This window comes from Actinophytocola sp. (assembly GCF_036002505.1).
In the GTDB taxonomy this organism is placed as follows: domain Bacteria; phylum Actinomycetota; class Actinomycetes; order Mycobacteriales; family Pseudonocardiaceae; genus DASYTH01.
Genome location: NZ_DASYTH010000462.1, coordinates 1 through 55,744, shown reverse-complemented (window position 1 = coordinate 55,744; position 55,744 = coordinate 1). Strand labels below are relative to the sequence as shown.

Annotated in this window: 55 protein-coding genes and 2 pseudogenes (1 of these 57 cut by a window edge); 29 read left to right on the top strand and 28 right to left on the bottom strand. The window is 71.0% G+C overall.

The features are described from left to right. Window positions 1-446, top strand: partial view of an XRE family transcriptional regulator gene (locus tag VGR06_RS40670; RefSeq protein ID WP_327564584.1) — the 3' portion only. It extends 136 nt beyond the left edge of the window; the window shows 446 of its 582 coding nt (coding positions 137-582); its start codon lies beyond the left edge, outside the window; the stop codon is at window positions 444-446. A 198-nt stretch (window positions 447-644) separates the two neighbouring features. Beyond that, window positions 645-1,682, top strand: a complete 1,038-nt coding sequence (locus VGR06_RS40665; RefSeq protein ID WP_327564583.1) for a sugar ABC transporter substrate-binding protein — start codon at window positions 645-647, stop codon at window positions 1,680-1,682. Window positions 1,683-1,694: 12 nt separating this feature from the next. On the opposite strand, the pseudogene VGR06_RS40660 reads toward VGR06_RS40665, so the two are convergent. From VGR06_RS40660 to VGR06_RS40640, 5 genes and pseudogenes are all read right to left on the bottom strand, one after another. After that, window positions 1,695-1,841, bottom strand: a pseudogene (locus VGR06_RS40660) (pyridoxamine 5'-phosphate oxidase family protein); the annotation flags it as partial. Between the two features lie 26 nt (window positions 1,842-1,867). Then, a complete protein-coding gene (locus VGR06_RS40655; RefSeq protein WP_327564582.1) occupies window positions 1,868-2,788 on the bottom strand; it encodes an NAD(P)-dependent oxidoreductase in 921 nt (306 codons plus the stop codon). Further along, complete coding sequence (locus VGR06_RS40650) at window positions 2,785-3,384, bottom strand: dihydrofolate reductase family protein (RefSeq protein ID WP_327564581.1); 600 nt, start codon at window positions 3,382-3,384, stop codon at window positions 2,785-2,787. Before VGR06_RS40650 ends, VGR06_RS40655 begins: the two co-directional genes overlap by 4 nt. Window positions 3,385-3,496: 112 nt before the next feature. Beyond that, a complete protein-coding gene (locus VGR06_RS40645) occupies window positions 3,497-4,333 on the bottom strand; it encodes a helix-turn-helix domain-containing protein (protein WP_327564580.1) in 837 nt (278 codons plus the stop codon). A gap of 56 nt (window positions 4,334-4,389) precedes the next feature. Beyond that, window positions 4,390-4,665, bottom strand: coding sequence for a YggT family protein (locus VGR06_RS40640; protein ID WP_327564579.1), 276 nt, complete (start codon window positions 4,663-4,665; stop codon window positions 4,390-4,392). Window positions 4,666-4,863: 198 nt separating this feature from the next. Between VGR06_RS40640 and VGR06_RS40635 the strand changes: the two genes are divergently transcribed. Continuing rightward, complete coding sequence (locus VGR06_RS40635; protein ID WP_327564578.1) at window positions 4,864-5,862, top strand: RibD family protein; 999 nt, start codon at window positions 4,864-4,866, stop codon at window positions 5,860-5,862. A 1-nt stretch (window position 5,863) separates the two neighbouring features. Here the strand turns inward: VGR06_RS40635 and VGR06_RS40630 are convergent, their stop codons facing one another. From VGR06_RS40630 to VGR06_RS40605, 6 genes and pseudogenes are all read right to left on the bottom strand, one after another. Beyond that, entirely contained in the window at window positions 5,864-6,259 is a 396-nt protein-coding gene (locus tag VGR06_RS40630) for a rhodanese-like domain-containing protein (RefSeq protein ID WP_327564595.1), read from the bottom strand. A gap of 69 nt (window positions 6,260-6,328) precedes the next feature. Then, window positions 6,329-6,850, bottom strand: a pseudogene (locus tag VGR06_RS40625) (cysteine dioxygenase); the annotation flags it as partial. Window positions 6,851-7,012: 162 nt separating this feature from the next. Further along, window positions 7,013-9,124 (bottom strand): glycogen debranching protein GlgX, encoded by a 2,112-nt coding sequence (gene glgX, locus VGR06_RS40620; protein WP_327564577.1) that lies wholly within the window; start codon window positions 9,122-9,124, stop codon window positions 7,013-7,015. Between the two features lie 24 nt (window positions 9,125-9,148). Next, window positions 9,149-9,730 carry a hypothetical protein gene (locus tag VGR06_RS40615; protein ID WP_327564576.1) on the bottom strand — a complete coding sequence of 194 codons (582 nt, stop codon included), beginning with the start codon at window positions 9,728-9,730 and terminating at the stop codon, window positions 9,149-9,151. 15 nt (window positions 9,731-9,745) lie between these two features. Then, window positions 9,746-11,008, bottom strand: coding sequence for a hypothetical protein (locus VGR06_RS40610; protein WP_327564575.1), 1,263 nt, complete (start codon window positions 11,006-11,008; stop codon window positions 9,746-9,748). Further along, window positions 11,005-11,394: a hypothetical protein gene (locus tag VGR06_RS40605; RefSeq protein WP_327564574.1), complete on the bottom strand. Its 390-nt coding sequence runs from the start codon at window positions 11,392-11,394 to the stop codon at window positions 11,005-11,007. The genes VGR06_RS40610 and VGR06_RS40605 overlap by 4 nt, the downstream gene beginning before the upstream one ends. A 177-nt stretch (window positions 11,395-11,571) precedes the next feature. Here VGR06_RS40605 and VGR06_RS40600 point away from each other — a divergent pair, with 177 nt between their 5' ends. The 4 genes from VGR06_RS40600 (at window position 11,572) to VGR06_RS40585 (ending at window position 16,448) form a co-directional block, all read left to right on the top strand. Continuing rightward, entirely contained in the window at window positions 11,572-13,761 is a 2,190-nt protein-coding gene (locus tag VGR06_RS40600) for an AAA family ATPase (RefSeq protein WP_327564573.1), read from the top strand. Between the two features lie 44 nt (window positions 13,762-13,805). Beyond that, window positions 13,806-14,579, top strand: a complete 774-nt coding sequence (locus tag VGR06_RS40595) for an ABC transporter ATP-binding protein (RefSeq protein WP_327564572.1) — start codon at window positions 13,806-13,808, stop codon at window positions 14,577-14,579. A 116-nt stretch (window positions 14,580-14,695) separates the two neighbouring features. Further along, a complete protein-coding gene (locus VGR06_RS40590) occupies window positions 14,696-15,490 on the top strand; it encodes an enoyl-CoA hydratase/isomerase family protein (RefSeq protein ID WP_327564571.1) in 795 nt (264 codons plus the stop codon). Continuing rightward, a complete protein-coding gene (locus VGR06_RS40585; protein ID WP_327564570.1) occupies window positions 15,480-16,448 on the top strand; it encodes a class I SAM-dependent methyltransferase in 969 nt (322 codons plus the stop codon). The genes VGR06_RS40590 and VGR06_RS40585 overlap by 11 nt, the downstream gene beginning before the upstream one ends. A 68-nt stretch (window positions 16,449-16,516) precedes the next feature. On the opposite strand, the gene VGR06_RS40580 is transcribed toward VGR06_RS40585, so the two are convergent. Next, window positions 16,517-17,416 carry a DUF559 domain-containing protein gene (locus VGR06_RS40580; RefSeq protein WP_327564569.1) on the bottom strand — a complete coding sequence of 300 codons (900 nt, stop codon included), beginning with the start codon at window positions 17,414-17,416 and terminating at the stop codon, window positions 16,517-16,519. Window positions 17,417-17,602: 186 nt separating this feature from the next. Here VGR06_RS40580 and VGR06_RS40575 point away from each other — a divergent pair, with 186 nt between their 5' ends. The 5 genes from VGR06_RS40575 to VGR06_RS40555 all read left to right on the top strand — a co-directional run bounded on the left by VGR06_RS40575 (window position 17,603) and on the right by VGR06_RS40555 (window position 21,861). Beyond that, entirely contained in the window at window positions 17,603-18,757 is a 1,155-nt protein-coding gene (locus VGR06_RS40575; protein ID WP_327564568.1) for a THUMP-like domain-containing protein, read from the top strand. A gap of 14 nt (window positions 18,758-18,771) precedes the next feature. After that, complete coding sequence (locus tag VGR06_RS40570; RefSeq protein WP_327564567.1) at window positions 18,772-19,002, top strand: hypothetical protein; 231 nt, start codon at window positions 18,772-18,774, stop codon at window positions 19,000-19,002. A gap of 101 nt (window positions 19,003-19,103) precedes the next feature. Then, window positions 19,104-20,501, top strand: coding sequence for an APC family permease (locus VGR06_RS40565; protein WP_327564566.1), 1,398 nt, complete (start codon window positions 19,104-19,106; stop codon window positions 20,499-20,501). Then, window positions 20,498-21,502 carry an acetamidase/formamidase family protein gene (locus VGR06_RS40560; RefSeq protein WP_327564565.1) on the top strand — a complete coding sequence of 335 codons (1,005 nt, stop codon included), beginning with the start codon at window positions 20,498-20,500 and terminating at the stop codon, window positions 21,500-21,502. Before VGR06_RS40565 ends, VGR06_RS40560 begins: the two co-directional genes overlap by 4 nt. A gap of 23 nt (window positions 21,503-21,525) precedes the next feature. Then, window positions 21,526-21,861, top strand: coding sequence for a PadR family transcriptional regulator (locus VGR06_RS40555; protein ID WP_327564564.1), 336 nt, complete (start codon window positions 21,526-21,528; stop codon window positions 21,859-21,861). A gap of 132 nt (window positions 21,862-21,993) precedes the next feature. Here the strand turns inward: VGR06_RS40555 and VGR06_RS40550 are convergent, their stop codons facing one another. Further along, window positions 21,994-22,947, bottom strand: coding sequence for a nucleoside hydrolase (locus tag VGR06_RS40550; protein WP_327564563.1), 954 nt, complete (start codon window positions 22,945-22,947; stop codon window positions 21,994-21,996). Window positions 22,948-22,985: 38 nt separating this feature from the next. Here VGR06_RS40550 and VGR06_RS40545 point away from each other — a divergent pair, with 38 nt between their 5' ends. After that, window positions 22,986-23,744 (top strand): acyltransferase, encoded by a 759-nt coding sequence (locus tag VGR06_RS40545; protein WP_327564562.1) that lies wholly within the window; start codon window positions 22,986-22,988, stop codon window positions 23,742-23,744. Between the two features lie 62 nt (window positions 23,745-23,806). On the opposite strand, the gene VGR06_RS40540 is transcribed toward VGR06_RS40545, so the two are convergent. The 4 genes from VGR06_RS40540 to VGR06_RS40525 all read right to left on the bottom strand — a co-directional run bounded on the left by VGR06_RS40540 (window position 23,807) and on the right by VGR06_RS40525 (window position 28,246). After that, window positions 23,807-24,634 (bottom strand): SAM-dependent methyltransferase, encoded by an 828-nt coding sequence (locus tag VGR06_RS40540; RefSeq protein ID WP_327564561.1) that lies wholly within the window; start codon window positions 24,632-24,634, stop codon window positions 23,807-23,809. Between the two features lie 101 nt (window positions 24,635-24,735). Continuing rightward, window positions 24,736-25,989 carry a glycosyltransferase family 4 protein gene (locus tag VGR06_RS40535; protein WP_327564560.1) on the bottom strand — a complete coding sequence of 418 codons (1,254 nt, stop codon included), beginning with the start codon at window positions 25,987-25,989 and terminating at the stop codon, window positions 24,736-24,738. Further along, complete coding sequence (locus tag VGR06_RS40530; protein WP_327564559.1) at window positions 25,977-27,509, bottom strand: glycoside hydrolase family 57 protein; 1,533 nt, start codon at window positions 27,507-27,509, stop codon at window positions 25,977-25,979. The genes VGR06_RS40535 and VGR06_RS40530 overlap by 13 nt, the downstream gene beginning before the upstream one ends. Next, a complete protein-coding gene (locus VGR06_RS40525; protein ID WP_327564558.1) occupies window positions 27,506-28,246 on the bottom strand; it encodes a class I SAM-dependent methyltransferase in 741 nt (246 codons plus the stop codon). The genes VGR06_RS40530 and VGR06_RS40525 overlap by 4 nt, the downstream gene beginning before the upstream one ends. A gap of 257 nt (window positions 28,247-28,503) precedes the next feature. Here VGR06_RS40525 and VGR06_RS40520 point away from each other — a divergent pair, with 257 nt between their 5' ends. After that, entirely contained in the window at window positions 28,504-30,141 is a 1,638-nt protein-coding gene (locus VGR06_RS40520; RefSeq protein WP_327564557.1) for a P-loop ATPase, Sll1717 family, read from the top strand. A gap of 2 nt (window positions 30,142-30,143) precedes the next feature. Then, a complete protein-coding gene (locus VGR06_RS40515) occupies window positions 30,144-32,291 on the top strand; it encodes a hypothetical protein (protein WP_327564556.1) in 2,148 nt (715 codons plus the stop codon). Here VGR06_RS40515 and VGR06_RS40510 read toward each other — a convergent pair. From VGR06_RS40510 to VGR06_RS40490, 5 genes are all read right to left on the bottom strand, one after another. Then, the gene (locus VGR06_RS40510; RefSeq protein ID WP_327564555.1) at window positions 32,266-33,039 is read right to left on the bottom strand and encodes an ESX secretion-associated protein EspG; all 774 of its coding nucleotides are present in this window, start codon (window positions 33,037-33,039) and stop codon (window positions 32,266-32,268) included. The two genes, VGR06_RS40515 and VGR06_RS40510, sit on opposite strands and share 26 nt — an antisense overlap. Window positions 33,040-33,041: 2 nt before the next feature. Continuing rightward, complete coding sequence (locus VGR06_RS40505) at window positions 33,042-33,632, bottom strand: hypothetical protein (protein ID WP_327564554.1); 591 nt, start codon at window positions 33,630-33,632, stop codon at window positions 33,042-33,044. Beyond that, the gene (locus tag VGR06_RS40500; protein ID WP_327564553.1) at window positions 33,629-34,084 is read right to left on the bottom strand and encodes a hypothetical protein; all 456 of its coding nucleotides are present in this window, start codon (window positions 34,082-34,084) and stop codon (window positions 33,629-33,631) included. Before VGR06_RS40500 ends, VGR06_RS40505 begins: the two co-directional genes overlap by 4 nt. A 13-nt stretch (window positions 34,085-34,097) precedes the next feature. Then, the gene (locus tag VGR06_RS40495; protein ID WP_327564552.1) at window positions 34,098-35,252 is read right to left on the bottom strand and encodes a hypothetical protein; all 1,155 of its coding nucleotides are present in this window, start codon (window positions 35,250-35,252) and stop codon (window positions 34,098-34,100) included. A gap of 165 nt (window positions 35,253-35,417) precedes the next feature. Continuing rightward, window positions 35,418-35,894 carry a DUF1707 domain-containing protein gene (locus VGR06_RS40490; RefSeq protein ID WP_327564551.1) on the bottom strand — a complete coding sequence of 159 codons (477 nt, stop codon included), beginning with the start codon at window positions 35,892-35,894 and terminating at the stop codon, window positions 35,418-35,420. Window positions 35,895-36,119: 225 nt separating this feature from the next. Between VGR06_RS40490 and VGR06_RS40485 the strand changes: the two genes are divergently transcribed. From VGR06_RS40485 to VGR06_RS40435, 11 genes are all read left to right on the top strand, one after another. Continuing rightward, window positions 36,120-36,905 (top strand): electron transfer flavoprotein subunit beta/FixA family protein, encoded by a 786-nt coding sequence (locus VGR06_RS40485; protein WP_327564550.1) that lies wholly within the window; start codon window positions 36,120-36,122, stop codon window positions 36,903-36,905. A gap of 14 nt (window positions 36,906-36,919) precedes the next feature. After that, the gene (locus VGR06_RS40480; protein WP_327564549.1) at window positions 36,920-37,888 is read left to right on the top strand and encodes an electron transfer flavoprotein subunit alpha/FixB family protein; all 969 of its coding nucleotides are present in this window, start codon (window positions 36,920-36,922) and stop codon (window positions 37,886-37,888) included. 105 nt (window positions 37,889-37,993) lie between these two features. Continuing rightward, window positions 37,994-38,764, top strand: a complete 771-nt coding sequence (locus VGR06_RS40475) for a GNAT family N-acetyltransferase (RefSeq protein WP_327564548.1) — start codon at window positions 37,994-37,996, stop codon at window positions 38,762-38,764. Window positions 38,765-38,871: 107 nt separating this feature from the next. Then, window positions 38,872-39,729 (top strand): lysophospholipid acyltransferase family protein, encoded by an 858-nt coding sequence (locus VGR06_RS40470; protein WP_327564547.1) that lies wholly within the window; start codon window positions 38,872-38,874, stop codon window positions 39,727-39,729. A gap of 245 nt (window positions 39,730-39,974) precedes the next feature. Beyond that, window positions 39,975-41,354, top strand: a complete 1,380-nt coding sequence (locus VGR06_RS40465) for an MFS transporter (protein ID WP_414637437.1) — start codon at window positions 39,975-39,977, stop codon at window positions 41,352-41,354. A gap of 32 nt (window positions 41,355-41,386) precedes the next feature. Beyond that, a complete protein-coding gene (locus VGR06_RS40460; RefSeq protein ID WP_327564545.1) occupies window positions 41,387-42,607 on the top strand; it encodes a cysteine desulfurase family protein in 1,221 nt (406 codons plus the stop codon). Between the two features lie 2 nt (window positions 42,608-42,609). Next, window positions 42,610-43,716, top strand: coding sequence for a tRNA 2-thiouridine(34) synthase MnmA (gene mnmA, locus VGR06_RS40455; protein ID WP_327564544.1), 1,107 nt, complete (start codon window positions 42,610-42,612; stop codon window positions 43,714-43,716). 104 nt (window positions 43,717-43,820) lie between these two features. After that, the gene (locus tag VGR06_RS40450; protein WP_327564543.1) at window positions 43,821-44,417 is read left to right on the top strand and encodes a superoxide dismutase family protein; all 597 of its coding nucleotides are present in this window, start codon (window positions 43,821-43,823) and stop codon (window positions 44,415-44,417) included. A 97-nt stretch (window positions 44,418-44,514) separates the two neighbouring features. After that, a complete protein-coding gene (locus VGR06_RS40445) occupies window positions 44,515-46,143 on the top strand; it encodes a S8/S53 family peptidase (protein WP_327564542.1) in 1,629 nt (542 codons plus the stop codon). Window positions 46,144-46,180: 37 nt separating this feature from the next. After that, complete coding sequence (locus tag VGR06_RS40440) at window positions 46,181-48,853, top strand: CHAT domain-containing protein (RefSeq protein WP_327564541.1); 2,673 nt, start codon at window positions 46,181-46,183, stop codon at window positions 48,851-48,853. A 125-nt stretch (window positions 48,854-48,978) separates the two neighbouring features. Next, the gene (locus tag VGR06_RS40435; RefSeq protein WP_327564540.1) at window positions 48,979-49,521 is read left to right on the top strand and encodes a hypothetical protein; all 543 of its coding nucleotides are present in this window, start codon (window positions 48,979-48,981) and stop codon (window positions 49,519-49,521) included. A gap of 12 nt (window positions 49,522-49,533) precedes the next feature. On the opposite strand, the gene VGR06_RS40430 is transcribed toward VGR06_RS40435, so the two are convergent. The 6 genes from VGR06_RS40430 to VGR06_RS40405 are packed head-to-tail and all read right to left on the bottom strand — an operon-like array spanning window position 49,534 to window position 52,897. Next, the gene (locus VGR06_RS40430; RefSeq protein ID WP_327564539.1) at window positions 49,534-49,926 is read right to left on the bottom strand and encodes a type II toxin-antitoxin system VapC family toxin; all 393 of its coding nucleotides are present in this window, start codon (window positions 49,924-49,926) and stop codon (window positions 49,534-49,536) included. Next, window positions 49,923-50,153, bottom strand: a complete 231-nt coding sequence (locus VGR06_RS40425) for a type II toxin-antitoxin system Phd/YefM family antitoxin (RefSeq protein WP_327564538.1) — start codon at window positions 50,151-50,153, stop codon at window positions 49,923-49,925. Before VGR06_RS40425 ends, VGR06_RS40430 begins: the two co-directional genes overlap by 4 nt. Before the next feature lie 36 nt (window positions 50,154-50,189). Beyond that, window positions 50,190-50,843 (bottom strand): class I SAM-dependent methyltransferase family protein, encoded by a 654-nt coding sequence (locus VGR06_RS40420; RefSeq protein ID WP_327564537.1) that lies wholly within the window; start codon window positions 50,841-50,843, stop codon window positions 50,190-50,192. Window positions 50,844-50,862: 19 nt separating this feature from the next. Next, on the bottom strand, window positions 50,863-51,879 hold the full coding sequence (locus VGR06_RS40415; RefSeq protein ID WP_327564536.1) for an S-adenosylmethionine:tRNA ribosyltransferase-isomerase: 1,017 nt from the start codon (window positions 51,877-51,879) through the stop codon (window positions 50,863-50,865). Further along, window positions 51,876-52,217 (bottom strand): VOC family protein, encoded by a 342-nt coding sequence (locus tag VGR06_RS40410; RefSeq protein ID WP_327564535.1) that lies wholly within the window; start codon window positions 52,215-52,217, stop codon window positions 51,876-51,878. The genes VGR06_RS40415 and VGR06_RS40410 overlap by 4 nt, the downstream gene beginning before the upstream one ends. After that, the gene (locus VGR06_RS40405; protein ID WP_327564534.1) at window positions 52,214-52,897 is read right to left on the bottom strand and encodes an SDR family oxidoreductase; all 684 of its coding nucleotides are present in this window, start codon (window positions 52,895-52,897) and stop codon (window positions 52,214-52,216) included. Before VGR06_RS40405 ends, VGR06_RS40410 begins: the two co-directional genes overlap by 4 nt. A 143-nt stretch (window positions 52,898-53,040) precedes the next feature. On the opposite strand from VGR06_RS40405, the gene VGR06_RS40400 reads away from it, so the two are divergent. From VGR06_RS40400 to VGR06_RS40390, 3 genes are all read left to right on the top strand, one after another. Then, complete coding sequence (locus tag VGR06_RS40400; protein WP_327564533.1) at window positions 53,041-54,168, top strand: GAF domain-containing sensor histidine kinase; 1,128 nt, start codon at window positions 53,041-53,043, stop codon at window positions 54,166-54,168. Then, window positions 54,165-54,785, top strand: coding sequence for a response regulator transcription factor (locus tag VGR06_RS40395; RefSeq protein WP_327564532.1), 621 nt, complete (start codon window positions 54,165-54,167; stop codon window positions 54,783-54,785). Before VGR06_RS40400 ends, VGR06_RS40395 begins: the two co-directional genes overlap by 4 nt. 10 nt (window positions 54,786-54,795) lie before the next feature. Then, a partial coding sequence (locus VGR06_RS40390; protein WP_327564531.1) for a DUF3500 domain-containing protein occupies window positions 54,796-55,744 on the top strand: 949 nt, incomplete at its 3' end.

The window sequence follows — 55,744 nt, the reverse complement described above, 5'->3', positions numbered from 1 at the left end:
CCGGCCAGCGCCGCCCCACCCTCGAGGTCCTGCTCCGCCTGGCCCAGGCCCACCAGGTCCCGCTCGACGACCTCGTCGCCGCGCCCCCCACCGGCGACCCCCGCATCCACCCCCGCCCCATCGAGCGCCACGGCATGACCCTGTTGCCGCTGACCCGCCGCCCGGGCGGCATCCAGGCCTACAAACTGATCATCCCGCCGGGCACCCCCACCGCCGAGCCGCAACCCAAGACCCACGAGGGCTACGAATGGCTCTACGTGCTGTCCGGCCACCTCCGCCTCGTCCTCGGCGAGCACGACGTCACCCTCAACCCCGGCGAAGCCGCCGAGTTCGACACCCACATCCCGCACTGGTTCGGCAACCCCACCCCGCACCCCACCGAGGTCCTCAGCCTCTTCGGCCCCCAGGGTGAACGCCTCCACCTCCGCGCCCGCCCCCCGCGTTGACACCGGGGCACCCGGTTCACACGTGGCAAAATACTGGCAACTTGTTCTATCTCCCACAGCCGCAAAGGCTAGTAAATTTGTAGCACCGTTCGCCGGACCTGGGCATGCCCCTGGAGGGGAGCGACCGTGCGCGTTCCTGATCAAGCGAGAAGTTCGCGATGGTCCTCTGTCGGCCCGTCGACCTTGAGTGGCCTCTGCGTGATCGCCATCGCCGGTGCCATCGGCAACGTGTTCAATCCGCGCCTGCTGATCATTCCGGTGCCGCTGTGGTCGTTGCTTGGTGCCTCAGGGTTTCTGCTCGTCACATTGGGTTCTGCACTGCTGCGACAGCGTCCCCGAAGCGCGCGGACGAAACGAGTATTTCTGGTTATATCGGCATTCGATCAAAAGCACTATGTAGCCAAGCTGGTACGTAACCTGCACAGCGTTCTTGACCAGCGGGGGTACGCTCTCGAGCTCAGGATTACCGATCCGGACTACAGCGCCGTTGGCCAACTGCACTGCCTGCGGCAGGTCCTCGAGCACAAGGACGACTATGTCGGCGGATTCGTCATCGCGGTCATTCCTCAACTGGCGGACCGCATGCAGAAAGACCTCGTCGACTTCTGCGGGAAGCTGGCCCTTCCGGTGGTCTTCCTTGACGTTGAACCGTTTGAGAACGAGTTCCACTATCCCGCCAACGCGGCATTCGTCGGGTACAGCGCCGCCGAGATCGGCGTGGCAGCGGCGGGCTGGGTCGCCGAATACCTGGTCCAAAAGCAGACTCCCTGCCCGACCGTCCTCGTCATCGGCGGTGATTCGCAGCACCAGCGCCAGCAGCGATTCAAGGAGGAACTCATGGCCAAGCTGAGTCCTGTGCTCGTGCTTGAGGACAAGGCCGACTTTGATCGCCTACGGGCACGCGACGTGACGCGGAGGCAGCTGAAACGTGCCCGCCTCAATGGGCAGGGGCTCGACGTCATCTTCTGCACGAACGATGAAATGGCCCTGGGCACGGTCGATGGGCTTCTTTCCGTCGAACCCACGACCGTGGTCGACACGATCGTCGTCGGCGTCGACGGCACTCCACAGGCCAAAGCATTGATCGATGCCGGCCCAAGCCCGCTTCGTGCGACGGTCCATCAGGACTCCCACAAGGTCGCCGAAACCGGCGTCGATCTGCTGGATCGGATGATCCGCAAGGAGCAGGTGCCCATCCGCACGTTTTTCCCAACCGACGTGCTGGCGCGAGACTGATCCGCGGCGCAGGTTGCGTGCTTTGCGCATGCCCAAGCCGGTGAAGAAGTCGATGCGGTCGCCGTGGGTGCTGACATAGACGGGAGTGGTGTGGGGCGAGCCATCTGGCAGGACGGTGGCGGGGTGAGCGATCGAGCTGCCGTCGAGGACGGGGCGCACGTGGGGTCAAGCATGGGGGTGCTCCTTCAGCGGGGGTTGTCGGCGCGCCAGGCGACGTAGTCGGCGACGGCCGTGGCGACGTCGAAGGCCGGCTTGAAGCCGGTGTCGTGGGTGAGCCGGGCGATGTCGAGGTAGGGGTCGTCGCCGGGGCCGTGCTGCCGTCCGGGCAGGAGGTCGAGCCGCAGGCCGGGGGTGATGGCCCGCAGGGCGTCGGCGAGTTCGCGGTTGGCGAACGGCCGGCCGCTGGACACGTTGTAGGTGTTGTGCCGCAGGGTCTGCGCGGTCGTCAGGAGGGCGATCGCGCGTCCGGCGTCGGGCGCGTAGCAGCTGTCGCCACCGTCGTCGGCGTGCAGCGGCCGCGGCTGTTCACCGCGGAGCACGGCGCTGATATACGGCGGGATGTGGTTGAACGGTGATTCCGGATCCATCAGCGGTCCCCAGATGCTCCCGATCCGGAGTACGACCGGCTCGATCCCGGTGCCCTGGAGGCTGTGGGTGGTGAGGGGTTCGACGGCCTTCTTGAAGGCGATGATCAGGTGCGGCAGGTCCGCGGTGGGCAGCGCGAGCTCCTCGTGCCAGGGGATCTCGGTCCGGCCGACGTACACGCCGAGGCTGCTGGCGACCGCGAACCGGCGCACGCCCCAGGTGCGGGCGGCGTCCAGCGCGTTGAGCAGGCCGGTCGTGTCCGTGCGGAAGTAGTGGACCGGATCCTCGCCGGGGATGCTGCCGGCGAGGTGGACGATGTCGCTGATGTCGTGGCGACCGCCGAGGGCGAGAAAGGCGTCCCGGTCGGTGACGTCGAGGTGCTCCACGGTGACCCGGCCGGCGAGGAACGACGGGACCTCTGCCCTGCGGTGAGAGGTGACGACGACCTCGTGGCCGAGGTCGAGGAGCGCGCGGGCGGTGTGGGCGCCGATCATGCCCAACCCTCCGGTGACGAGGATCATCGGACCACCTCGTAGTGCAGGTGGGTCACGCCGGGTGCCGGGACGGCCTCGACCAGGCGGAGCCGCACATGCGACGGCAGCTCCTGGAAGTACGGGCGGCCGCCACCGAGCAGGACCGGCACCTGGTGCAGGACGAACTCGTCCACCAGCCCGGCCTTGAGCGCCTCGGTGACGACGCCGCCGCCCTGGAGGCCGACGTCCTTGCCCCCGGCCGCTGCCTTGGCCGCCGCCACCGCGTCCTCGATGCCGGTGGTGATCAGCGTCTGGCGCTCGGACTCCTCGGTCCGGGGCGCCGGCCGGTGGCTGAGGATGAACAACGGCGCGGTCGGGTGCGGGCCGCCGCCGCCGAACTCCTCGGAGTCGTCGTAGGTGTTCCGTCCGGAGATGATCGCGCCCACGCGGGCGGCGAGGGCGTCGAAGACGCGGGCGCTGGGCTCGCTGAGCTTGAACCCGTCGAACACCCGGCTCGGCGTGTCCCCGTCGAAGTACCAGTCGAAGAGGAATCCGGCGTCGCCGAGCCCACGCCCGGGGCCCGGGCCACGACCGGTGATGTAGCCGTCCACCGAGACGGCCAGGGCACAGATGACCTTGCTCATGTCTCTCCTTGATCAGACTCGCCGCCGGTTGCGTCGGCGAACTCGGCCAGGTCAGGCACGAGCTCGAAACTACGAGCGGGGTGACCTCGGGTCTTGAACGAATCGTGCAGGGTCAGAGCCGGAGCGGCGGCCTGTTCCGGGTGGCAAGGAAGGGCTGATATGAGGCGGAATGGTCGTGGCTGCAGAGGCAGTGCTCGGTGTCGCCGCCACCGAGGAGCCGGCGCGGGGTGACGCCGGTCAGGCGGAGGCATTCCCGGCTGAGGTGTGCCTGGTCGGCGTAACCCGCGTCAATCGCCAGCCCCGCCATGCCGTCCGTACCGCGCCGGCCCGTGGCGATGGCGCCGGCCTGAGCCAGCGCGAGATATCCCTGGAACCGCAACGTCCGCTGGAGGACCTTGGGACTGACCCCCACCGCGTGCAGGCAGCGGCGGCGCAGTTGGCTCGCGGAGAGGGCCAGGTGGGCGGCCAGGGTGTCGATGGTGACCGGGTGCCAGGGCATCAGCGCCCGCACGGCCTCGACCACCAGCGGATCCACCCGGACCGCACGGCGAAACTCCTGCACGAGGTGGGCCTGCAGGAGCGTGAGCGCCCGCTCGGGTGTCCCGGCCCCGGCCATCGTCTCCACCAGGCGGTCCACCGTACTTCCCCACAGCTCCGCCAGGCACAGGCGCTGGTCCACCAGGTCGTCGAGCACCGTCGGCAGGCGCGGCGCGGTCCCCGGTTGGAACCGCACACCCACGACGGTGGTGTGCGCCGGAATGACCTCGATCTCCGGACCGGTCAGCGGACCGGCCAGCAGCGGACGGCCACCGATCGGAAAGTGGATCTCGACCCCGCCGGTGGGCAGGTGCCGCTGCACGTACGGCGCCGCACCGGTGCGCTGGATCCAGACCGTCCGCACCACCTCCGCCAACTCCGGCAACGGCGGACGCTCTACATAAGACCCCATCCCGATCATCCTCGCACGGAAGCGCCCGAGCTGGATCGACGTCAGGGCTGGGGCGGTCAGAGGCTGAAGGCGATGGAGCGCAGGATGAGGGCGAGGATGAACACCGCGGTGAACGCCAGGTCGATGGACAGGCCGCCGGCTCGGACCGGTGGCAGCACCCGGCGGACCGGCGCGATCACCGGTTCGGTGCCGGCGTGTGCCAGCGCGCGAGCCCGGCCGGCCCACCCCGGGCGGTTGGCCAGCAGCTGCGTCCAGTCCAGGATCATGCGCGCGATCAGCAGCACGATGAACGCCGTCAGGGCGAAGCCCAGCAGGTCTCCGATGATGCTCATGACGAACTCCTCCGTGCTGGCCGCGTTGGCCGTCTCATCGTTGTCAACGGGGGGAGCGGGGCCGAAAGTGCCGTTTTTGCGGAGTTCTCAGCGGATTGTCAGGTCGAAAACCGATCAGGTCGCCCGGTCGCACTATTGCGGGATTGTTGAACGATCCTACGATAGATGTGTGGAACGGCGGGACGAGAGGATCGTGGGATGAGCCTGGTGTGGTACGTGAGCTACGGGTCGAACATGCATGTCGACCGGTTCACCTGTTACGTCGCGGGTGGGACCCCGGACGGTGGCAACCGGAGCTATCCGGGTTGCCGCGACCGCACCCCACCGCTGGCGATCCGCGGTTGCTCGGTGCCGGGCGGGGTCTATTTCGCCACCGAGTCGCCGGTGTGGGGCGGCGGTCGGGCGTTCTTCGACCCAGAGTTGCCCGGTGTCGCCCACGCGCGGGCCTACTTGATCACGCAGAAGCAGTTCGCCGACGTGCGTGAACAGGAGATGTACCGGGAGCCCGGCACCGACCTCGATCTGCGCGAGGTGCTGGCGAACGGCCGGGCCCGGCTGGGGGACGGCCGCTACGAGACCTTGATCCATCTCGGGGACCACGACGACCACCCGATGCTCACGTTCACCGCGCCCTGGTCGTTCGGCCAGGAACCGCTCGTCGCGCCGGCACCGCCGTACCTGAGGATGCTCGGCCACGGCCTGCTCTCGGCACACGGATGGAGCCTGCGGGAGGCCGCCGGGTACCTCGCCGGCCTGCCTGGCGCCGCCGGTGTGTGGTCGGTGGACGAGATCGTCCCGATGCTCTACCCGCACGTCGTGCTCACCTGTGCGATGACGGTGGATGGCCGCGTCGACACTGTCACGGACCCGGTCAACCACCTGCGGGCCGGCTGCGACGCGATCCTTTCCGGCACCGCGGAGCGGCTCGAGGTCACGCTGACCGTCGGGAAGGATCGTTCAGCAGATCGGACGCATATCCCCAACGGCGACACCAGGAAGCTGGTCTACGAACCGAGCGGTGACCTGCGCACGGTAATGCATGACTTGGCGGAGCGCGGGATCCGGCGGCTCGTGGTCGACGGGAGCACCACCGCGTACCCGCGGTTCCTCGCCGCCGGGCTCGTCGACGAGATCCACCTGGTGGTCGCACCGACGGCAGAGGTCAGGCGCTGGAAGTCGGTGTGGCCTGGCACGTGAGCTACGGAATGGCCGGGGTGCCGCCCTGCCGGGTGGGGAGGCCGGCGGCGCGCCAGGCCCGGTAGCCGCCGATCAGGTCGGTGGCGTGCGGGAGGCCGACGCCCTGCAGATCGCGGGCGGCGAGGCTGGAGGCTTCGCCCTCGTTGCAGACGACGATCACCACCGACTCTTCGCTGACCTCCGGGATGCGGTGCGGGCTTTCCGGGTCGAGGCGCCATTCCAGCACGTTGCGTTCGATGATCACGGCGTCCGGAATCTCGCCCTCGGCGGCGCGGAAGGCGTGCGGGCGGATGTCGACGAGGAAGGCGCCGTCGGCTTGGCGGCGGGCGGCGTCTTCCGGGGTCACCCGGGCGAGCCCGGCGCGGGCTTCCGCAACGACCTTGTCGATCCGACTCATGGTTCTACCGGCTCCAGGCGTAGTTCGGCGAGGGTGCGGCGGGCGGGGTAGTTCGGCGAGGGTGCGGCGGGCGGGGAGGGGCGGGATGTCGGCGGGGATGTCGCGCAGCGAAGCGTACTCCCGGGTGGGGACGAGCGGCGGCGAGTAGGCGTGGATCGACGCGGCGCGGGCGGGACCGAGGTTCTGCACCTGGTGGGCGCGGCCGGAGCCGAAGCCGGTGCCGGCGCCGGGGGTGTGCAGGTGGTGGCGGATCGGGCCGGCCGGGTAGCGGTACGTTTCGGCCAGTTCGCCCAGGAGCACGGTGAACGCGCCGGCGGCGCCGCCGTGGTCGTGCGGGGCGGTGCCCTGGCCCGGGAGCCAGGACAGCAGCCACAGCTCGATCTCCTCGGTCAGCGCGAGGCGGGCCCACCAGCGCTGCGGGCCGGTGAAGCGGAGGATGCCGAGCAGCGGCCCGCGCAGCGACGAGGCGACGGCGGCGGTGAGGCCGCGAAGCTCCCCGGGTGTCCACAGTGGATTATGGGGGACGACGAGCGGGATGAGCGGGGCGAGCGCGGGCAGGTGCACAGCAGCATGCGCGAGGGGTGCGGTCATGGGAGAACTCCTGGTCAGGAAAGGTGATCAACGGCCGTTGACGGGTGCGGTCAACAACCGCACGAGGCCACCAGGAGTAGGTCGATCGTGCGGTCCCGCCAGCAGAGCAGACCGGTCACGGTGCCGATCGTGGCACGGTGACCGGCCCGTGGGCCAGCCGTCTCAGGTTGTGGTACGGGGTGCGCGGAACACCACCAGGCCTCGAGCGGGCACGGTCACCTTGTCGCCCGGCTCGAACGGCGTGTCCGGGTCGGGGTTGCCGCGCGGTGCGCTGGAGTCGAGGACCGGCTCGAAGTGGTCGCCGTAGTGCGCCTCGGGCAGCACGACCTCGATCGGGGTGTCGCCGGCGTGCAGCAGAAGCAGCCAGGAGTCGTCGGCCACCAGCTCGCCTTCGCGGTCGCGGGACAGCGACTCGGAGCCGTCGATCCACATGCCGAGGGTGCGCCGGGTGTCGTCGAACCAGTCGGGGTCGGTCATCGGGTTGCCGTCCGGCCGGAACCACACCAGGTCGGGCTCGCCGGAGCGGGTCGGCCGGCCGTCGAAGAACTTGGGCTGGCGCAGTGCCGGCGACTCGGCGCGCAGCAAGGTGAGCCGCCGGGCGAACGCGAGCATGTCCTCGGCGCGCGCCTCCACCGACCAGTCCACCCAGGAGATCTCGTTGTCCTGCACGTACGGGTTGTTGTTGCCGTCCTGGGTACGCCAGCGCTCGTCGCCCGCGGTCAGCATCGGTGTGCCGGTGGCCAGCAGCAGCGTGGCCAGCAGGTTCCGGGCCTGCCGGTCGCGCAGGGCGAGCACCTCGGGATCGGCCGTCTCGCCTTCCACGCCGCAGTTCCACGAGCGGTGGTCGTCGGTGCCGTCCCGGTTGCTCTCCCCGTTCGCCTCGTTGTGCTTGCGTTGGTAGGAAACCAGGTCGCGCAGCGTGAACCCGTCGTGCGCGGTGATGAAGTTGATCGACGCCCAGGGCCGCCGGGTGTTGGAGGCGTAGAGGTCCTCCGAACCGGACAGCCGATACGCCAGGTCCCGCAGGCCGACCGCGCCGCGCCAGAAATCCCTGACCCCGTCCCGGAACCGACCGTTCCACTCCGTCCACTGTGGAGCAAACTGGCCGATCCGGTAGCCGGCCGCGGTCGCGTCCCACGGCTCGGCGATCAGCTTGCACCGGGCCAGCACCGGGTCCGTGGTGATCGCGGTGAAAAGCGGCGAGTGCGGGTCGAAGTTGCCGCCGTGCGGCCGGCCCAGCGCGGTCGCCAGGTCCAGCCGGAAACCGTCCACGCCCAGCTCGGTGGCGAAGTACCGCATCGAGTCGACGACCATCCGCACCACGGTCGGCGAGGCCGGGTTGAACGTGTTGCCGCAGCCGGTCAGGTCGACGTCGAAGCCCTCCGCGTCCAGCAGGTAGTACGACGGCGCGTCCAGCCCGCGGAAGGACAGCGTCGGCCCGGTGATCCCGCCCTCGCAGGTGTGGTTGTAGACCACGTCGAGGATCACCTCGATGCCTGCGGCGTGCAGCGCGGCCACCATGGTGCGGAACTCGGCCAGCTCCTGCCCGGGCTCGCTGGCGTAGGCCGCGTGCGGTGCGAAGAAGCCCAGCGTCGAGTAACCCCAGTAGTTGTGCCGGCCGGAGCGCAGCAGCGGGGGCTCGTCGACGAACGCGTGCACCGGCAGCAGCTCGACCGCGGTCACCCCGAGCCGCAGCAGGTAGTCGATCACCGCCGGGTGGGTCAGGCCAAGGTAGGTGCCGCGCTGGTGCTCGGGCACGTCCGGGTGCCGCTTGGTGAACCCGCGCACGTGCAGCTCGTAGAGCACCGTCTCCTCGAACGGCACGTCCGGCTTGACCCCCGTGTCCGGTCCGCCCGGCGAGGTCACCACGGACAGCGGCACGTGCCCGAGGGAGTCACCGCGGGACGGCTGCCCGGTCATCACGTCGCCGGTGTAGCCCAGCGCCGGCATCAGCGCGGGCAGCGTGCCGGAGATCTGCCTCGCGTACGGGTCGACCAGGATCTTGGCCGGGTTGCAGCGCAGCCCGCGCGCCGGCCGGTACGGGCCGTGCACCCGGTAGCCGTAGCGCTGGCCCGGCGTCACCCCGGGCACCAGCCCGTGCCAGATCCCGAACGTGCGCTCGGTCAGCTCGATCCGCCGCTCGGTGCGGTCCCCGCTGATCAGGCACACCTCGACGGCCTCGGCCACGAACGAGCTCACCGCGAACCGCACCCCACCGGCCTCGGGATGGGCTCCGAGGGGGAAGGGTCGGCCGGGTATCACATGTTCGGACACTCGTACATCTTTACCAAAAGAGGATCACAGCCGATACGTCTGGTGCTCGAACGACTCCTCGGCGATCACGTCGGGTTGCGCCGCGGACGCCACCAGTTCGGCGAAGAGATGCTGGTGGGCGACCCAGCCGTCGGCGGCGGCGCAGGCCAGGGTGAGCAGCAGCATCCGCCCGGTGCCCGGCTCCGGCACGAACGCCTGCAGCTGCAGGGTCAGCGGCCGGCGCTCCCGGGCCTGTTCCACGCCGGGGACGCGCTGCACGATGACGGCCGGGCCCAGCGCGGTGTCGACCGTGATCGTCTCCCGCACGTCCGGGCCGCCGACGTTCTCCAGCGAGTCCCGCAGCAGCTCCGCGACATCTCCGGACCAGTTCTCCGGCACCTCCAGCACGAAGCCGGTGAGCAGCGCGGGCGCCGCGTCCGGCGGGGTGACCACGGCCATCAGGAACGCGCCCTGCGCCCGGGTCGCCTCGACCGCCTCGGTGGCGACCGCCTCGAGGTCCGCCGCCGCGCCGGCCGGGGCGTCGCGCAGCTCGGCGAGGATGGCCGCGTACTCCTGGATGGCCAGCTGCGGCGTCTCGATCGGAACCCGGCGCACGGCCGGGGGCATGGCGACGAGCATGGGTCACTTGCCTTTGATCAGGTTCGTGGCGGTGGTGACGGCGCCGCTCTCGAGCTGGGCCCGGGTCGGGTTGCCGGCCAGCTTCATCGCCTCCAGCTCGCGCCGATCGCCGGGGCTGAGCTTGACCCCGCTGGCTTCAAGGGTCTTGGTGGTGGCGTCTACATAGCCGGCAAAGGCCTTGCCGAGGAGCTGGTTCCGTTCGGTAAGAGCGAGGATCACGCCGGAGGTAGCGGCCTTGGATTTCAGCGCATTCCTGACGCCGACCTCCGCCGCCTTCCGGTAGAAGTCGCGGAACTCGCGACCCAACGCGGGGAAGCCGCCTGAGGTGAACCCCTCGGCGACGCCTTCGCGCAGGCCGCGGGCGCCGGTGCGCAGGCGACTCGCCCCAATCGCCGGCCGAGCCGCGCCTTTGACCGCGCCGATTGCACCGGAGGTGACCGTCCGGCCAGGCACCATGTTCAGCAGCATGTCGAGGTTGCTCGGCGCGTTCTTGGACTTGGCCACGCGCTGGACGACCCCGGCGCCGAGGGCGACCCCGCCGGTGGCGATCGACGCGGTCTCCAGCGCGCCGGCGACCGGAGCACCGATGACAGTCATCGCCAGGGCGGCCGCGGCGACGCCGGTGACCGCGGAGGCGATCGAGGACACCTTGGCAACGCCGTCCACGACCTGCACGAACCACCCGTCGTTCTCTGGCTGGAACGCGTCGTCCGGGCCGCTACGAACGGCCGACGCCGCCGCGTTGGCCTCGCGCAGGTGCCTGGCCTTGAGTCGCTCGGCGTCATCGATCACCATCTGCAGTGCGGTGTTCAGGGCCGACCAGGTGTCGACGGTTCTGCGGTAGGCGTCGTAGCGCTCGGCGTAGTTCGGGTTGCCGGTATCGCGCGGGAGGGCGCTCGCCGCTTCGTCCATCGCGGCCTCGGCCTCTTTGAGCTGTGCCTTGAGCTTCTTTGCCTTGGCCTCGAGCTCGTCGGCGCGGGCCTGGTTGGCGGCGAGCTGGCCGCTCCAGGTGGACAGCGCCTCGGCGACCGCCTGCATCGACTCGGCGCCGGTGCCGAACGCCTGCGGCAGGTCGTCGCCGTAGTCGTGGAAGTTCTCGGCGGCGTCGCCGCTCCAGTCGTCGGAGACGTCCAGCGCCTCGGCCATGCGGGTGCTGACCTCCTTGAGCTGGAGCCCGGCCCGGAGGATCGAGGTGAGCACGGTGGCCACAGCGCCGCGGTCGCCCTCGGCGGGGTCGAACCCGAGCGCGGGGAAGCTCCTGGTCATGGCTTTCCTCCGGCTCGGTTGAGCGCGTCGCGTTGGGTGGAGAGGGCGATGGTGGTGTCGCGCAACGGTTTCAGCGTCTGGTCGACGAGGATCGAGTCGCCGAGGGCGGTCATCCGCTCCGCGCCGCCCTGCTCGATCAGCTCGTAGTTGTCCACCGCCGCGGACACGTTGTCCGCCATGGTGTCGATCTTCTCCCGCATCGTGCCGAGCCCGTCGGACCACTGCTCGGAGACCTCCTGCACGGCCGCGGTGAGCTCGCCGGGTCCGAGGTTGCCGCAGGTGGTGCCGAGCGCGGTCGCGGCGCCTTCCACCGCGCTGGCCAGCGACCGCAGCTCGCCGATGCGGATCGCGAGGCTGCCGGTGCTGACGGTGAATCCCTGTGCCATGTGCTGTAGTAGATCGGGTGGGCCCAGTGCGGGGGTACCGGCGTTGCGCAACCGGGCAAGGCGGGTGCGCACCAGGGCAAATCGTTGATAATGTGGTCATAATAGAAATTCGGCACCGGCCACAATGTGTGGTCGCGCCGAATTAAGTTTGGTGATTATAGCACGGGCGAGGAGATTTTGTCAAACTCGGAGCAGGTCGGAGAACTGCGGGCCGAAAGCGCGCACATTGATTTTCTCTATGCGAAGTTGGACGCGGAACGGGACGCCGCGACGGCCGAGCTGGAGCGGGTGCTCCGGGACGGCAAGTCGAGCCTGCCGGAGGCGCGCTGGCATCGGGAGGTCGCGTCCCGTGCCCTGTTCGAGCAGGTCAGCCGGTTCAAGGTGGCGGAGAGCGGGCTGTGCTTCGGCCGGATCGACCACCGCGAGGACGGCCGCACCTACATCGGCCGGATCGGCCTGTTCGACCAGGAGGCGGATTACGAGCCGCTGCTGCTGGACTGGCGCGCCCCGGCTGCCCGCCCGTTCTACTGCGCCACCTCCGCGAATCCGGACGGCCTGGTGCTGCGCCGCCATTTCCGCACCAGCGGGCGGCACATCGTCGATTTCCACGATGATGTTCTGGACGTCCTTGACGTGGGATCGGCGCACGGCGCACCCGGGTCCGACGCCGCCCTGCTGGCCGCGCTGACCGCGCCGCGCGACGAGACCATGCGCGACATCGTGGCGACCATCCAGGCCGAGCAGGACGAGATCATCCGGCTCGGGCACGCCGGCGTGGTCGTCATCGAGGGCGGGCCGGGCACCGGCAAGACCGCGGTGGCCCTGCACCGCGTGGCCTACCTGCTCTACCACCAGCGGGAGCAGCTGTCCCGGTCCGGCGTGTTGATCATCGGCCCCAATCCCCGGTTCCTGCGCTACGTCGGCGACGTGCTGCCCTCGCTGGGCGAGACCGGTGTGGTGTTCGCCACCCCCGGCGAGCTCTGGCCGGGTCTCTCCACGACCGCCGAGGAGCTGCCGGAAGTCAAGCGGCTCAAGGGTTCCACCGTGATGGTCGACGTGCTCGCCAACGCGATCGCGGACCGCCAGGAACTACCCGTCGACCCGATCCCGGTCGAGCTCGAGGACGTGACCGTGGCGCTGGACTGGGACCTCGCCGCGGAGGCCCGTGAGCAGGCCCGGGCGACCGGCCGGCGGCACAACCAGGCTCGGGCCGTGTTCGCCGAGGTGGTGCTCGAGGGGCTCACCCGGCGGGCGGTCGACGCCATCGACCCGGACCAGTACAAGGTGCTCGACCCGGACGTCGCGGCCCAGCTGGCCGAGGATCCGTGGGCCGGCGCCGACACCGACCTCTACGACATGCTCGGGCCGGACATCCACGCGGAGCTGCGCCGCAACCCGCAGGCGCGGGCCGCGATCGAGGCGCTGTGGCCGGCGCTGACCGCGGAGCGCCTGCTGCGTGAGTTGTTCAGCTCGCCGTCCCGGCTGGCGGTGGTGGCCTGCAGCCAGCTGTACCGATCCGCTGGGGACGCCTGGACGGTGTCCGACGTGGCGCTGCTCGACGAGGCCGCGGAGCTGCTGGGCCCGGTCGACACCGGGGAGCGCCGCAGCGCGCGGGAGGCCGTCGAGTACGCCGAGGGAGTGCTGGAGATCCTTGACACGGATGAGGATCCGGACGAGGAGCTGCTCCGCGCGGTGGACGTGATCGGCGCCGAGGAGCTGGCCGAGCGGCACGTCGAGCGCGATCACCGGTCGCTGGCCGAGCGGGCCGCGGCCGACCGGGAGTGGACCTACGGGCACGTGGTCGTGGACGAGGCGCAGGAACTGTCCGAAATGGACTGGCGGGTGCTGATGCGGCGCTGCCCGAGCCGTTCCATCACCGTCGTCGGCGACCTGGCGCAGCGCGGCTCCGCGGCCGGCGCCCGGTCGTGGGGCGGGATGCTCGGCCGGTTCGTGGACGACCGGTGGGTGCACCGCCGGCTCAGCGTCAACTACCGCACCCCGGCCGAGATCATGGAGCTGGCGCACCGGGTGGTGCCGGAGGTGGAGCCGCCGGTCTCGGCGCGGCGGACCGGGGAGCAGCCCTGGGTGCGGCGGGTTCCGGCGGAGAAGCTGGCGTTCGCGGTGAAGCTGGCGGTCGAGGAGCGGCGCGCGGGAACCGTCGCGGTGATCGCGCCGGCCGGGGTGCGCCTGGAGGTTCCGTCGCTGACCCCGCGCGAGGCCAAGGGGTTGGAGTTCGACGAGGTCATCGTGGTCGAGCCGGGGCTGATCGAGCAGCCGGCCGACCTGTACGTGGCGCTCACCCGTGCGACCCAGCGGCTCGGCATCCTGCACAGCGCGGAGCTGCCGGCGGCGTTACGTGTTGAATAGGCGCCGTGGCCCAGGGCGGAGCTGAGGATGATCTTGTCATTCGGATGGCGGGCGTCGGTGTCCGGCGTGGTCGCACGCACCTGCTGAGTGGGTTGGACTGGCAGGTCGAGGTGGACGAGCGCTGGGTGGTGCTCGGCGCGAACGGTGCGGGGAAGACCACGCTGCTGCGGCTGGCGGCGGCCGAGCTGCACCCGACCGTGGGTTCGGTGCACGTGCTCGGCGAGCGGCTCGGGCGGGTGGACGTGTTCGAGCTGCGCACCCGGATCGGGTTCTGCTCGGCGGCGTTGCTGGCCCGGGTGCCGGGCGAGGAGAAGGTTGGCGACCTGGTGGTGAGCGCCGGGTACGCGGTGCTCGGGCGGTGGCGGGAGGCGTACGAGGCTGCCGACACGACTCGGGCCGCGGAGCTGATGAAGGCCTTTGGCGTGGCGCACCTGGCGGACCGGGCGTTCGGCACGCTGTCGGAGGGGGAGCGCAAGCGCACGCTGATCGCGCGGGCGCTGATGACCGACCCGGAGTTGCTGCTGCTCGACGAGCCGGCGGCGGGGCTGGACCTCGGCGGGCGGGAGGACCTGGTGGCGCGGCTGTCGGAGCTCGCGCTGGACCCGGACGCGCCGACCACCGTGCTGGTCACGCACCACGTCGAGGAGATCCCGCCCGGGTTCAGCCACCTGCTGCTGCTGGCCGACGGTGGCGTGGTCGCGGCTGGTCTGCTGGAGGACGTGCTGACCAGCGAGAACCTCTCCGCGGCGTTCGGCCAGGCGCTGGTGGTGCAGCGGTCCGGGGACCGGTACTTCGCCCGGCGTCGTACTGACGGGTAGCCTGCGCTGGCAGGTCGGCTGCTGAGGAGGTTTGGGACGTGAGCGAGCTTGCGAGCGAACCATCGAACACTGCCCTGCCGCCGAGGGACGAGGCGGCAGGGCCGCCATCACCGAGCTTGCGAGGTGATGGATCGGGCGAGTTCATTCGGCTCGAGGTGGACGGCGGGGTCGGCACCATTCGGTTGGACCGCCCGCCGATGAACGCGCTCAACAAGCAGGTGCAGGAGGAGATCCGCGCGGCCGCGGTGGAGGCTTCGGCGCGGGACGACGTGCGCGCGGTGGTTGTCTACGGTGGACAGAAGGTGTTCGCGGCCGGCGCGGACATCAAGGAGATGGCTGACGTGTCCTATGTGGACATGGCGGCCCGGGCGGGGGCGCTGTCCTCCGCGTTCACCGCGGTGGCCGAGATCCCGAAGCCGACCGTGGCCGCGGTGACCGGGTACGCGCTGGGCGGCGGCTTGGAGCTGGCGCTGTGCTGTGACCGGCGGGTGGCCGGGGACAATGCCAAGGTGGGGCAGCCGGAGATCCTGCTCGGCATCATCCCGGGTGCGGGCGGCACGCAGCGGCTGGCCCGGCTGGTCGGGCCGAGCCGTGCGAAGGACATCGTCTACACGGGACGGTTTGTCGACGCTGAAGAGGCGCTGTCGCTGGGCATCGTGGACGAGGTGGTCGCGCCGGACGACGTGTACGAGGCGGCGCTGCGCTGGGCGCGCCAGTTCGTGAACGGGCCGGCGCGGGCGCTGGCCGCGGCGAAGACGGCGATCGACGGGGGGCTCAACGGGTCGCTGGCGGACGGGCTCAAGCTGGAGAGCCAGGTGTTCGCGGCGCTGTTCGCCACCGAGGACCAGAAGACCGGCATGCGGTCGTTCGTCGAGAACGGTCCGGGGAAGGCTGTGTTCAATGGTCGATGATCCAACTCCGAACCCGCATGCCACGGCCGAGGAGGTCGAGGCGGCGCGGTCGGATCCCAAGCTGGCCAACGTCCTGTATCACGACTGGGAGGCCGACTCCTACGACGAGAAGTGGTCGATCTCCTACGACGAGCGGTGCATCGACTACGCCGTGGGGCGATTCCGCTCGGTGGCCGGGGAGCGGGACTGGCCGTACGAGCACGCCATGGAACTGGGCTGTGGCACCGGTTTCTTCCTGCTGAACCTCATGCAGGGCGGGGTGATCAAGAAGGGCTCGGTCACCGACCTGTCGCCGGGCATGGTCCGGGTCGCGCTGCGCAACGCCGCCCAGCTCGGCCTCGACGTGGACGGCCGGGTCGCCGACGCCGAACGGATCCCCTACGAGGACAACAGTTTCGACCTCGTGGTGGGCCACGCCGTGCTGCACCACATCCCCGACCTCCCCGCCGCGTTCACCGAGATCCTGCGCGTGCTGAAGCCCGGCGGCCGCTTCGTCTTCGCCGGCGAGCCAACGAAAGTCGGCGACTGGTACGCCCGCCACCTCGGCCGCACCGTCTGGTGGCTGACCACCAACGTCACCCGCCTCGAACCGCTGCGCACCTGGCGCCGCCCCCAGGCCGAACTGGACGAGTCCTCCCGCGCCGCCGCCCTCGAAGCCGTCGTCGACATCCACACCTTCGACCCGACCGCCCTCGAACATCTGGCCCGGACCGCGGGCGCCGTCGGTGTCCGAGCCAAAACCGAAGAGCTGTCCGCGGCCCTCTTCGGCTGGCCCGTCCGTACCTTCGAAGCCGCCGTCCCCCCGGAGAAGCTCGGCCTGCGCTGGAAGCTCTTCGCCTACAAGTCGTGGCTGCGCCTGTCCTGGCTCGACGAGCACGTCCTCCGCCACCTCGCCCCGCGCGCCCTCTTCTACAACGTCATGATCACCGGCACCAAGCCCCGCCATGTTGGCCCCTGACGTCGCCGTGTTGGCCCCTGACGTCGCCGTGTTGGCGCCTGGCGTTGCCGTGTTGGCCTCCTGCGCGGTCAGGCCGCGTACTTCCGAGCGGCGAACGCCTGGGCAAGCCGGTCGAGCAGGTGCCGCGAATCCCGCATGTCCTCGGTCCGCGTGCGGATCACGAGCCATCCCCGGGCCTTGAGACGGGCGTCGCGTTCGGCGTCGTCGGACTCGCGGTTCTCGTGCGCCTCGTAGCCGTCGTACTCGAGCGCGATCCGCAGTTCCGGCCAGGCCAGATCGAGCCGGTAGATGACCCGTCCGTCGAGATCCCGCACCTCGTACTGAGGAACCCCGAGTGGGTAGCCGGCGTCGGCGACCAGGAGCCGCAGCCAGCTTTCCGGCGGAGACTCGGCCTTACCGGTGGCCAGGCTGAGCAGGACGGTGGCGCGCGACGTGCCCCTCCGGTCATCGCGCCGGTTCAGACGCTCCTGGACGGCACTGATGAAGCGGTCGGCCTTCGCGGGCCCGACCAACGCGATCGCCTGATCCGCGCAGGCCAGAGCGAGCCGTCGCGGCTGCGTGCACAGTAGTTCCGCGATGACCAGGTCGAGGACGACGACCGACATCTTCAGCAGCTCGCCGACGTCCCGTTCGGAGAAGCGGTCGTGGTGCACGACCAGACCCGGACGCCGGCGCACCCACCGGGAGTACGGGACGGACACGTGGATGTCCGGGCCTTCGGCTGCGGTGCAGCCGTACAGGCAGGCGGCCGTTGGTCCGGAGAGGACCGCGCCGTCCCCGGCGAACAGGAGGGCGGCTGCCGCTCGGGTGGGCAGCTCAAGTGCCCGGGCACGTGGCACGACGACGCCGGGCCACGGCTGCATCAGCATGCCGTCCCGCAGTGCTGTGCGCAGGCCGTGTTCGCCGACGGCGAGTGCCAGGTCGCGCCGACGATAGGCGCCGTGCAATGAATCGTCTCCATCTGCCATGGGTCAAGGCTCCGCCTTCGACGGGTCGAGCCGACCGTCTCTTCCGCAATCTGTGGATAACGGGGTCGATTGTGGACAACTGAGGTGCGTGAGCCGCAAACAAACCAGCGCCACGCGCCAATATGGCGACGCCACGCGCCAACATGGCAGCGTGAGGCGCCAACATGGCGAACGTAGGGTGGCGCGGTGGGTTACGAGTTCAGCCCGGCGGACGTCGCTTACCTTCGCTCGCCGGAGGGTGACGCGGCGGTGGCCGAGGTGGGGCGGTTGGCGCTGACGGCCGGGTCGTATCTGGCCGATGTGCGCACCGCGCGGGAGTTGGTGGGGGAGCGGGCAGGGGCGGTGCTGGAGACGGTGCTGCTGCGGCGGCGGGCGGCGGCGAAGGTGGAAGAGCCGGGGCGGTGGCTGTTCACTGATGAGGCGCTGCAGCAGGCGACGCCGGAAGTGGTGGCGCGGCATCGGGCGGAGCGGTTTGCCGGGCGGGATGTGCACGATGTGACGTGCTCTGTGGGGGTTGATCTCATCGCGCTGGGGGCGGTGGCGCGGCGGTGTCTGGGGTCTGATCTTGACCCGGTGCGGCTGGCGATGGCTCGGCACAACTGTGCGGTGCCGGTGGTGCGGGCGGATGCGGTGCGGCCGGTGAGTCGGGGGACGGCGGTCTTCGCCGACCCGGGGCGCCGGGACGCGGCGGGGCGCCGGCGGTGGCGGCCGGTGGACTTCCTGCCGCCGCTGGACTCGCTGGCGGAGGTGTACCGGGGACGGGATCTGGCGGTGAAGTGCGCGCCGGGAGTGGACTTCGCGGACGTGCCGTGGGCCGGCGAGGTGGAGATCGTCTCGCTGGACGGGCAGGTGCGGGAGGCGTGCCTGTGGACGGGAAACCTTGCCACGGTGCGGCGGCGGGCGACCGTGCTGCGCACTGGTGGTCCGGAGTGGACGGTTACGGACGCCGAGCCGGAGGACTGCCCGGTTCGCGGAGCGGGTGAGTGGATCATCGACCCGGATGGGGCGGTGGTGCGGGCCGGGTTGGTCCGGCACTATGCCGCCCGGCATGGTCTAGGCCAGATCGATCCGCACATCGCTTATCTCACCGGCGACACTCCACCACCGGATATCCGCGCGTTCCGTGTCCTCGAACATGGCCACTACTCGGAGAAATCGCTGCGCGCCACGCTCCGGCGGCTCGGTGTCGGCCGCCTGGAGATCCTCGTGCGTGGTCTGGACCTCGACCCGAACAAGCTGCGGCCCCGGCTGAGGCTCGCCGGGGACGGTGAGGCCTCCGTGGTCGTCACCCGGATCGGGCGCACCCCGGTAGCGTTCGTCTGCCGGGCGGAGCGAACCTGACGGCGGGAGGCGGCGTGATCGCCTGGAACGCGATCCTGCGGGCCGCGTACGGCGACCAGTTCTTCACCGACGCCCCGCTCGCGTGGTTCCCGATCAGCTGCCAGGACGCCGGATCCGGGGTGTTCACGCTGGCCGCGGCGGCGCTCGGGTACGGGCTGGCCGGGGCCGGTTCCGCCCGCCGGGCGACCTGGCACGCCGTGCTCGCCGCCGTCGCGGCCCTCCTCGTCGACGTCTACCTGTGCTGACGCCCACCTACTCGCGACCCTTCCGCCCAGCCGCGGCTGGGTGCTCTAATGCGCAGTTGGATCTCCGGGATTCTCCTCCTGCAGAGCAATCGGGAGCGGCCATGTCCGACGTCCATGTCGAGCAGTTCGGGTACCGCCAGGAGCTCAAGCGCTCGCTCACGTTCTGGGATCTGCTGATCTACGGGCTGATCTTCATGGTGCCGATCGCCCCGTTCGGGATCTTCGGCAGCGTGTTCAACGCCTCCGGCGGGATGGTCGTGCTGGCGTACGCGATCGGCGCGGTGGGGATGGTGTTCACCGCGATCTCCTACGCCGAGATGTCCAAGGCGTTCCCGCTCGCCGGGTCGGTGTACTCCTATGCGGGGCGGGGAATCGCGCCGCCGGTGGGGTTCATCGCCGGGTGGCAGATCCTGCTCGACTACATCCTGATCCCGTCGCTGCTCTACATCATCTCCGGGCTCGCGATGCACTCGTTCGTGTCCGGCGTTCCGGTGTGGTTGTGGGTGGTCGGGTTCATCGTGCTGAACACGGTGATCAACTACTTCGGCATCGAGCTGACCGCGCGGGCCAACCGGATCATGCTGGTCGCCGAGCTGATCGTGCTGGCGATCTTCCTGGTGATCGGCGTGGCCGCGCTGGTCGCCGGCAAGGGCACCGGCGGTTTCTGGACCCCGCTCTACGACTCCGGCACATTTTCCGTCGGGCTGATCTTCGGCGCGGTTTCCCTTGCGGCGCTGAGCTTCCTGGGGTTCGACGCGATCTCGACGCTGTCCGAGGAGAACCGCGAGACCGGCCATCAGGTCGCCCGCGCCACGATCGCGTCGCTGTTCCTCGTCGCCGTGCTGTTCGTGGTCCAGACCTGGGTTGCGGCGCTGCTCGTGCCGGACCGGCAGAAGCTGCTGACCGACGGCGACCCGGGCGGCACCGCGTTCTACGACGCGGCCGAGCACGCCGGCGGGCACTGGCTGTTCGTGGTCACCGCCGTGGCCACCGCGATCGCCTGGGGGTTCGCCGACGCCCTGGTCGCGCAGGCGGCCACCTCGCGGCTGCTGTACTCGATGGCCCGGGACCGCCAGCTGCCGCGGTTCCTGGCCAAGGTGCACGAAACCTACCGGGTGCCGGAGTACGCCACGTTCGTCGTCGCGATCATCTCGGTCGTCGTGGGGATCGGCTTCACGCTCCGCGACGACTACGGCATCACCCTGCTCACCACCCTGGTGAACTTCGGCGCGCTCACCGCGTTCCTGCTGCTGCACGTGGCGGTGTTCGTGCACTACATGATCCGCCGGCGCAGCTCGGACTTCCTGCGGCACCTGGTCGTTCCGGTGTGCGGGGTGGTGATCCTCGGCTACGTGGTGATCAAGGCGAAGGTCACCGCCCAGGCCGTCGGGCTGATCTGGCTCGGCATCGGCATCGTCATCATGCTGGTGCTGCTCCTGACCGGCCGCACCCCGACGCTGGCCGAGCCCACCGAGCCGGAGAAGGAGGGTGTGGCATGACCGAGGTCGAATACCGGCCGGAGCCCAGCGAGTTCGCCTGGACGTTCGGCGGCGTGCCGCCGGTGCGCAAGGTCAAACCGGGTGACGTGCTTTCGGTGTGGACCGAGGACTGCTACGCCGGCAAGATCCGCGCCGAAACCGATCTCGTGTCGGTGGTGTGCGAGTTCCCGTTCCTCAACCCGCAAACCGGACCGTTCTCTGTGGACGGTGCGAAGCCGGGCGACACACTCGCGCTGCACTTCGTCTCCATCGAGCCGGCCCGCGACGTCGGCGCGGCCACCACGGTCCCGTTCTTCGGCGCGCTCACCTCCGACCACTACACCGCGACCCTGCAGGAGGCCCTGCCCGAGGTCGTCTGGCTCTACGAGCTCGACCGTGCCAAGAGGACGGTCACCTATCACGCCAAGAGCGCCGACCTCACCCTCGATTTCCCGATGGATCCCATGCACGGCACCGTCGGCGTCGCCCCCGCCGCCTTCGAGGCCCGTTCCGCGCTGGTCCCCGACTCACACGGCGGGAACCTCGACACCCCCGAAATGCGCGCCGGGGTCACGGCCTATTTCGGTGTCAATGTCGAAGGCGCGCTGTTCTCGCTGGGCGACGGCCACGCCCGCCAGGGTGAGGGCGAGGCCTGCGGCACCGGCGTCGAAGTCGCCATGAACACCGTGCTCATCGTCGACCTCATCCCCGGCGCCATGACCCCCTGGCCCCGCCTGGAGTCCGACACCCACCTCATGACCGTCGGTGCCGCTCGCCCGCTCGAGAACGCCTACCGCGTGGCCCAGGTCGACATGATCACCTGGCTGTCCGCGCTGTACGGCATCGACCACCTCGACGCCTACCAGATCGTCGCCCAGGCCGCGCTCGCCCCCGTCGCCCAGGTCTGCAACCCCATCTACACGGTCACCAGCAAGATCCCCAAAGCCCTGCTCCCCGCCGCCTCCGCCTACCACGACACCCACGCCAAGCTCAGGCAGCAGGCCCGCCACCTACACCGCTAAATCTGAATATATAGAGTTATCGCATGACCCGTTCCCGGCGCCCCTCCGCCCAGACCACGGCGGTGGTCCTGGCACTGGCCGAGGAGCCGACCGCATGGCGGTACGGCTACCAGCTGTGCCAGCAGTTGGACATCAGGCCCGGCTCGATGTACCCGATCCTGATGCGGCTGGCCGACCGGGGCCTGGTGGAGACCACCTGGGACGCCGACGTCCCCGCCGGCCGGCCACCGCGCCACCTGTACCGGCTGACCGGCTCCGGCCGGGCGCTGGCCACCGAGCTCGCCGCGGCCCCTGCCCCCGGGACGGCGCCCCGGCGGTCCGGGCTGCCGCGGCTAGCCGTTAGTTCCCAGGCTCGGTAGGCGGGTCGTGAGAAGGCCATGATCGCCAGAATGGGAGCTAGACGCTCGAATATGAGCGTCTAGCTCCCATTTCGCTGATCATGGACAGCTCCCCGTCAACCGCCGCACCCTCGCCCTCCTTCGAGACACGCGCTAGCCGGCCAGGCGGGTGAGGAGGAAGTCGCGGACCTCGTCGACGTCGGTGTCGGTGGCGATGTCGACGGCGCGGGCCAGGGTGGAGCCGAAGGTGGCGATGATCTCCGGGGTGCGGCGGTCGGCGACGAGGGCGCCGCGGCTGGGGCCGAAGGTGCAGTCGACCTCGACCGGGTAGGTGGTGGTGCGGAGCAGGCCCGGGCGGATGGCTTCGGCGACGGCGATGGCGTCATGCAGGACGGTGCATTCCTCGCCGAAGAACGTCGTGTAGTGGGCGACGTAGTCGGCGGTGAGGCCGACCAGGGTGGCGCCGAGCGGACCGGCGGCGGACAGGCGGTCGAGCCAGGCGCGGTCGACGCGGCAGCGGAAGGTGAGGTCGGTCGGCACAAGCAGCGTCGGGAGGCGTTCCTCGACGAGGACGCGGCGGGCGGCTTCGGGGTCGCTCCAGAGGTTGAACTCGGCGACGGCGGTGGTGTTGCCGCCGGAGAGCGCGCCGCCCATGATCACTAGGCGGGCGATGCGGGAGCGCAGGCTGGGGTAGGCGGCGAGCAGGGCGGCGATGTTGGTCAACGGTCCGATGGGGACGATCGTCACCGGCTCGGGGGCGTCGCGCAGCAGGGCGGCCATCAGACCGACCGCGTCGGACTCGACGGGGGAGCGGCCGCTGTCCGGCAGGGTGTGGGCGCGGCCGGAGAGGCCGTCGTTGCCGTGCACCAGTTCGGCCTCGTGCACCTGCGGGTGGACCAGGGGCCGGTCGGCGCCGCGGGCCACGGGGACGTCGTCGCGCCCGCAGAGGGCCAGCAGCCGCAGGGCGTTGCGGGTCGTGGTGTCGAGTGCGGCATTGCCGAACACCGTGGTCACCGCCAGCAGGTCGACCTCGGGGCTGGCGCAGGCCAGCGCGATCGCGAACGCGTCGTCCACCCCGGGGTCGGTATCGATGATCAGCGACGTCATGGGCCAGACGCTAGCCGCCTCGGCTACGGTCTTGCCTCATGACCACGATGTGGGGTTCGCCCGTCGCCGACCGCTGGCGCCGCTCGCGGTGGTCGCGCCGGGATCCGGCCCAGGCCCGGTTCCTCACCCTGGCGTCGCTGCGCTGGGTGATCCGCAACCGCGCCTGGCGGCCGTGGTACCTGGTGCGGTACTGGCGGCTGCTCAGGTTCCGGCTGGCGAACCCGCACATCGTGTTGCGCGGCATGGTGTTCCTCGGCAAGGACGTGGAGATCCACTGCCGCCCCGGCTACGGCCGGATGGAGATCGGCCGCTGGGTGCACATCGGCGACGGCAACGCCATCCGCTGCCACGAGGGCTCGCTGCGCATCGGTGACAAGGCCGTGTTCGGCCGGCAGAACGTGGTCAACTGCTACCTCGACATCGAACTCGGCGACGCCGCCCTGGTCGCCGACTGGGTCTACATCTGCGACTTCGACCACGTGATCTCCGACATCCACCAGCCGATCAAGGACCAGGGCATCGTCAAGGCCCCGGTCCGGATCGGCCCGGACACCTGGCTCGGCACCAAGGTTTCGGTGCTCCGCGGCTCCCGCATCGGCCGCGGCGCGGTGATCGGCGCGCACGCCATCGTCCGCGGCGACATCCCCGACTACGCCATCGCCGTCGGCGCCCCCGCCCGCGTCGTCCGCGACCGCCAAGCCGACTACGACGCCGACGCCGAACGCCGTACCGCCATCGCCGACATGTCCCGCAAAGCCAACGACGCACTCCGGAAAACCCTGGAGCAGCACAACTGATTCAGCGGTCCGGAGTGCGGTGAAGGCGTCCTTGCTCACGCCCACGGTGAGGAAGGACGCCTTCATTGCACGTTGAGCTCGGCCGCACGGGTGGCCATGACGGCGTAGCCCATGACGTTGGACAGGGCGTTCGGGACGCCGTCCGGGCGCCACCAGTTGAGGGCCACGACTCCGTCCGAGTCGGGGCACCAGGGGCCGAGGAGGGCGGCGAACTCTTCCCGTGTTCTGCTGACGGCGGTGATGCCCGCCTCGGCGAGGATTCGGCGGCCCGCGGTGGTGAGGTCCGGGCCGAGGCGCTCGCCGCTGGCGTGCGAGGCGGCAAGCATGCTGCCGGCGGTGAGCCGGGCGTGGTATTCGGACAGTACCCGGACGAGGTTGTTGCTGTCGGGGACGCAGTGCAGCACGGCGACCGCGAACACCCCCAGCGGCTGGTACGGGTCGAGCACGCGCCGCGTGGCCGGGTGTTCGAGAATCCCATGCACGGCGCACAGATCCGATTGGATCACCCCGATCCGGGGATCGCCGCTGGTGCGTAGTTCCACATTGGCCGTCACGACCGGGTCATTGTCCACGTAGACCACCCGGCACTCGGGGTTCACGCCGTGAACGATCTCGTGAATCGGCCCGAAACTGAGCAGTCCCGAGCCCAGGTCGAGGAACTGGTCGATACCGGTGTCGAGCATGTGCAGAGCTGCCCGGCGAAGAAATGACCTGTTCTCCAGCGCGAAGTTCTGGTAGCCGGGGATGATGTCGAGAATTTTTCTCGCGACCTCCCGGTCGGCGGCAAAATGGTGACCACCACCGAGCACGAAATCGTATATTCGTGCCAGCGCCGGTCGGGCGATGTCAACCTCGGGGGTGGAATGCGGCGGTGTCATGAGGACCGTCACGGTAGCACATCACCGGGTGGCGGATGCCGTGGCGCCGACGGACTCGGAGTGTCCAAACCGGAAAGTTGGGATATCCGATCGTCGTGGAAATGGTAACAATGTCACGTCGTGAAAGCGTTACCGGAGGCGATCTTGGGGCGACCGAGGTCGGGGTGATCCCCCCGCTCCGTGGTGCGGTAGATCTCGGCGGTGGCGGCGGCGATCTTGTGCCAGTCGAAGTCCTCGCGGAGGCGGGCTTTGGCGCGGCGGGCGCGGCGGTCGGCGGCGACCGGGTCGTCGAGAACGCCGCGGACGGCCTGAGCGAGGGCGTCGACGTCGCCGGGCGGAAACGACAGGCCGGATTCGCCGTCGACCACCAGCTCGCTGAGGCCGCCGGTGGTGGCGGCCACCAAGGGGGCGCCGACCGCGGCGGTCTCCAAAGCCACGATGCCGAAGGGCTCGTAGCGGCTGGGGAGCACGACCACGTCGGCGGCGGCGAGGCAGGCGACCAGGTCCTTGTCCGGCAGGTGGCCGACGAAGTCGATGGCGCGGACCAGGCGGTGCTTGCGCGCCAGCGCCAGCAGCGGGCCGGCCTGGCGGCCGCGGCCGGCCATCACCAGGCGGGCGCCGGGGTGCGTGCGGCGGATCCTGGGCAGGGCGGTGACGAGGTCGAGGACGCCCTTCTCCCATTCCAGGCGGCCGAAGAACACGATCAGTGGTTCGCCGTGCGGGCTGTGCCGTCTTCGGGTCTCGCGAACGGTCTCGGCGGGGACGCGCCAGCCACGCGGCTCGATGCCGTTGTGGATCACGGCGATCTCGTCCGGCTCGAGCTCGAACAGGTGTGCCACCTCGGCGCGCATCGCGGCCGAGCAGGTGATCAGCGCGTCGGCGCGGTTGGCCAGCCACCATTCGACCGAGTGGATCTGCTGGTTGAGCGGCTGGGAGAGCCAGCCGCTGTGCCGGCCGGCCTCGGTGGCGTGCATGGTCGCCACCAGCGGCACCCCGGCGTGCTCGGCCAGCGTGATCGCCGGATGGGTCACCAGCCAGTCGTGCGCGTGCACCACGTCCGGGCGCCATTTCCGGAGCAGCGCCAGGCCCGCGCGGATCATGGCGTGGCCCATGGCGAGGGTCCAGGCCACCAGGTCCTTCTCGAACGTCAGATGCGTCGGGTCCTCGGCCACCCGCACCAGCCGGACGCCCTCGTGCACCGACCGGGCGGTGGGGTGCGTGGCGGCGTCCGTACCGGCGTCGTGCCGGCACAGCACGGTCACCTCGTGGCCCTGCTGAGCCAGGTGCTTCGCCAGCGCGTGCACGTGCCGGCCGAGCCCGCCGACCACGACCGGCGGGTACTCCCACGACAGCATCAGGACACGCATGGCAACCGTGATCCTCGCAGGGCCGGGATGCCCCGCGCGTCGAGGTGCCCGAACGGCCCGTCCTCGGCGCGCAGTTCCGCGGCCCTGGAACGCGCGCGGTCCCGGTCACCGGCGCGGACCAGCGCGGCCAGCTCGGCGAACCGCTCGCCGTGCACCTTCGCCCGCCGCCGCGCGTAGTCCGCCGCCGAGTCCTTGGTGACCATGAACGCCCAGTCGCTGGACAGCGCCAGCAGGGCCTCGCGCACGGTCTGGTCCAGCACCGGATCCCGCAGCGCCGTGGCGGGCAGGGCGAGCAGCTCGTCCTGGATCGCGGCGCCGCCGTCGACGAGGTCGGACACCTGCGCGCCGTCCCACACTCGCCAGTCCTTGCCCGAGCCCCACGAGGACGCGGGCAGCTCCACCGGCGTGCCCAGGTGCCCGGCGGCCAGCGCCCCGCGCAGCGTGGTCACCCGGACCCCGGCCTCGGGCAGGGTGCGCAGCACGGTCTCCAGCCAGGCCGGTCCCTCATACCACCAGTGGCCGAAAAGCTCCGTGTCGTAGGCCGCCACGACCAGCCCCGGCTTTCCGTGCCGTTCCTGGAGATCGCGCACCCGGGCCACCACGACGTCGACGAAGTCCTTGGCGTGCCGGCGAACCGCGGCCGCGGCGAGGCCCGGGTCGTAGGGTTTCTTGTGCTCCGGCGGCACGTGCTTGCCGGTGACCCGGGCGGGCTTGAGGCCCGACGGGTGGTCGTAGGTGTGGAAGTCCCGGTACGCCGCGTTTCCCGGGTAGCCGGCCTTCGGTGACCACACCCGGTACGTCACCTCGAGGTCCCGGCCGAAGCACACCACGTCCGACCCGCCGACCGGCCGCGCCGCGTGCGTGTCGCCGCGCAGCGCCGGACCGTCCACCAGGAACCGCCGCACCCCGGCCGCCGCGTAGTCCCGCTCCATCCCCGGCGCGAAGCCACACTCCGGCGCCCAGATACCCTCCGGCCGGTACCCGACGCGCAACTCGGTGTCCGCCAACCCGGTCCGCAGCGCGAACTCCCGAACCGGCTGGCGCAGCAGCGGTTGGAACGGGTGCGTGGCCGGCCCGCCGAGCAGCTCGATCACGCGGGAGTCCACAAGCGACCGCAGCACCGGCGAGAACCCGTGCCGCCACCGCGACTCGAACTCCGCCAGCGCCCGCGCCGCCGCCCGGTACTCGGCCGCGGCCAGCTCACTCAGCAGCGGGTCGCCGCCCCGCCACCGCCCCGCCGCGTACTCCGTGCGCAGCCGCCACAACCCCAACCAGTCATGGAACGCCCGCAGCGCATAGGGATCATCCAGCTGTGCGGCCAGAACCGGCGTCACCCCCAGGGTCAGCACATCCCGGTGGCCGTCGTCGGCGAACCGCTGCAGCAGCTCCACCACCGGCAGGTACGAATGCGCCCACGCCTGGTACAGCCACTCCTCACCCACCGGCCAGGACCCGTGATGCGGCAACCACGGCAGATGGCTGTGCAACACCAGGCAGAACGTCCCGACCGGCTGGTTCATCGGCGCGCCACCGCGACCAGATCCAGGCTGGCGTCGAGATCCACGGTCGTGATCACGAAGTCGTCCGTGGCCACCGCGCTGACCTCGGCGAGGAGCTCAGGGGGCCACGCCCCTCCGCGGAGCACCACCTCGACCTGCGCGTCGATGATCGACGGGCGGATTCGCGGTCCGTGGTGCAGGCCCGCCAGCAGCTCCACCTCGAACCCCGCCCCACGCAGCAGCTCATCCAGCTCGGCCGCCGACAACTCCCTGGTGTGAAACGGGTTCAGCGGCGTCTCCCGCCCCGGCGAGAACGTGATCCGGTTCGGCGTGGTCACCAGCAGCCGCCCTCCCGGCCGCAGCACCCGCCGGCACTCCCGCAGGAACCCCTCCTGATCCCACAGATGCTCGACCACCTGCAGGTTCGCCACCACGTCCACACCGGACGACCGCACCGGCAGCGCCGCCAGGTTGCCCCGCACCGCCCGCACCCGCGGATACGCCTTCCCCACGTGCGTTGCGGTCAACGCGTCGTAATCCAGCCCGCACACCAGCCGCGCCGCCCCGGCCAGCAGGTCCGCCCCGTAGCCTTCGCCGCATCCGGCCTCCAGCACCACCGCGCCCGCGCAGTACGGCACCAGCGCCCGGTACGCCGCCTCATGCCGCCGGAACCAGTAATTTTCCTCGACGATCCCGGGCACGGTCCGCTCCCCGGTCAGCGGGAGCTGACCGGTTTGACCAGCGGCTTCCGGTGGCACGCGGCGGGCCTCCTGTGGGGTGCGGTGGTTACCGCACGGTAGCCGATCGCGAAGGGTGTTCACTCGCACGGGGTCGGCGGGAGGCGTGAGTGCACGTTGCGAGCTCGGAGCGCAAATTCCGATCAAGCCGTGTCCATTGTGGATTTGCCCAGTTACGTCAAAAGAGTGAATCGGCGAATTCCGGTGCCCTGATCTTGTATCTGTGGAATGCTCGCACTCTCTGTCTTGATACAGAGCCCCTCGTCGAGGGAGAGGTAGTGCGCGAGCTAGATCGAATACTGACCACGCAGCGTCCCTTTGGCCCGCCGGACACCGAAACCGTGGTGAATGCCGGCGTTCATGATGCCGATCGGCTGTTCGACCGGAGCAACCTGATCTATGCCAGGGCGATGGGACCGGCGCGGCCGACCTACATCGTCGGGCGGAAGGGAGCCGGGAAGACCGCGTTTCTGTTGAGCTCGACCTTGCGGGGCGGGCCGCCGTCGGAGGTGCTGCGGACCGCGACGGTCTACCACGAGATGGCCGCGGTGCTCCGCCGGTACCGCAACGGGCGCGGGCCGCTGTTCGTGGAGCAGGCCGCGGAGATCTGGCTGGCGCTGTTCGAGCAGGTGGCGGTGTACCACGCGGGGCGGCACGCCTCGGCGGGCGACTCGCCGAACGATCTGCAGGTGCTGTGGGACTACCTCGGCCCGCCCGGAGCCGGGCCGGAGGACGCGACCGGGATGGCGGAACGGTTCCTGTCCGAGCTGCAACGGCGGATCGCCGACCCCGGCGTGGTCGGCCTGCGCGAGGTGCTCGAGGGGCAGGCGCACGGCGGGAACACGATCGGCCGGGTGCGGCAGGCGATGGCGAACGTGCTGCGCGGGCGGGGTGAGCCGCTGGTGATCGTCATGGACAACCTGGAGGACCTGCACGAGCAGCTCGGCGAGCTGCACCACGTGCTCGCCGGGATGTTCGCCGCGGTCGGGCGGGTGATCGCGGACCACCAGGACTGCCGCCCGTACGGGTTGCAGATCTGCCTGCCGTCGGAGCTGTTCGACCAGATCCACGAGATCTCCGCCGCGCCGGAGAAGGACTTCAGGCTCAGCTACCTCACGATCTACTGGACCGCCAAGGAGTTGCTTCGCCTGGCCGGTACCCGGCTGCAGCTGTTCCTGCAGATGCACCACCCGGACCGGGTGGACGCGCTGCGGCGCGCGGCCGACCGGTTCGACGAGCCCGACCCGGCCGTCGCGCTGCTGCGCGCGGCCCTACCCGAGACCGTCCGGAATGGACTCGGCCGGCCCGAGGATCCGCTGGCCTACGTGCTGCGGCACACCCAGCTGCTGCCCCGGCATCTGATCGAGATCCTGAACAGCGTGTTCACCGCCCGGGTCCGGGACTCCCTGCCGTGGGCGGTCTCCCCGGCCGCGGTGCTGATCGGCACCCGGGCGGCCGAGCGGCTGATCGTCAAGGGGGTCTTCGCCGCGCACCGCGCCTCGTTCCCGTTCGCCAGCGACGCGCTGAACCGGTTGTCCGACGCACTGCCGATCTGCTTTCCCGCCAACGAGCTCCGCAAGATGTTCAACCGAAAGGGAATCCGGAAGCTCACCGGAGTGGATTTCGACGATTTCCTGTCAATGCTGTTCACCCTCGGTGTGGTCGGTGTCCGGTTCGACCAGACCGCGCGCTACAACAAGGCGCATTTCCAGTACACGTTCGACTCGGTGCTCACCGCCGAGGAGGATGTCGACCATTTGTGCTTCCACCCGCTGTTCACCCGGTTCCTGCACGAGCGGTCACTTCCGGGCCTGCGCAAGGGCCGGGCCCTGGCCACCTACCCGCACGGCTGCGACCCGGCGGACGAGGACTACCGCGTCTCGCTCGGTTACGCCGAAGCGCTCCAGCGGAGTTGATGATGGCGCTGCCACCCCGGACCAACCGGCCGCTGCCCAGCGAGGCGGCCGAGTACGTCGAGGCGCCGCCGGCCGGCATCCGGATCGGGATAGCGCTCTCCGGCGGCGGGATCCGGTCCGCGGCGTTCAACCTCGGTGCCCTGCAGGCGGTGCAGGCCAAGGGCGTGCTCGACCGGGCCGCCTACCTGGCCGCGGTGTCCGGCGGGAACTACGTGGCCAGCGCGCTGACCATCAGCGGCGCGCACTCCGACCCGGCGCACGACAACGGCACCCCGCTGTGGAGCCGGGGCTCGCCGGAGGAGCGCTACCTGCGCCAGCACACCGACTACCTGGCACCGGCCCGCACCGGGAAGGTCTGGCTCGGGCTGAGCCTGATCTACGGCGTCGTGCTGAACTACCTGCCGTTCCTGCTCTGCGCGTTCATCGCCGGGCGGCTGGTCGGCTGGCCGCTGCACGCCGCACCCCGGCCGGTGGCGGGGTTGCTCCTGGTGGCCGTGGGTGCGGTGGCGGTGGCGCTGGTCCTGGTGGCGTTCCGCCGGTTCCATGACGGTCGCCCGGGGGACTACGGCAACACCCGCTCGGAGGGGATCGCGGCGAACCTGGTGACGGCCGCCGCGGCGGTGGGTGTCCTGCTGGCCCTGCCGGTGCTGGCCGGGCTCTACGGTTCGGTGTCCACGTCCCTGCTGACCTGGCTCTTCGCCGATCCGGTGATGGCGTTCGACACGGCGGCCGGGCGGCTGGCCGCCGCGACGGTCTGGCTGCTGGTGCTGCTGTGCGTGGCCGCAACCGCCCTGGCGCTCAGCCAGCGGTTCCGCGCCCGCCGGCTGATGCTGGTGCTGTCGTCGCTCGCCGGCGCGGGGCTGCTGCTGGTGCCGCTGCTCTCCGCGCTCGACCACGCCATCCGGTACGGCCTGCGCTCCCCGGCCGACCTGATCGGGCCGGCGGCCGCGCTGCTGGTCGTGCTGATCATGGCGGTGTGGGTGCACAACCGGCGCTACTCGATGCACCTGTTCTACCGGGAACGGCTCAACAGCGCGTTCGCCCTGCGGCGGACGCGGCGGCCGGGCCCGGGCGGCGGCGAGCAGGTCATCGCCGAGCCCATCGGGTACGCCGAGCCACTGTACTTCTCCGAGGTCGGCGCGAAGCTCGAGGGCAACGGCCGGCGGCTGCCGAAGCTGATCGTCTGCTGCGCGGTGAACCTGACCATGCACGAGGTCCCGGTCGGCCGGTTCGCGGCCTCGTTCACGTTCGAGCACGACCGGTCCGGCGGCGTGCCGTTCGGCTACCGCGGCACCGCGGACTACGAGGAGCGCGCGGGCCTGGCCGGCACGCAGCTCACCCTGCCGTCGATCATGGCGGTGTCCGGCGCCGCGCTCTCCCCGTTGATGGGCCGGTTCACCTACCCGCCGCTGCGCTTCCTGATGGCGCTCACCAACGTCCGGCTCGGTGTGTGGATCAAGAACCCGCTGCACCGCGGTTCCGGCCGGACCGACGCGGCGCTGTCCCGGCTGCCCGGCTGGCTGGCCCGGGTGATGACCTCGATCCGCACCGGCTGGCACGAGCCGGGCGCGCTGTACGTGCTCCGGGAGGCGCTGGGCGGCACGCGGTCCACGCACCGCTTCATCTACCTCACCGACGGTGGGCACTGGGAGAACCTCGGGCTGGTGGAGCTGCTGCGCCGGCGCTGCACGCACGTGCTCTGCTTCGACGCCAGCGCCGACCGCACCGGCGCCGGCCTCGACCTCGGGCGGGCCATTGCCCTGGCGCGCACCGAACTGGGCGCCGACATCGAGGTGGACCCCGCTCCCGTGCTGCCCGACGAGACCGGCCTCGGCGCGGACATCGCGGTGGCCGGGCGGGTGCGGTATTCCAAGGACCAGGAGGACGCCAAGCTCGTCTACGCCCGGGCGGTGCTGACCGGCGCGTCCAGCTGGGACCTGCACGCGTTCCGGGCCCGCGACAGCCGCTTCCCCAACCACTCCACGACGAAGCAGGTGTTCAGCGACGAGCAGTTCGAGGCCTACCGAACCCTCGGCTACGAAGCCGGCTGCCGCGCCGTCGAGCTCCTCAACATCCCCGACCCGCTGCTCCGGATCCCCGGCCCGCAGTCCGGAAACGGCATGCTCAGTACGGGCCCGAAGGCTCCATGAGTCCGGTGATGTGGTGGCGGATCACCCTGGTGTCCGCCGGGATGATCGTCGTGTAGCTGTTCCCCGCGTTGTCCGGGCGTTGCAGCAGCAGATACCGGCCCTGGGTGGTGTCGGTGTAGGCCAGCGAGCCGATCAGCTTCGCCTCTCCGTACTTGCCGCGGTGCACCGAGATGGCGGCCGTGGTGAGCGTGGTTCGGGTCAACACCTCCAGTTGGTTGGCCTGGTCGCCCCGAACACCGGCCGAGCGCAACCAACTTCGCTGCGCCACACTGCCCTTCCCGTCCACGGCGAGCTGCACGCCGCGCTGGTACACGTCCGTGGGAATGGAGTAGGCGCTGCCGACTCCGGACCGCGCCTCCGGCAGAAGGTTGAGAAACCAGGTCGTCATATGATCGGAATGCAGGCTCGAGAGCGACACCTGCTCGCCGTCGATGAGCGCGCCGGCCGCCACCGGCCCGCGCGCCGCCACATAAGCCCGGCGCCGCTGCCCCGACATTTCCCGCCAGCCCAGACCGCGACCGTGCCGGCCCAGTATCTCCAGCAGATCCGCCAGCTCCGGTTCGACCTCGCGCAGCGTCCCCAACCGCGACCGCGCCATTTCGGCCTCGGCCTCCGCCACGTACCGCCGTCGCTCCTCCTCGTCCACTCCATGCTGGTCCACGGCCAGAAACACCGGCATCAACGGCAGTCGAAGCGCCTCCCACAGCACCTCGAACACCAGAGTTGACATCGTCAAGGAGACAGTCACGACTACTCGTATGGCTCAGGTGTGCGAGACACTACCTTTTCCGCTAATCCCACGTCGGTGTCACAGGGGGCGACACCACGCTTGGTCTCGTCGAGGATGGTCAGCGAAATGTAGCCGTCGGCCGCTCCGAAGGCGGTGAAACAGTACTTGTCCGAGCCCGTGGTCACCGGGTTGCCCGACCATGCCCTGCGCCCGCCGATCTGAATAAACTTGCCGTTGGGCGACACGCTTGGCGGGGTGTAATCGGAGAACTTGAGAGCGTTGCGACTCACCTTGACGGTTAGGATACTGAACGCGTCACTCATTTGTACGGTCACGACGCAGGCATCGCCCTTGTCTCTGGGTTCATGCGTCGTGTGCCCGCCTCGGTCGGGGCGTATGGGCAGGTCGGCCAAGGTGAGCAGGTCACACATGGCCAGGTCGTCGAGGGACCGCTGGGTGCTGGGAGCCGACATGGTGGAGCTTCGCTGGGGTGCGCTTCCAATTTCCGCCCGGGGTACCGGCGACCCTGCCACGAGGGAGGTGCACGCCATCGGGAGAAACAGGGCCGTGGTGAGGGCCATGGACGTGGCGATGAGCTTGAGCGCGATCATTGGGGGCCACTGCCGTCGAATTCTTTTGCGCTGTCGAGGTCGGTGTGCAGGTGGGCCGCCAGCGCCTGCCGGAACGCTTCGTGAATATCCTCCAGTGGCCCTATGATATCGCCCAGTACCCCGGCGAGGCCTCCGTCCGAAGGCCCCATGCGATCGGCCATCTTTTTCCTGATCTGCAACGATGGTGGAAACTCGCCAAGGGGGACGTCGGCGGCTCTCCCGGCTTCTTCAATCAGATTGATTCGGTGCTCAGTGATATCGTTGATCTTCTGGGCGAACCGGTTGAGCCACGCCTGGATGGACGTGGGGTCCATGGCCACCGACTCAAGCCATGCCTCCACTACGGAACCGGCGTTTCGCGCGACTTCCCGGGTGTCCTGCACGAAATCGGTGACGCCGCTTGCTCTGGTCCCAACGATTCCGAACGAGCCTAGGGCGTCTTGGTCGGCCATCGCATTATCTCCACTAATCCACGCCGATGACCGGTGGGGAGGTCATCTGGTCGGTGCCGAACAGGTCTTCGGAGTCCTCGCCGGACTCGAGGAACGCCGGGCGCTGGTGCTCGGCGTCCTCGTCACCCGATCGCCGGCCGCCGCCCGCGATCGGTGACTCCGCCGCACCGGGTCCGAGACCGCCCGCGCCGCGCCGGCCGAGAGTTTCCCGGTCAAGCACGCCGCCGTTGCCGGATGCCGGCAAACCACGGCCACCGCCGGGGTTGCCGCTGCCGGTCCGGCCAAGCGGCGCTCCGGTTGTCCGCCCACCCGGCGCCCCGGGGAGGGGCGTCGCCGCGCCCGTGCCCGGGGCGGCCGATTTGCCATGGGGAGCGTCAAAAGGCACGTCGACACCGGGCGAGGAGTTCGCGACAGAGGTGGCATTCGCTTGGGAGGTGACCTGTACCGGCCCTGTGGTCAGGGTCCGCCTTGGGCCGGGTGGTGCCGGCCGGTCGGTCAGCGGAGCGGGGCGCGGTGGATCCGTCCCGGTGTCCGGCCCCGGCACGATCGGCCCCGGAGCGCCGGGAGGAACTGGCCCACCCGGACCGCTGGGGATGGGCCGAGGCGCGGGAGGCTGAGGTTTCGGGTCGGCCGGTTGCTGCTGGAATGGTTCAAACGGGGGTGAGTCCGCGTCGGCGGCCCGAGCGGCGTCGGTGAGCTGCTGCATGACGTCGCGGCCTTCCTGCGTCCGGAACTGCAGCTCCACCGCAAGAGGTACCGCCATGGGCCCGAGCACCAGTGGACCGGCTCCGCTTTCCACCAGATCATCGGTCGGCAGCAATGGCGGCACGTGGGAACGCGCGGTACCGACCTGCTCGAGATACCTGCTGAACACCGTGCTGAGCCCGTGGGCGTGCTCCGCCAATCCTTGGACGTAATTGCGAACCCGCTCGATCGCTTGCCCGCCCTTCCGTGCCGATGGCGCCTGCCAGATGTGCTCCAATTGGCCTACCAGGTCCTTCAAGTCGGCGAGACCTGAATACAGCTCATCGCCGATCGCGGCCAGTCGGTTCATCGTCTCAAGACCCGCCTCTGGTTGCACGCCCACGGTCAGCTGTTGATGAATCGACCGCAGCCTCAAGGCTCCGGGGTTGGGCGGGTTATGTACATAGGAGTCGTTGGCAGTCACCAGATCCATCCCTCTTCCGGACGAAGCCGCACCCGGCACGCGTGAGCTAAAACGCCGGTGGGACGACACGGTGACGCCAGTGGTTCACAGCAGGACAAATTGCCCTGAAGCTGTCAACAATGGAGTCTGGCCGGCGAAGTTCCTTTTCGCCTGAAATCGATCAGGTTACCGCTGGGTGGTGCGGCTTTTGCGGCTGGCGGTGGCGCCGAGGGAGAGGCCGAAGAGGGCCGCGCCGGGGATGGCGAGCCACATTGGCCAGAACTCTTCTACGTGGGAGTCTGTGACGCTGACCAGAAGCCAGACGGTGACATTGACGCAGACGACGGCCAGCCAGATCGTCCAGAGGACCTTGAGCGGAGCCGGGAGGCCGGCGTAGTAGCTCAGGATCGGGTTGTCCGGCTCGGGCGTGGCGGGTGCCGGTGCGGGCGGCGAGGGTGTGGCGGGCCGGAGCGCGCGCGGGGCCGGGAGATCGGTGAAGAGGTCGGCCAGGTCGCCGTAGGTCACCGCCTGGTAGGCGCGGTGCAGGCGGGCGTCGTACTCCTGGATGTCGAGGCGGCCTTCGTCGTGGGCCGCCCGGAGCTGCTCGGCGGCGGCCTGCCGATCGGTGTCCGAGGCTCGTAACTCCCGCCGCCGCTCGTCCATCCAGCTACCTCCCCGCGCCTGTTGGGTGCAATCGTGTGACGGGAGGCCGGGATGGTGGCGGGCTTCGCTCAGGCATTGTCGAGTTGATCTCCGGTGGCGGGACTAACCTGTCCACTACATCGGGTGAGTACGGTCACGAAGCTCGGCGGCGTGCTCGCGTTCGCCCTTATGCTACTGGCAAGTAACATGCGCACGCTGGTGAAGCGGGGAGGTCGAAGCAGACCCATGCCAAACATCGTGGTCCTGGTCAAGCAGGTGCCGGACACCTACTCGGAGCGGAAGCTGACCGACGGCGACTTCACGCTCGACCGCGACTCGGCCGACGCCGTGCTCGACGAGATCAACGAGCGCGCCGTGGAGGAGGCCCTGCTGCTCAAGGAGGCGCACGGCGGCGAGGTCACCGTGGTGAGCGTCGGGCCGGAGCGCGCGGGTGAGGCCATCCGCAAGGCGCTGTCGATGGGGGCGGACAAGGCGGTGCACGTCTCGGATCCCGCGCTGCACGGCGCGGACGTGATCCAGACGGCGAAGGTGCTGGCCGCCGCGATCGGCCGGGTGGAGGGCGCCGAGCTGGTGATCGCCGGCAACGAGGCGAGCGACGGCGGCGGCGGGGCGGTGCCGGCGATCCTGGCCGAGTTGCTCGGCTACCCGCAGCTCACACACGCGCGCAAGGTCGAGCTGGACGGCACCACGATCAAGGTGGACCGCGAGACCGATGACGGGATCACGCACCTGGAGGCCAGCCTGCCCGCGGTGATCAGCGTCGGCGAGAAGATCAACGAGCCGCGCTACCCGTCGTTCAAGGGGATCATGGCGGCCAAGAAGAAGCCGGTGGACACGCTGACCGCGGCCGACCTCGGCATCGACGCGAGCGAGGTCGGCCTCGCCAACGCGTGGTCGGCGGTGGTCGAGGCGTCGCCCAAGCCGCCCCGCACGGCCGGCCAGAAGGTCGCCGACGAGGGTGACGGCGGCGCGCGGATCGCCGCGTACCTGGTGTCCCAGAAGCTCATCTGAACTCGAGGAGAGACATGTCCGAGGTCCTGGTCCTCGTCGAGCACGCGGACGGCGAGGTCAAGAAGGTCACCTACGAGCTGCTGACCGCGGCCCGGGCGCTCGGCGAGCCGGCCGCGGTGGTGGTCGGCGCGCCCGGCACGGCGGCGAAGCTGCGCGAGGCGCTGGCCGCCTACGGTGCGGCCAAGGTGTATGTGGCGGAGTCCGACGACGCGGTGAGCTACCTGGTCACGCCGAAGGTCGACGTCCTCGCCGCGCTGGTCGGGCAGGCGTCCCCGGCCGCGGTGCTGGTCGCGGCCACCGCCGACGGCAAGGAGATCTCCGCCCGGCTCGCCGCGCGCACCGGCTCCGGACTGCTGGTCGACGCGGTCGGGCTGGAGGGCGCCGGCGCGGACCTGGCCGCCGTGCAGTCCATCTTCGGCGGCGCGTTCGTGGTGAAGTCCAAGTCCACCAAGGGAATCCCGATCGTGTCGGTGCGCCCGGGCGGCCTGGAGGCGGAGCCGGCGCAGGGCGCGGCGGTCGAGGAGGCCGTCGCGGTGCCGGCCGTGGACCCGGCCAAGGCGGCCCGGATCACCGGGGTGGAGCCGATCGTGGGCGGGGACCGGCCGGAGCTGACCGAGGCGTCGGTGGTGGTCTCCGGCGGGCGCGGGGTGGGCAGCGCGGAGAGCTTCGAGGTGGTCGAGCGGCTCGCCGACACGCTGGGCGCGGCCGTCGGTGCGTCCCGGGCGGCGGTCGACTCCGGGTACTATCCCGCTCAGTTCCAGGTCGGGCAGACCGGCAAGACGGTGTCCCCGCAGCTCTATATCGCGTTGGGCATCTCCGGGGCGATCCAGCACCGGGCCGGGATGCAGACCTCGAAAACGATCGTCGCGGTGAACAAGGACCCGGAGGCGCCGATCTTCGAGATCGCCGACTTCGGCGTGGTCGGTGACCTGTTCAAGGTCGCGCCACAGCTCGCCGAGGAGGTCGCGAAGCGCAAGGGGTAACGAGGGGTTGAGGGGTTTGCCGGGGAGAAACGTTCACCAACGCTGCACTCGAACGTCATCGATTCAGGCTCGCGCCGGTAGGTCCGTGCCAAGTAGACCAACCTCATGACGACGTCCGAACTCCTGATCACCACGGCGGAATCGGGAACAGACGCCCCGCGCTACTCCTTTCTCGTCGCCCGGCACGGCGATGAGATCGAGGCAGCCCAACGGCTGCGGCACCGCGTGTTCGCCGGGGAGATGGGTGCCACCCTGCACAGTCCGGTCCCCGGGCTGGACATCGACCACTTCGACGACTACTGCGACCACCTCGTGGTGCGCCACGACCCCACCGGGGAGATCGTCGGCACCTACCGGGTGCTGCCGCCGGGCCGCGCCGCCGAGGCCGGCGGGCTGTACTCGGAGACCGAGTTCGACCTGGCCGCGATCGGCCCGATCGGCGACGCGCTGGTGGAGACCGGGCGCTCCTGCGTGCACCCGGACCACCGCAACGGCGCCGTGGTGAGCCTGGTGTGGGCCGGGATCGGCCGGTACATGTACCTGTCCGGGAACCGGTGGCTGGCCGGGTGCGCGTCCGTGCCGCTGGCCGACGGCGGCTCGCTCGCCAGCGGAGTGTGGAACCTGGTGCGGGACAAGCACTACGCGCCGCCGGAGTACCGGGTCCGGCCGCTGCATCCGTGGCGGCCCGGCGAGGTGGCGGCACCGGCGCGCCCCCTGCTGCCGCCGCTGCTGAAGGGATACCTGCGGCTCGGCGCCTGGGTGTGCGGGCCGCCCGCGCTGGACGCCGACTTCGGCGTCGCGGACCTGTTCGTGCTGCTCGACCTGCAGCGCGTCGATGAGCGTTACCTGCGGTTCTTCCTGGGGGGACTGGCGTGAGCGCCGGCGAGCGACCGAGCAGCGCAGGGAGGGAAGCCGTCGGGTCCAGAGGCCGCGAACCGCGCGAGCGAGGAACGAGCGAGCGCAGTCAGACACAGCACGCGTGGATGCCCACATCGCCGTGTGGCCCGGATTGCCTCCCGGGGGACGAGCCGACGGTCGGGAAGCTACGGGCGTCGCGGCGGCTGGTCCGTGCCGGCGGGGTGGTGTTCGCCGCGCTCGGGGCGGCCGCGGTGATGCCGGTGGCCGGGCGGCGCGGGCGGGAACGGCTGGTGCGCTGGTTCTTCCGGGCGGTGCTGCGGGCGTTCGGCGTGCGGCTGGAGGTGTTCGGCTCCTTCGCGGGGCAGGGCGCGCTGGTGGTGAACAACCACATCTCCTGGCTGGACATCGTCGCGGTGAACGCGGTGCGGCCGATGCGGGCGCAGGCCAAGAGCGAGGTCCGGGGCTGGCCGGTGATCGGGTGGCTGGCGACCGCGGCCGGCACGGTGTACATCGACCGGGAGCGGCTGCGCACGCTGCCGGCGGCGACCGCGGAGCTTGCGTCGGTGCTGCGGGCCGGGTCGATGGTGAACGTGACGCCGGAGGGCACGAGCTGGTGCGGACTGGCCTCCGGGCGGTTCCGCGCGGCGCCGTTCCAGGCGGCGATCGACGGCGAGGTCCCGGTGGTCCCGGTCGCGCTGCGGTTCCGGATGGCGGACGGCCGGGAGACCACGGCGCCCGCGTTCATCGGCGACGAGACGCTGATCGATTCGATACGCCGGGTGGCCCGGCTGGACGGGCTGGTGCTGGAGGTGCATGTGCTGCCCGCCATCGAGCCCGGCCGGGCAGGTAGCCGGCGCGAGCTCGCGGCACTGTCCGAGGCGGCGATCCTGTCCGCGCTCGGCCGGGTCCACGTGCCATCCCAGCGGCGGATGCGGCTGGCTCGGCCGCTCGCCGAGCACCGGGTGCACAGCCACTCCGCTTAGCGGCATGTTTGCGCCTCACGTCGACGTGTTGGCACCTCACGTCGGTGACTTGGCGCCTCACGATCCCGCGAAGGGTGTGGCTCCGAGGGGTCGGTGGGACTGGCGAGGCGCGCGAACGCGCCACACGCCAGTACGGCGACGCCAGCGGCCAATACGGCGACGCCAGCGGCCAACATGGCGTCGTGAGGTGCCAACATGGGCGGTAATGCACTGGACCTCCATCGGGGTGGAGGTTGCAGGATTACCTGGTGACCGCCACCGACGCCGAGCCGAGAACGTCGCTCTGGGGGCGGGATCGCCGGGCGGCCACGGTGGGCATCGTGGTGATCATTACGGCCCTCGCGTTCGAGAACCTCGGGGTCAGCACGGCGATGCCGCGGATGCTCACGGAGCTGGACGGCAACGCGCTGTACTCGTGGCCGTTCACCGCGTTCCAGGCGGCCAGCGTGACGGCGACGGTGCTGTGCGGGCGGGTCAGCGACCGGTTCGGCCCGGCGCCGGCGCTGCTCACCGGACCGAGCCTGTTCCTGGCCGGGTTGCTCGTCGCGGGCACGGCGTCCGGGATGCCGGCGCTGCTGGCCGGGCGGGTGCTGCAGGGGCTCGGCTCAGGCACCGGGGTGGTGGCGGTCTACGTGCTGGTGGCGCTGGTGTATCCGGAAGACGTCCGGCCGCGCGTGTTCGGGTTGGTCGCGACGTCCTGGCTGGTGCCGGCGCTGGTCGGGCCGACCGCCGCGGGCCTGGTCACCGAACAGGTCGGCTGGCGCTGGGTGTTCCTGGGCCTGACCCCGTTCGCCGTGCTGGCGCTGCTCCTGCTGCTGCGCACGGTCCGCCGGCTGCCGGATGCCGAGCGGGCCGCGCCGCGCCGCCGCGGCCTCGCGCTCGCGGCCGTCGCCACCGGGTTCGGCGTCCCGGCGCTGACCTGGGCGGCGCAGCACCCGTCCGTCGCCACCGCCGTGCTGGGCGTTGCCGGGCTGGCCGCGCTGATTCCGGCGCTGCGGGTGATGCTCCCGCGCGGCACGCTGACCGCCCGGCCCGGGCTGCCGGTGGTCATCCTGTCGCGCGGGCTGCTGGCCGGGGCGATGTTCGGGGTCGAGGCGTTCGTGCCGCTGACCCTGGTGGCCGTGCACCACCTGCCGGTGGCGCTGGCCGGGCTGCCGCTGACCATCGCCTCGATCGGCTGGGTGGCCGGATCCCAGTGGCAGGGCCGGCATCCCGGCATCGCGCGGACCACGCTGATCCGGACCAGCTTCCTCATCCTGGCCGCGGTGCTGGCGGCGATGACGTTGGTCGCGCCGAGCTGGGGTCCGGCCTGGCTCGCCGGGCCGCTCTGGCTCGTCGCGGGTCTGGGCATGGGCATCGGGTTCCCGTCGATCAGCGTGCTGACGCTGAAGTACGCGGCGGAGGGCGACAAGGGGTTCGCCTCGGCGGCGGTCCAGGTCTCGGACATGGTCGGCTCGGCGCTGACCGTCGGGTTCGGCGGAGTGTTGCTCACCACACTGGCCTCCGCCACGCACCCCACCGCCGCCGTCATCGTGCTGGACCTGCTGATGGCGGGCCTGGCGCTGGCCGGCGCGGTGCTCTTCCGGCCGGGCCGGCTGGCCCGTGCGCCCCAGGTAGGTGACTGAATTTCTCTAGGGCGGACTACCCTGGTCGACTGATGACTTATCTCGACCACGCCGCCACCACACCGATGGTGCCCGAGGCCATCGCGGCCATGACCCGGGCGCTTCCGTTGCTGCGGAACGCCTCGTCGCTGCACGCCTCCGGCCGGCGGGCGCGCCGGGTGGTGGAGGAGGCGCGCGAGGAGATCGCCGCCGCGCTGGGCGCCCGGCCGTCCGAGGTGATCTTCACCGGCGGCGGGACGGAGAGCGACAACCTCGCGGTGCAGGGCATCTACCGGGCGCGGCGCACGGCCGACCCGAAGCACCGGCGGGTACTGGTCTCCGCGGTGGAGCACCACGCGGTGCTGGACGCCGCGCAGTCGCTGGCCGAGCACGAGGGCGCCGAACTGACCCTGCTCGAAGTGGACGCGTTCGGCCGGGTGCACCAGGACACGCTGCGTGCCGCGATCGCCGAGGACCCGGACTCGGTGGCGGTGGTCAGCGTGATGTGGGCCAACAACGAGGTCGGCACGGTGAACCCGGTCCGCGAGCTGGCCACCACCTGTGCCGGGCACGGCATCCCGTTCCACACCGACGCGGTGCAGGCGGTGGGCGCGATCCCGGTGGACTTCGCCGCGTCCGGGGCGAGCGCGCTCACGCTCACCGGGCACAAGGTGGGCGGGCCGTACGGGGTGGGCGTGTTGCTGCTCGGCCGGGACGTGCCGTGCGCGCCGGTGCTGCACGGCGGCGGGCAGGAGCGGGACCTGCGCTCGGGAACCCTGGACGGGCCGGCGATCGTGGCGTTCGCCACCGCGGTGCGGCTGGCCGTCGAGCGGCGCGCGGAGCAGGCCGGGGACCTGGCGGCGCTGCGCGACGAGCTGATCGACGCGGTGCTCGCCGTGGTGCCGGACGCCGTGCTCAACGGCGACCCCGGCCAGTCCGATGTGGACGGTGCGCCGTCGCGGCTGCCCGGCAACGTGCACCTGACCTTCCCCGGCTGCGAGGGCGACAGCCTGCTGATGCTGCTGGACGCCAACGGCATCGAGTGCTCGACCGGTTCGGCGTGCTCGGCCGGGGTGGCGCAGCCCAGCCATGTTCTGCTGGCCATGGGCATGGATCCGGCCGCCGCGCGCGGGTCGCTGCGGTTCTCCCTCGGGCACACCTCGACCCGGGCGGACGTGCGCGCGGTGGCCGAGGTGATCGGCCCGGCGGTGGCGCGGGCCCGGGGCGCGGGGCTGGCCGGCATGCGGCGGGCAGCGGCGCAGGTGGAGATCTGACCATGCGGGTGCTGGCGGCGATGAGCGGGGGCGTGGACTCCGCGGTGGCGGCGGCCCGGGCGGTGGACGCCGGGCACGACGTGGTCGGCGTGCACCTGGCGCTTTCCGCACAGTCACATCGGGGGACACCCCCGGGCCCCCGGGCGGGGACGCTGCGCACCGGGGCGCGCGGCTGCTGCACGGTGGAGGACGCGCACGACGCCCGGCGGGTCGCGGACATCCTCGGCATCCCGTTCTACGTCTGGGATTTCGCCGAGCGGTTCACCGAGGACGTGATCGAGGACTTCGTCGCCGAGTACGCCGCCGGCCGCACGCCCAACCCGTGCCTGCGCTGCAACGAGCGGATCAAGTTCGAGGCGCTGCTGGACAAGGCGCTGGCGCTGGGCTTCGACGCGGTGTGCACCGGGCACTACGCCCGGCTGTCGCTTGTGGACGGCTGGCCCGAGCTGCGGCGCAGTGCGGACGCGGAGAAGGACCAGTCCTACGTGCTGGCCTCGCTGACCGCGGACCAGTTGCGGCACGCCATGTTCCCGCTCGGCGCTTCGGTGAAGGGGGCGGTGCGGGCCGAGGCCGCGGCGCGCGGCCTGGCCGTCGCCGAGAAACCTGACAGCCACGACATCTGCTTCATCCCGGACGGCGACACCCGGGCGTTCCTGACCCGGCAGCTCGGCGAGCGGCCGGGCCGGCTGGTGGACCAGACCACCGGCGCGGTGCTCGGCGTGCACGCCGGGGTGCACGGGTTCACCGTGGGGCAGCGGCACGGGCTGGGCCTCGACGTGCCGGCGCCGGACGGGCGGCCGCGCTACGTCCTCGCCCTGGAGCCGGTTTCCGGCACGGTGAAGGTGGGTTCGGCCGAGCAGCTGTCCGTGCGGGAGATCGTGGGCCGGCGGCCGGTGTGGCCGGCCGGCGCGGCCCTGACCGGAGATGTCCGCTGCGTGGCGCAGGTGCGCGCGCACGGCGGCACCGCCGACGCTGTAGCGTCCGTTGTGGACGGTGAATTGGTGGTGCGGCTGCCCGAGGGCCTGCGCGGGGTCGCCCCGGGCCAGGCGGTCGTGCTATACCAGGACGACAGGGTGCTCGGCAGCGCCACCATCGCCGCCACGCGGTAACCACCCGATCAGGGGAACCCAAGGGGCGTAAGCCAAGCACCACTAGGGTGAACCCGGCGATTCGCGCCATTTACCCCGATGGTGCCCTTTGGTAACACGGGTTCATGCGTACAACTCGTTCTCTTGCCGTGCTCGGCGCGCTCGGCGTGACCATGCTCAGCGTGGTCGCCACCGAAAGCGCCGCGCAGACCGACTCCTCGTCCCGCGTCGCGCACGCGGTCGTCCGTGACGCCAACGGTGTCACGCTCGGCACCGTCAGCTTCTTCGCCGACCGCGGGAAGCTCGCCGTCGCCGGGCGCCTGTCCGGGGTCGCCCCGGGATTCCACGGTTTCCACGTGCACGCGATCGGTCTCTGCGACCCGCGGGCCACCGACCCCACCGGCGCCGTCGTCCCGTTCGCCTCCGCCGGGCCGCACCTGGACAGCGGCGGCCACACCCATGGCGCGCACTCCGGCGACCTGCCCTCGCTGCTGGTGACCGCGGACGGAATCACGACCACCGCCACCGAGACCGACCGGCTCAACTCCGCGCTGCTGTTCGACGCGGACGGCAGCGCGATCATCATCCATGCGGGGCCGGACAACTTCGCCAACATCCCGGCCCGCTACTCCGCGGCCGGCGTGCCCGGCCCGGACGCCGCCACGCTCGGCACCGGTGACTCGGGCGCCCGCTTCGCCTGCGGCGTGTTCGTGCGCGGGTAGCCGCGCCAATCCTCGCTCCTAGGTCCGCTAGCGTTACGCCGCACACCGAATCGTCGACTATCTGGTGGAAACCAGACGCACACGGGGTGAGGCGAGCATGGACAAGACCGGTCCGAACGGCGATCGCGAAACGGACGGCGGCGACCGGCTGCCGGAAATGGTCAACTTCCCGGCGAGCGTGCTCGTCCGGCACCGGTCGCGGCTGCTCGACCCGTCCACCGCGGTGCGCTCGGCCGGCAGCGCCCGGCCGGAGCCCACCGCGTACCGGGCGGACACCCTGCTGGTGCCGCTGCGCCAGGCGCTCGACAACGAGACCATCGCCCGCTACAACAAGGTGCTCGACCCGCTCCAGGTGGAGCTCACCGTGGTGCTGCCGCGCACGGAGCGGTGGGCCGAGGCGGTCAGGACGTTCGACCCGAACTTCCCGATCCCGGTGCTGATGCGGCTCAAGGACGACGCCGTGACCGACCGCGCGCCGGACCCGTGGGCCGCGCTGGTGGCGCTGCGCCGCACGATCGGCGTGGACGACCTGAACGGCGTGGGCCTGGAGCACCTGACCGTGGCGGCATCGGTGGAGATCGAGGGAGCCCCCGCCGGGCAGGGACCGTCCGTCGCGGACGGTCAGGGCGAGCGGATCTCACTGTCCACAGGGGAGCGCAACCCGGTGCGGCTGTTCCTGCCGAAGCCGGCGCGGGCCAAGGATCCGGGCAAGCTGGCGGCCGGGCGGCGTCCGGTGGTGGCGGTGATGGACACCGGCATCGGGCCGCACCCGTGGCTGCCGGTCGGCCCGCTCGGCGGCGACCCGGTGGTGGAGGTGTCCGACGAGTTCCAGGCCCTGGTGTCGGAGCTGGAGACCACCCTGGCCGACGTGTCCGGTGACGCGGTCGCCTCGCTCGCCTCGCCCGAGGAGAAGCCCGACGCCATCCAGCCGCTGCTCGGGCTGATCGACTCGCACTCCGGGCACGGCACGTTCGTCAGCGGGCTGGTTTTGCAGAACTGCCCGGACGTGCGGGTGCTGTCGCTGCGGGTGCTGCACACCGACGGGATCTGCACCGACGTCTCGGTGCTGCTCGGGTTGGAGTGGCTGCGCGCCCGCGTGCAGCACGCCATCGACCACAAGAAGCCGGAGCTGATGATCGACGTGGTGTCGCTCTCGCTCGGGTTCTACCCGGAGCGCGACGACCACACCACCCGCCAGCTTTTGGCCGAGGCGGTGCAGCGGCTGACCGACCTGGGTGTCGTGGTGGTGGCCGCGGCCGGAAACGACGCCACCACCCGGCCGTTCGTGCCGGCGGCGCTCGCGCTGAACGCCGGCGGCACCAACGGCGGAAACCCGTTGCTGGTCGCGGTCGGCGCGCTCAACGCCTCCGGGGCGACCGTGGCGGCGTTCAGCAACGCCGGCGACTGGATTCACCGGTGGGCGCCCGGCGACGCGGTGGTGAGCACCGTTCCGCTCTGGCAGGGCGCCATGCAGCCGGACCTGCAGCTGCCGGACGGCACGAAGACCCGGTCCGCGCCCGACGAGGACGACCTGACCACCGGGTTCGCCGTCTGGGCCGGCACCTCGTTCGCCACGCCGGTGGTGGCCGGGCTGCTGGCCCGCGAGTTCCAGGCGCTGCCCGACTCGTTCGATCTGGTCAAGCGCAAGCAGCGGGCGGAAGGCGCGCTGAAGGCCGTCGACACCAAGCTGGCCAAGAACCCGTGGCGGGGACCGGCCGCGTCCTGACCGCGTCAACCCGGCGCCGACCCGTACCGTGAGCGGCATGTCGAGCGGCGCGCCCAACCGGGGCAGGGACCGGGCGCTGCGCCAGGCGACAGCCCTGCTGCAACGCGCCCGGGAAGCGGTGTGGGCGTACCGGATCGACCGCGGTCGCACGCTGCTGCACGCGGCGCTGCGGGTGCTGGACGAGGTGCCGCCACCGGTCGACGCCGAGGTCGCGGCGCTGCGCATTCGGGTCGTGGTGAACCTCAGCTACGCCGAGGCGGAGGCCGGCTCACTGGACGCCGGGCTGGCCCGGTTGGACAGCGCCGGCGACGAGCTGGCTTCCCTGCCACCGGGCGAGGTCCGGGACGAGCTGGACGCGTTGATCCTGTCCGACCGCGGTTTCCTGCTCATCCGGGCCGGGCGGATCGACGACGGCCTGCAGGTGCTCGATGTCGCCGCGGAGCGCCTGGAGGCCGGGCTTTCGCGCGGCGGCGGGGATCCCAACCTGCTGGCCACGGTCTACCTGAACCGGAGCCTGGCGCACATCGACTTGGTCCAGACCGGTGCCGCGACCGCCGACGTGCGCCGCTGCATCGAGCTCTCCGACGAGTACGACCTGCACCCGCTCGGCATCAAGGCCCGGCACAACCTGGGTTATGTGGCCTACATGACCGGGGACATGCCGACCGCGCTGCGGCATTACTCCGAGGCCGAGCGCGCCTACCGGGAGCTGGTGCCGGGCATGGTGCCGGTGCTGCAACTGGATCTGGGCCGGGCGCTGCTGGCCGCCGGTCTGGTGGAGGACGCGGCGCGGCACCTGGACGAGGCGCTGCCGCAGCTGCGCCGGCAGCGGGCCAGCAAGGACGCCGCCGAGGCGGAGATCGCCCGGGCGGCGGCGGCGTTGCTGGCCGGGGACGTGGCGCAGGCGCGGCGCCGGGCCCGGGCCGCGGAGCGGATGTTCACCCGGCGCGGCAACACCCGGTGGGCGGCGGTGGCGGCGCTCGCGGCGCTGCGCGCGGACGTGGCGGTTGCCTTGGCACGCGGGCGGATTCCGCGCGCGCTGCCGGTGGACGCGGTGAAGCTGGCCGACCGGTTGCGGGCGCTGCTGCTGGAGGACGAGTCGGCGCTGGCGTTGATGCTGGCGATCCGGATGGAGCTGCGGCGCGGCGACGTCGCGGCGGCCACGCTGCTGTTGGAGGCGGTGCCGCGGCCGCGGGCGACCTCCCCGGTGGACAACCAGATGCTGCTTCGCTTGTGCCGCGCGGAGTTGGCGCTCGCCGGCGGTTCGTCGCGGGTCGCCCTGGGCGAGGCGCGGGCGGGTCTGGCGGAGCTGGGCCGGGCGCGGGACCGGATGGGCGGGCTGGATCTGGTCTGTGGCACGGCGATCCACGGGCGGGAGCTCGGCGAGCTGGCCGTGCGGCAGGTGCTGTCCCGGCGGCGGACCAGTGCCCGGCAGCTGTTCGGGTGGCTGGAGCGGACCCGGGCGCAGGTGTACCGGTACGAGCCGATGCCGGCGATCGACGATCCGGTGCTCGCCGGGAAGGTGGACGAGCTGCGGTCGCTGCGCCGGGCGGTGCAGCTGGAGCGCGTGGCCGGGCGGCCGGCGCGGCGGCAGGCCCGGCAGGCGGCCACGCTGGAGCGGGAGATCCTGCGCCAGGGCTGGTACTCCTCGCCGTGGGGGCAGCCGCGGCCGGTGGCCACGTTCGGCGAGGTCGCCGACGCGTTGGGGGACCGGGCGCTGGTCACCATCGCCGCGTCCGGCGACGAGCTGGTGGCCGTGGTGGTCGCCGCCGGCCGGGCCCGCCTGGTGCGGTCGGGATCTCTCGCCCGGGCGGCGGAGTGGGCGGCGCGGTTCCACGCCGACCTCAACGCGCTGGCCCCGGACAGCCTGCCCGGGCCGATGGCCGAGGTGGTCACCCGCTCGGCCAGCCGGACGGCGGACGCGCTGGACGCGCAGCTCATCCGGCCGCTCTCCCGGCATCTGGCCGCGGACTCGGCGCAACGCAGCGCCACCGCGCTCGACTCGCAGCTGCTACGTCCACTATGGACAGCCGCCGGCGGCCGGGAGCTGATCATCGTGCCGACCGGCGCGCTGTACGCGGTGGCGTGGGGCAGCCTGCCGTCGCTCTCGCACTGCCCGGTGGTGGTCGCCCCGTCCGCCACCGCCTGGCTGGCCGCCGAACGGGCCGCGCGATCCGCCGACCGCGTCCTGCTCGCCCGCGGACCGCTCCTCGGCCAGGCCATCGCCGAGGAGGGTCCACTGCGGACGGTATACCCGTCTGCGCTGCGGTTGAGCGAATCCGCCGCCACCGTCGGTGCGGTTCTGTCCGGTTTGGACGGTGCGGGCATTGCGCACCTCGCCGCGCACGGCGCCCACGAGCCGACCAACGCCATGTTCTCCCGCCTCGAGCTTGCCGACGGTCCGATGTTCGCCCACGAGCTGTCCCGGCTGCGCCAGCCGCCCCGCCAGGTCGTGCTCGCCGCCTGCGAGCTCGCCATGAACCACATCCGCCCCGGCGACGAGGCCCTCGGCTTCGCCGGTGCCCTGCTGGCCGGTGGCGTCCGCACCGTCATCGCCGCCATCAGCCGCGTCGGCGACATCGCCGCCGCCTCCGCCATGGTCGACTACCACTCCCAACTCGCCGCTGGCACCCGTCCCGCCGTAGCCCTGGCCGAAGCCATCGCCGCCGACCCCTTCCGGCGCCCCTTCATCTGCCTCGGCGCGGGTTGACGGAACGTCGTCGGATGGGCCGTGTGGGGGACGGCGGGTGTCGCTCTGTTGGGCCTTATCGGGACGGTTGCGGGCTGGGTACGTTCGGCGCGTTCCGTTCTCCCAGGCCCTTTGTGAGGTTGATCATGACTTATCCGGGGAGCCGGTATCTGCCGCCCGTCGGGCTGGAGATTCCGTGTAGCTGTCATGCCGCGGACACGCCGTTACGGGTGGACGTTCTCGGTGTGGTCCGGCTGGATTTCAAGGGTGGCATCCGGGTCCGGGTCGAGGCGAACATCCGGGAGGGGCTCGGTGGTGTCCGGCTCAAGGTGATCGGTCACGAGGTGAGTGCCGACTCGGAGGCGCTCGGCCGGGTGACCATCTCCCAGGCCGACATCGACACCACACCGCTGAGTTTGCTGGAGATCATCGGGAACTCGCCGGTGTACCGGCAGACGATGTTACTCGACTTCACGGTCACGGTGGAGAAGCCGCCGGGCGGGGGCGGGCCCATGGTGCTGTCGAACACGAAGACCGCGACGCTGGTCAGCGGCACCCTGGACCATTTCCCGCCGACCGGCGACGTCTACCAGCTGCAGGAGCCGGTCGATCTGGCGCCGGTGGGCTCGCCCGACCAGGTCGTCGCCCAACTCCAGCAGTTCCCGGTCACCGTCTCGCACAACCCCTAGCGGACGGATGAACTAGCCAGACCAGCAGACCTTCACGTCGTACTGCTCGAACACCCGGTCAGCGGTGAGGATCGTCAAGTTGTCGAGTTGTGCCTGAGCGATCAGCAACCGGTCGAACGGATCGCGATGATGCGGTGGCAACAGGGCGACATGGAGAGCATGGCTGTGTGTAACCGGCAGCGCGCTCATGGCGCTGCTGCGCATGCGGTCTGGAACATATTCAGCCGGGGTTGTCGGTAGCGGCAGCTTGCCGAGGCCGTACTTGATGGCGATTTCCCAAGAGCTCGCGGCTGACAGGAGGAGCTCCGTCGTGGGATCGGTCACCAGCGTGAGCGCTCGCTTGTTCAGCCGTTCCGGCTGCGCTTGCATCCACAGCCAGGACTGCGTGTCGACAAGCAACTTCATGCGCCGAACGCCTCGAGGATGTCGTCCGGCAACGGAGCGTCGAAGTCGTCCGGCACTTCGAACAGCCCGCGGTCCCGGCCGAGGACTCTCGAGTGCCCACGTTGTACGGGCACCAACAGGGCCACGGGTTGCCCGCTGCTCGTTATGGTGATTTCCTCGCCTGCCGCGACCCTGCGGAGCAGGGCAGAAAGCGTTGTCTTCGCCTCGTGGACACCGACCTCGACCATGCGCCCAGCATAGACTAAGTCCCCGACTAAGTCGAACTAACGCACGAACTCGAACAGGCGCACATCGGGCCGGTAGGGTCGGGCGGGCCCGGTCAGCCGGTGGCTGCCGACGCCCATCCACGAGTCCTCTTCGCCGTCGAAGGCCAGCTCGGTGAACCCGTTGTCCGCGAACCAGGCCCGGATGGTCGGGGTGAGGTCGGGATCTCGGCGGTGCCGGGTCCAGATGACGGTGGCACCGCGAGCGCAGAGGCGGGGAAGCTCGGCGATCGTGTGCTGGATGGCGGCATCGGTGACGTTGCCGAAGACACCGCACACGAGGGCCAGGTGAGCGGGGACCACGTCGCGGTAAGGGGTGGTCGATCCGGCGTCAGCGGTGTGCACGGTGATCCCGCCGAGGCCGCCGGCGTGGGCGGTTTCCCTTGCGGCGTCGGCATTATGCGGGTCGAGTTCGACCAGGACCGCCCGGACGTCGGGGCCGCGGGGATGATCGGGCAGCACACCGAGCAGATCGCGGCCCTGCCCCGCGCACATGCTCAGCACGCGCACCGGGCCGGGCGGCGCGGCGTCCAGCGCCTCGCGGATCCGTTGCTGCACCACGACCAGGCGACGACTCAGGACCGATCCCGGTTCGTCGTACCAGTCGTGCCAGGCCACCCAGTCCCGCTCTTCGTCGTCCCACTCTTCGGTCATGGGTCCGACGGTAGCGAAACTACGGCAGCAGCAGGTTCACGTCGCCGAACTCGTGCCAGAGGTAGCCGTGCTCGATGGCCTCGGTGTAGCACCGGTCGAGCAGCGGGCGGCCGGCGACCGCGGCCAGCATGTCCAAATGGGACGCACGAGGCTCGTGGAAACCGGTGAGCAGACCGGTGATCGCCCGCACCCCCAGCTCGGGCGTCACGATCAGCTCGGTCCAGCCGCCCGCCGCGCGGACCACACCGTCCGGGCCGGTCGCGCTTTCCAGCGCGCGTACGGCGGTGGTGCCGACCGCGATGATCCGGCCACCCGCCGCCCGGGCCTGGTTGACGACCCGGGCGGTGTGTGCGGAGACCGCGAACCGTTCGGGATAGGGGCGCTCGTGTGCCTCCGGTGAGGCGACGCCGGTGTGCAGCAGCACCGGCGCGAACTGCACGCCGGCGCTGACCAGCCGGGCGACCAGCGCGGCGGTGAACGGCCGGCCGGCGCTGGGCATCTCGGCGCTGCCCGGCGTGGTGCCGAACACCGTCTGGTAGTAGGAAAGCGGCCAGCGCTGCCGCACGTAGGGGTACCGGATCGGGGCGCCGATTGTGGTGAGGTAGGCCGGAACCGCGCGGTCGACGTCGGCGACCCAGAGCCGGCCCGCCGAGTACGGTTCGCGCAGGGTGAGCGTGGCGCCGCCGAGCAGGTGATACTGCTCGCCCGCTGCGCCACCGGAGTACGGCTCGGTCGCCTTCGCGGTGTTGCGGCGGACCTCCACCAGCCAGGTCCCGTCCGGGCGCTCGGTGGAGAAGTGCACGGTGCGGCCGCCGCCGGCGACCCCGACCGCGGCCGGCAGCGTCGCCGAGGTGTTCACCACGAGCACGTCGCCGGGTTTCAGCAACGTGGGCAGATCCGAGAACCGTTGATGGCGTACGGAGTTGTCCGAGCGACGACCCACGAGCAGGCGTACCCGGTCCCGCGCCAGGCCACGCGCCTCGGGCGGCTCGTGTGCCTCAAGGTCGGCGGGCAGGGTGAACTCGATCGCGGTCATCTCTCGCTCCACACCATGACGTTCGCGCCGGCCGGCCCGCGCACGGTGAACCCGTAATGGCCACGCGGGTACCTGGCCGGCGGCGCGGACGCGTCGGCCATGCCGGTGTACACACCGTCCACTTCGGACTCGCTGGCCACTTCGAAGGCGACCAGCGGCGGATGGCCCACCCCCGGCGAGACGAGCTCGACGAAGGCGCCCTCGGCCACCCGGAGCACCGCGCCGCGCTCGCCGTCGCGATCCCAACCGTCCACCACGGACAGTCCGAGTTGGTCGGTGTAGAACCGGGTGGCCGCGTCCAGATCCGCTACCTCGAACGGGAGCCACAGCGCCCTCATGCGGGTACCGCCAGCTCGGAGAGCCGCACCCGGCCGGACTCCGGGCGGGTCCGCAGCAGGTGCAGGAACGCCGGCACGGCGGTGTCGGGCAGTGGCCGGTCGCTGATGTCCTCGCCGGGGAAGGCCTCCTGGTGCATCCGGGTCCGCAGGTCACCGGGATCCACCCACCAGACCCGCACCGAGGGTTCCTCCGCGGCCAGGATCCGGCTGGCCTGCTCGACCGCCGCCTTGGCGGATCCGTAGCCGCCCCAACCCTCGTAGGCCTCGACCGCGGCGTCCGAGGTGACGTTGACGATCGCCCCGCCACGCTCCCGCAGCGACGGCAACGCCCACTGCAGAAGGCCGATCGGGCCGACCACGTTCACCTCGAACACCGCGCGCAGCACGTCCAGCGGGTAGTCGGCCAGCCGCGGCTGCGGGCTGGGTCCGAGGATGCCGGCGTTGTTCACCAGCAGGTCCACCCCGCCGAGTTCGTCCGCGGCGCGGACCAGCGCCGCCCGGTGCCCGGGATCGGTGACGTCGCCGGCGAGCGCGGTGACGCCGGGCAGTTCGGCCACCGCGCCGGCGAGGGCGCCGGCGTCGCGGGCGTCCACGACCAGCCGCCAGCCCTCGCCGGCCAACCCCTTCGCGATGGCCAGGCCCAGCCCGCGGGACGCCCCGGTGATGATCGCGACAGGCATCGCGCAACCTCCTTCGTCTCTGATCTCGAAGCTAGGGGCGGACAACGGCGCCGCCATCGGGCTGGGGACGGGACGGTCCTCGGTCTTTGGACCTAGGACCTCGGCCCGATCCGCGGCCGTGTCCCGGTGAGTACCGTGGGGCTGTGACCGGGATCGAACGGGACGAGCTACGCGAGGTGAGCGCGGCGGTGCTGGCCGTCACCGCGCACCTGTCCGTTCGGGACGTGCTGCAGACGATCCTCACCACCGCGCGCCGGCTGCTGGACGCCCGCTACGCCGCGCTCGGCATCCCGGACAGCAAGGGCTCGTTCCGGGAGTTCCTGGCCGACGGCATCAGCGACGAGCAGTGGGTCGCGATCGGGCCGGTGCCGCGGCAGCACGGTGTGCTCGGCCTGATGCTGTGCGACCCGAACCCGGTGCGGCTGGCCAACATCCGCGACCACCCGCAGTTCGGGTGGTGGCCGGCGGCGCATCCGGAGCTGACCGACTTCCTCGGCATGCCGATCGTGGACGGCGCGGAGATTCTCGGCGAGCTGTTCCTGGCCAACAGCTGCCGGCCCGGCGGGTTCACCGCCGAGGACGAGGAGCTGCTCCGGCTGCTCGCCGCGCACGCCGCCATCGCGCTGGTGAACGCCCGGCTCTACGAGCGCGGCCGCGAACTGTCCATTGTGGAGGAGCGGAACCGGATCGCCCGGGAGCTGCACGACGCGGTGACCCAGAAGCTGTTCAGCTTGAGACTCGTCGCCGAGGCCGCGTCGACGCTGCTGGACCAGGACCCCTCCCGGGCCAGGGAGGAGCTGGCCGCGGTGCGCCGGCTGGCCGCCGAGGCCACCGACGAGCTGCGCGCCATCGTGGTCGGCCAGCGCCCGGTGGACCTCACCGGCGACGAGCTGGATGTGGCTCTGCGCAAGCAGGTTGACCTGCTCGACCGGGTGCACGAGCCGGCCGTGCGGTTCGTCGGCAGCTGCGTCGGGCGCCTTTCCGACGAGGCGCAGCAGGCGGTGTTCCGGATCGCGCAGGAGGCCCTGCACAACGCGCTGCGCCACGCCGGCGCGTCCCGGATCGACGTGGATCTGGTGTCCCGCAACGGAAACGTGGTGCTCTCGGTGACCGATGACGGCCGCGGCTTCGACTCCGGCACCGCGGCCGAGGAAAACCGCCGGCTCGGCCTGGCCTCCATGCGCGAGCGGGCCCGCTCGGTGGGCGCCCGGCTCAGCGTGACGTCCACGCCCGGCGCCGGCACCACCGTCCGGCTGGCGGTGCCGGCATGATCAAGGTACTGCTCGTCGACGACCATCCCGTTGTGCGCCAAGGACTTCGCACGTTCCTCGACCTCCAGGACGACATCACCGTCATCGGTGAGGCGTCCGACGGGGTCACCGGCGTCGCCGCCGCCGAGGAGCTCCGTCCCGACGTGGTCCTGCTCGACCTGCGCATGCCCGGCTCCGACGGCCTCGACGCCCTGCGCGGCCTCCGCGAGCACGCCAACCCCGCCCGGGTCCTGGTGATCACCAGCTTCACCGAGCCCGCCGCGGTGCTCCCCGCCGTCCGCGCCGGTGCCGCCGGCTACGTCTACAAGGACGTCGACCCGCCCGCCCTCGCCGCCGCCATCCGCTCCGTCCACGCTGGGCACGTGCTCCTCCACCCCGACGTCGCCCGCCTCCTCGCCGCGGACTCGCATCCCGCCACCGACCTCACCGCCCGGGAACGCGACGTCCTCACCGAGCTCGCCCGCGGCCGCTCCAACCGCGAGATCGCCCGTACCCTTTCGCTGTCGGAGAAGACGGTCAAGACGCACGTCAGCGCCATCCTTGGCAAGCTGGGAGTGCAGGACCGCACCCAGGCCGCCCTGCGGGCGGTGCGTTCCGGGCTGGTCGACGCAACCTAGGGGCAGGCACATGACGCTCGCCGGCAACCTGCGCACCACCGCGCGGTCGCTGCTGCAATCCAGTACTCCGGTACAGAAACGGGGGCTGGCGCATCCGCTGACCGGTCCCGCCCTGCGGGACTGGACCTACGTCCCGCGCGACCGGGCGGGTCTGCTGTTAGGCGACATGGACAAGAGCCAGCGGCAGCTCGTGCATCGCGTGCTGGGCCTGGTGCTGAGCGAGCCATGCCACGCCCAGGTCGCCGTGATCATGGCCATGGAGGACGTGCTCGACCGGCGCGAAGGGCATACCCGGGGCCGGCACTCGACCGACTTCTGGTTTCTGATCTTCGGTGAGCCGGGCGCGGACGGGACCTGGTCGATGCGCCTGGAGGGCCACCACCTGTGTGTGCACGTCACGGTGTCCGGCGAGCAGGTCGTGGTCGCACCACTGTTCCTCGGCTGCAACCCCGCTGTGGTCCGGCAGGGCGAGCGGATCGTCACCGCACCGCTGTGGCACGAGGAGACGCTGGCCCGGAACATCCTCGCCGAGCTGCCACCCGCCGAGCTGACCGCCGTGCGCCTGGCACCGAAGGCGCCTGCCGACATCTACACCGGCGACCGTGAGCGGGTGCCGCCGTCGTTCCCGCCCGCGGCCGGTGTCCCGGTCGCGGCGCTCAGCCGGGACGCCCGGCGGTCCGCCCAGGAACTGCTCGAGCTCTACGCGGGGCGCCTGACCGACCCGCTCGGCTCCGACCTCCTCGACCGGCTGGTGGCCGACGATCTCAGGTTCGCCTGGGAGGGTGCGACGGAGCCCGGGCGGCCGCACTACTACCGCTTCACCGGCACCCGCTTCGTCATCGAGTACGACAACACCCAGAACAACGTCAACCACATCCACAACGTGCTGCGCGACCGGGACGCCGACTTCGGCGGCGATCTCCTGGCCACCCACACCGCCGCCGAACGACCCGAGGCCT

Coding starts and splice junctions, on each gene's coding strand:
- VGR06_RS40530 (WP_327564559.1), bottom strand. CDS start 27,509: ATGAACCAGCCGGTCGGGACGTTCTGCCTGGTGTTGCACAGCCATCTG.
- VGR06_RS40535 (WP_327564560.1), bottom strand. CDS start 25,989: ATGCGTGTCCTGATGCTGTCGTGGGAGTACCCGCCGGTCGTGGTCGGC.
- VGR06_RS40615 (WP_327564576.1), bottom strand. CDS start 9,730: ATGCCCCCGGCCGTGCGCCGGGTTCCGATCGAGACGCCGCAGCTGGCC.
- VGR06_RS40585 (WP_327564570.1), top strand. CDS start 15,480: ATGGTCGATGATCCAACTCCGAACCCGCATGCCACGGCCGAGGAGGTC.
- VGR06_RS40645 (WP_327564580.1), bottom strand. CDS start 4,333: ATGGGGTCTTATGTAGAGCGTCCGCCGTTGCCGGAGTTGGCGGAGGTG.
- VGR06_RS40555 (WP_327564564.1), top strand. CDS start 21,526: ATGACCCGTTCCCGGCGCCCCTCCGCCCAGACCACGGCGGTGGTCCTG.
- VGR06_RS40640 (WP_327564579.1), bottom strand. CDS start 4,665: ATGAGCATCATCGGAGACCTGCTGGGCTTCGCCCTGACGGCGTTCATC.
- VGR06_RS40485 (WP_327564550.1), top strand. CDS start 36,120: ATGCCAAACATCGTGGTCCTGGTCAAGCAGGTGCCGGACACCTACTCG.
- VGR06_RS40650 (WP_327564581.1), bottom strand. CDS start 3,384: ATGAGCAAGGTCATCTGTGCCCTGGCCGTCTCGGTGGACGGCTACATC.
- VGR06_RS40420 (WP_327564537.1), bottom strand. CDS start 50,843: ATGACCGAAGAGTGGGACGACGAAGAGCGGGACTGGGTGGCCTGGCAC.
- VGR06_RS40605 (WP_327564574.1), bottom strand. CDS start 11,394: ATGGCACAGGGATTCACCGTCAGCACCGGCAGCCTCGCGATCCGCATC.
- VGR06_RS40500 (WP_327564553.1), bottom strand. CDS start 34,084: ATGGCCGACCAAGACGCCCTAGGCTCGTTCGGAATCGTTGGGACCAGA.
- VGR06_RS40470 (WP_327564547.1), top strand. CDS start 38,872: ATGCCCACATCGCCGTGTGGCCCGGATTGCCTCCCGGGGGACGAGCCG.
- VGR06_RS40560 (WP_327564565.1), top strand. CDS start 20,498: ATGACCGAGGTCGAATACCGGCCGGAGCCCAGCGAGTTCGCCTGGACG.
- VGR06_RS40450 (WP_327564543.1), top strand. CDS start 43,821: ATGCGTACAACTCGTTCTCTTGCCGTGCTCGGCGCGCTCGGCGTGACC.
- VGR06_RS40490 (WP_327564551.1), bottom strand. CDS start 35,894: ATGGACGAGCGGCGGCGGGAGTTACGAGCCTCGGACACCGATCGGCAG.
- VGR06_RS40545 (WP_327564562.1), top strand. CDS start 22,986: ATGACCACGATGTGGGGTTCGCCCGTCGCCGACCGCTGGCGCCGCTCG.
- VGR06_RS40505 (WP_327564554.1), bottom strand. CDS start 33,632: ATGATCGCGCTCAAGCTCATCGCCACGTCCATGGCCCTCACCACGGCC.
- VGR06_RS40610 (WP_327564575.1), bottom strand. CDS start 11,008: ATGACCAGGAGCTTCCCCGCGCTCGGGTTCGACCCCGCCGAGGGCGAC.
- VGR06_RS40460 (WP_327564545.1), top strand. CDS start 41,387: ATGACTTATCTCGACCACGCCGCCACCACACCGATGGTGCCCGAGGCC.
- VGR06_RS40630 (WP_327564595.1), bottom strand. CDS start 6,259: ATGAGTCGGATCGACAAGGTCGTTGCGGAAGCCCGCGCCGGGCTCGCC.
- VGR06_RS40515 (WP_327564556.1), top strand. CDS start 30,144: ATGGCGCTGCCACCCCGGACCAACCGGCCGCTGCCCAGCGAGGCGGCC.
- VGR06_RS40580 (WP_327564569.1), bottom strand. CDS start 17,416: ATGGCAGATGGAGACGATTCATTGCACGGCGCCTATCGTCGGCGCGAC.
- VGR06_RS40435 (WP_327564540.1), top strand. CDS start 48,979: ATGACTTATCCGGGGAGCCGGTATCTGCCGCCCGTCGGGCTGGAGATT.
- VGR06_RS40415 (WP_327564536.1), bottom strand. CDS start 51,879: ATGACCGCGATCGAGTTCACCCTGCCCGCCGACCTTGAGGCACACGAG.
- VGR06_RS40550 (WP_327564563.1), bottom strand. CDS start 22,947: ATGACGTCGCTGATCATCGATACCGACCCCGGGGTGGACGACGCGTTC.
- VGR06_RS40410 (WP_327564535.1), bottom strand. CDS start 52,217: ATGAGGGCGCTGTGGCTCCCGTTCGAGGTAGCGGATCTGGACGCGGCC.
- mnmA (WP_327564544.1), top strand. CDS start 42,610: ATGCGGGTGCTGGCGGCGATGAGCGGGGGCGTGGACTCCGCGGTGGCG.
- VGR06_RS40635 (WP_327564578.1), top strand. CDS start 4,864: ATGAGCCTGGTGTGGTACGTGAGCTACGGGTCGAACATGCATGTCGAC.
- VGR06_RS40395 (WP_327564532.1), top strand. CDS start 54,165: ATGATCAAGGTACTGCTCGTCGACGACCATCCCGTTGTGCGCCAAGGA.
- VGR06_RS40480 (WP_327564549.1), top strand. CDS start 36,920: ATGTCCGAGGTCCTGGTCCTCGTCGAGCACGCGGACGGCGAGGTCAAG.
- VGR06_RS40430 (WP_327564539.1), bottom strand. CDS start 49,926: ATGAAGTTGCTTGTCGACACGCAGTCCTGGCTGTGGATGCAAGCGCAG.
- VGR06_RS40405 (WP_327564534.1), bottom strand. CDS start 52,897: ATGCCTGTCGCGATCATCACCGGGGCGTCCCGCGGGCTGGGCCTGGCC.
- VGR06_RS40445 (WP_327564542.1), top strand. CDS start 44,515: ATGGACAAGACCGGTCCGAACGGCGATCGCGAAACGGACGGCGGCGAC.
- VGR06_RS40595 (WP_327564572.1), top strand. CDS start 13,806: ATGGCGGGCGTCGGTGTCCGGCGTGGTCGCACGCACCTGCTGAGTGGG.
- VGR06_RS40565 (WP_327564566.1), top strand. CDS start 19,104: ATGTCCGACGTCCATGTCGAGCAGTTCGGGTACCGCCAGGAGCTCAAG.
- VGR06_RS40425 (WP_327564538.1), bottom strand. CDS start 50,153: ATGGTCGAGGTCGGTGTCCACGAGGCGAAGACAACGCTTTCTGCCCTG.
- VGR06_RS40440 (WP_327564541.1), top strand. CDS start 46,181: ATGTCGAGCGGCGCGCCCAACCGGGGCAGGGACCGGGCGCTGCGCCAG.
- VGR06_RS40655 (WP_327564582.1), bottom strand. CDS start 2,788: ATGATCCTCGTCACCGGAGGGTTGGGCATGATCGGCGCCCACACCGCC.
- VGR06_RS40475 (WP_327564548.1), top strand. CDS start 37,994: ATGACGACGTCCGAACTCCTGATCACCACGGCGGAATCGGGAACAGAC.